The organism is Pontibacter aydingkolensis (assembly GCF_019443125.1).
GTDB classification, from domain to species: domain Bacteria; phylum Bacteroidota; class Bacteroidia; order Cytophagales; family Hymenobacteraceae; genus Pontibacter; species Pontibacter aydingkolensis.
In genome coordinates, this window is the sequence record NZ_JAHYXK010000018.1 from 1 (window position 1) to 57,671 (window position 57,671).

General features: G+C 45.8%; 35 protein-coding genes and 1 pseudogene (1 of these 36 running past the window's edge). 14 read left to right on the forward strand and 22 right to left on the reverse strand.

The genetic code is table 11. The features are described from left to right. Nucleotides 1–73, reverse strand: a pseudogene (locus tag K0O23_RS20580) (IS1 family transposase); the annotation flags it as partial. A 50-nt stretch (nucleotides 74–123) separates the two neighbouring features. On the opposite strand from K0O23_RS20580, the gene K0O23_RS16635 reads away from it, so the two are divergent. Continuing rightward, nucleotides 124–1,428: an MFS transporter gene (locus K0O23_RS16635; protein ID WP_219878634.1), complete on the forward strand. Its 1,305-nt coding sequence runs from the start codon at nucleotides 124–126 to the stop codon at nucleotides 1,426–1,428. Nucleotides 1,429–2,373: 945 nt separating this feature from the next. Continuing rightward, nucleotides 2,374–3,375 (forward strand): endonuclease/exonuclease/phosphatase family protein, encoded by a 1,002-nt coding sequence (locus tag K0O23_RS16640; RefSeq protein ID WP_219878581.1) that lies wholly within the window; start codon nucleotides 2,374–2,376, stop codon nucleotides 3,373–3,375. 259 nt (nucleotides 3,376–3,634) lie between these two features. Here K0O23_RS16640 and K0O23_RS16645 read toward each other — a convergent pair whose 3' ends face one another. From K0O23_RS16645 to K0O23_RS16655, 3 genes are all read right to left on the reverse strand, one after another. Beyond that, nucleotides 3,635–3,919: a hypothetical protein gene (locus tag K0O23_RS16645; RefSeq protein ID WP_219878582.1), complete on the reverse strand. Its 285-nt coding sequence runs from the start codon at nucleotides 3,917–3,919 to the stop codon at nucleotides 3,635–3,637. 175 nt (nucleotides 3,920–4,094) lie between these two features. After that, nucleotides 4,095–4,979 carry an alpha/beta fold hydrolase gene (locus K0O23_RS16650; protein WP_219878583.1) on the reverse strand — a complete coding sequence of 295 codons (885 nt, stop codon included), beginning with the start codon at nucleotides 4,977–4,979 and terminating at the stop codon, nucleotides 4,095–4,097. Nucleotides 4,980–5,219: 240 nt separating this feature from the next. Then, on the reverse strand, nucleotides 5,220–6,932 hold the full coding sequence (locus K0O23_RS16655; protein ID WP_219878584.1) for a glycoside hydrolase family 15 protein: 1,713 nt from the start codon (nucleotides 6,930–6,932) through the stop codon (nucleotides 5,220–5,222). 705 nt (nucleotides 6,933–7,637) lie between these two features. Between K0O23_RS16655 and K0O23_RS16660 the strand changes: the two genes are divergently transcribed. Next, nucleotides 7,638–8,162, forward strand: coding sequence for a hypothetical protein (locus K0O23_RS16660; protein WP_219878585.1), 525 nt, complete (start codon nucleotides 7,638–7,640; stop codon nucleotides 8,160–8,162). 35 nt (nucleotides 8,163–8,197) lie between these two features. Continuing rightward, on the forward strand, nucleotides 8,198–8,950 hold the full coding sequence (locus K0O23_RS16665) for a hypothetical protein (RefSeq protein ID WP_219878586.1): 753 nt from the start codon (nucleotides 8,198–8,200) through the stop codon (nucleotides 8,948–8,950). Nucleotides 8,951–9,566: 616 nt separating this feature from the next. Here K0O23_RS16665 and K0O23_RS16670 read toward each other — a convergent pair. From K0O23_RS16670 to katG, 4 genes are all read right to left on the reverse strand, one after another. After that, the gene (locus K0O23_RS16670; RefSeq protein WP_219878587.1) at nucleotides 9,567–10,094 is read right to left on the reverse strand and encodes a hypothetical protein; all 528 of its coding nucleotides are present in this window, start codon (nucleotides 10,092–10,094) and stop codon (nucleotides 9,567–9,569) included. Between the two features lie 301 nt (nucleotides 10,095–10,395). Continuing rightward, nucleotides 10,396–11,304 (reverse strand): TaqI-like C-terminal specificity domain-containing protein, encoded by a 909-nt coding sequence (locus K0O23_RS20220; protein ID WP_246597169.1) that lies wholly within the window; start codon nucleotides 11,302–11,304, stop codon nucleotides 10,396–10,398. Between the two features lie 18 nt (nucleotides 11,305–11,322). Beyond that, nucleotides 11,323–14,388: a DUF7149 domain-containing protein gene (locus K0O23_RS16675; RefSeq protein ID WP_246597170.1), complete on the reverse strand. Its 3,066-nt coding sequence runs from the start codon at nucleotides 14,386–14,388 to the stop codon at nucleotides 11,323–11,325. Between the two features lie 594 nt (nucleotides 14,389–14,982). Further along, nucleotides 14,983–17,241 (reverse strand): catalase/peroxidase HPI, encoded by a 2,259-nt coding sequence (gene katG, locus K0O23_RS16680; RefSeq protein ID WP_219878588.1) that lies wholly within the window; start codon nucleotides 17,239–17,241, stop codon nucleotides 14,983–14,985. Nucleotides 17,242–17,762: 521 nt separating this feature from the next. Between katG and purL the strand changes: the two genes are divergently transcribed. After that, nucleotides 17,763–21,446: a phosphoribosylformylglycinamidine synthase gene (gene purL / locus K0O23_RS16685; protein WP_219878589.1), complete on the forward strand. Its 3,684-nt coding sequence runs from the start codon at nucleotides 17,763–17,765 to the stop codon at nucleotides 21,444–21,446. Between the two features lie 331 nt (nucleotides 21,447–21,777). Here the strand turns inward: purL and K0O23_RS16690 are convergent, their stop codons facing one another. Continuing rightward, entirely contained in the window at nucleotides 21,778–23,058 is a 1,281-nt protein-coding gene (locus tag K0O23_RS16690) for an APC family permease (RefSeq protein WP_219878590.1), read from the reverse strand. A 507-nt stretch (nucleotides 23,059–23,565) separates the two neighbouring features. Between K0O23_RS16690 and K0O23_RS16695 the strand changes: the two genes are divergently transcribed. Then, nucleotides 23,566–24,636, forward strand: a complete 1,071-nt coding sequence (locus K0O23_RS16695) for a CNNM domain-containing protein (protein WP_219878591.1) — start codon at nucleotides 23,566–23,568, stop codon at nucleotides 24,634–24,636. Between the two features lie 67 nt (nucleotides 24,637–24,703). On the opposite strand, the gene K0O23_RS16700 is transcribed toward K0O23_RS16695, so the two are convergent. The 7 genes from K0O23_RS16700 to K0O23_RS16730 form a co-directional block, all read right to left on the reverse strand. Beyond that, entirely contained in the window at nucleotides 24,704–25,732 is a 1,029-nt protein-coding gene (locus K0O23_RS16700; RefSeq protein ID WP_219878592.1) for an alcohol dehydrogenase catalytic domain-containing protein, read from the reverse strand. A 15-nt stretch (nucleotides 25,733–25,747) separates the two neighbouring features. Then, complete coding sequence (locus K0O23_RS16705; protein WP_219878593.1) at nucleotides 25,748–26,008, reverse strand: hypothetical protein; 261 nt, start codon at nucleotides 26,006–26,008, stop codon at nucleotides 25,748–25,750. An 88-nt stretch (nucleotides 26,009–26,096) separates the two neighbouring features. After that, entirely contained in the window at nucleotides 26,097–27,014 is a 918-nt protein-coding gene (locus K0O23_RS16710) for a lytic transglycosylase domain-containing protein (RefSeq protein WP_219878594.1), read from the reverse strand. Between the two features lie 219 nt (nucleotides 27,015–27,233). Further along, complete coding sequence (locus tag K0O23_RS16715; protein ID WP_219878595.1) at nucleotides 27,234–28,259, reverse strand: PorP/SprF family type IX secretion system membrane protein; 1,026 nt, start codon at nucleotides 28,257–28,259, stop codon at nucleotides 27,234–27,236. Continuing rightward, nucleotides 28,256–32,038 carry a PKD domain-containing protein gene (locus K0O23_RS20420; protein WP_219878596.1) on the reverse strand — a complete coding sequence of 1,261 codons (3,783 nt, stop codon included), beginning with the start codon at nucleotides 32,036–32,038 and terminating at the stop codon, nucleotides 28,256–28,258. The genes K0O23_RS16715 and K0O23_RS20420 overlap by 4 nt, the downstream gene beginning before the upstream one ends. Before the next feature lie 578 nt (nucleotides 32,039–32,616). Beyond that, nucleotides 32,617–34,827, reverse strand: a complete 2,211-nt coding sequence (locus K0O23_RS16725; RefSeq protein WP_219878597.1) for an acylase — start codon at nucleotides 34,825–34,827, stop codon at nucleotides 32,617–32,619. A 60-nt stretch (nucleotides 34,828–34,887) separates the two neighbouring features. Beyond that, complete coding sequence (locus tag K0O23_RS16730) at nucleotides 34,888–36,234, reverse strand: M20/M25/M40 family metallo-hydrolase (protein WP_246597172.1); 1,347 nt, start codon at nucleotides 36,232–36,234, stop codon at nucleotides 34,888–34,890. A 327-nt stretch (nucleotides 36,235–36,561) separates the two neighbouring features. Here K0O23_RS16730 and K0O23_RS16735 point away from each other — a divergent pair, with 327 nt between their 5' ends. Together K0O23_RS16735 and K0O23_RS16740 are read left to right on the forward strand one after the other, a co-directional pair. Further along, complete coding sequence (locus K0O23_RS16735; protein ID WP_219878598.1) at nucleotides 36,562–37,863, forward strand: M20/M25/M40 family metallo-hydrolase; 1,302 nt, start codon at nucleotides 36,562–36,564, stop codon at nucleotides 37,861–37,863. A gap of 108 nt (nucleotides 37,864–37,971) precedes the next feature. Further along, entirely contained in the window at nucleotides 37,972–39,852 is a 1,881-nt protein-coding gene (locus tag K0O23_RS16740) for a gamma-glutamyltransferase family protein (RefSeq protein ID WP_219878599.1), read from the forward strand. Between the two features lie 198 nt (nucleotides 39,853–40,050). Here K0O23_RS16740 and K0O23_RS16745 read toward each other — a convergent pair whose 3' ends face one another. Then, nucleotides 40,051–42,759 carry a cation-transporting P-type ATPase gene (locus K0O23_RS16745; protein ID WP_219878600.1) on the reverse strand — a complete coding sequence of 903 codons (2,709 nt, stop codon included), beginning with the start codon at nucleotides 42,757–42,759 and terminating at the stop codon, nucleotides 40,051–40,053. Between the two features lie 698 nt (nucleotides 42,760–43,457). On the opposite strand from K0O23_RS16745, the gene K0O23_RS16750 reads away from it, so the two are divergent. Next, complete coding sequence (locus K0O23_RS16750) at nucleotides 43,458–44,420, forward strand: hypothetical protein (protein ID WP_219878601.1); 963 nt, start codon at nucleotides 43,458–43,460, stop codon at nucleotides 44,418–44,420. 15 nt (nucleotides 44,421–44,435) lie between these two features. Here K0O23_RS16750 and K0O23_RS16755 read toward each other — a convergent pair whose 3' ends face one another. The 4 genes from K0O23_RS16755 to K0O23_RS16770 form a co-directional block, all read right to left on the reverse strand. After that, complete coding sequence (locus K0O23_RS16755; RefSeq protein WP_219878602.1) at nucleotides 44,436–45,893, reverse strand: L-lactate permease; 1,458 nt, start codon at nucleotides 45,891–45,893, stop codon at nucleotides 44,436–44,438. Nucleotides 45,894–45,940: 47 nt separating this feature from the next. Next, complete coding sequence (locus K0O23_RS16760) at nucleotides 45,941–46,933, reverse strand: 2-hydroxyacid dehydrogenase (protein ID WP_219878603.1); 993 nt, start codon at nucleotides 46,931–46,933, stop codon at nucleotides 45,941–45,943. A 350-nt stretch (nucleotides 46,934–47,283) separates the two neighbouring features. Further along, nucleotides 47,284–48,501, reverse strand: coding sequence for a CapA family protein (locus K0O23_RS16765; RefSeq protein ID WP_219878604.1), 1,218 nt, complete (start codon nucleotides 48,499–48,501; stop codon nucleotides 47,284–47,286). Nucleotides 48,502–48,596: 95 nt separating this feature from the next. Continuing rightward, nucleotides 48,597–50,165, reverse strand: coding sequence for a trypsin-like peptidase domain-containing protein (locus K0O23_RS16770; protein WP_246597173.1), 1,569 nt, complete (start codon nucleotides 50,163–50,165; stop codon nucleotides 48,597–48,599). Between the two features lie 359 nt (nucleotides 50,166–50,524). On the opposite strand from K0O23_RS16770, the gene K0O23_RS16775 reads away from it, so the two are divergent. From K0O23_RS16775 to K0O23_RS16795, 5 genes are all read left to right on the forward strand, one after another. Then, nucleotides 50,525–51,280: an SDR family oxidoreductase gene (locus K0O23_RS16775; protein ID WP_219878605.1), complete on the forward strand. Its 756-nt coding sequence runs from the start codon at nucleotides 50,525–50,527 to the stop codon at nucleotides 51,278–51,280. 313 nt (nucleotides 51,281–51,593) lie between these two features. Beyond that, complete coding sequence (locus K0O23_RS16780; RefSeq protein WP_219878606.1) at nucleotides 51,594–52,175, forward strand: membrane or secreted protein; 582 nt, start codon at nucleotides 51,594–51,596, stop codon at nucleotides 52,173–52,175. Nucleotides 52,176–52,300: 125 nt separating this feature from the next. After that, entirely contained in the window at nucleotides 52,301–53,137 is an 837-nt protein-coding gene (locus K0O23_RS16785; RefSeq protein ID WP_246597174.1) for a restriction endonuclease, read from the forward strand. A 1-nt stretch (nucleotide 53,138) separates the two neighbouring features. Beyond that, the gene (locus K0O23_RS16790) at nucleotides 53,139–54,650 is read left to right on the forward strand and encodes a thymidine phosphorylase family protein (RefSeq protein WP_219878607.1); all 1,512 of its coding nucleotides are present in this window, start codon (nucleotides 53,139–53,141) and stop codon (nucleotides 54,648–54,650) included. After that, entirely contained in the window at nucleotides 54,647–55,546 is a 900-nt protein-coding gene (locus K0O23_RS16795) for a ribose-phosphate pyrophosphokinase (protein WP_219878608.1), read from the forward strand. The genes K0O23_RS16790 and K0O23_RS16795 overlap by 4 nt, the downstream gene beginning before the upstream one ends. Nucleotides 55,547–55,753: 207 nt before the next feature. On the opposite strand, the gene ppsA is transcribed toward K0O23_RS16795, so the two are convergent. Further along, nucleotides 55,754–57,671, reverse strand: partial view of a phosphoenolpyruvate synthase gene (gene ppsA, locus K0O23_RS16800; protein WP_219878609.1) — the 3' portion only. Its footprint extends 500 nt past the window's final position; 1,918 of the gene's 2,418 nt are visible here — the last part of the coding sequence; the start codon falls outside the window, past its right edge — the gene reads right to left on this strand; the stop codon is at nucleotides 55,754–55,756.

Genomic DNA, 57,671 nt, shown 5'->3' on the forward strand with positions numbered 1-57,671 from the left:
ACTTTACCCCGTTTTTCACTACTTTCACACTGTGGCAGTAGGGGCAGTTTATCTGGATAGTTATCTCGCACATAACTTCCTGTAAACACCCTTGCTGTCATACTTATTCCAATATCATACATTATAGACCACAACCAAAAAACAGATACCAGTAAAGTAGGTAAATACCGCTGGATAATAGTAATACTGCTCTTTTTTGCTACTACCATAAACTACCTCGACCGCCAGGTGATCGGTTTATTAAAACCAACCCTAGAGCAAACCTTTAACTGGTCAGAAACTGATTACGGACATATAGTGATGGCCTTTTCAGCGGCTTATGCCTTAGGCCTACTGCTGTTTGGCAGGTTCATAGATAAGGCAGGCACCAAAATAGGTTATGCCGTTTCAATAGTAGTGTGGAGTGTGGCTGCTATCTTCCACGCAGCTGCAAAGAGTACCATCGGCTTTGGAGTGGCCAGGGCTGCCTTAGGACTTGGGGAAGCCGGTAATTTTCCGGCTGCCATCAAGGCTGTTGCTGAATGGTTCCCGAAGAAAGAAAGAGCGCTGGCAACAGGCATTTTCAATTCCGGGGCTAACATTGGTGCCGTAGTAGCCCCTATAATGGTGCCTGCGATACTTGCTGCCTACGGCTGGCAGGAAGCCTTTTGGATAACAGGTGCTATCGGATTTATCTGGCTGATTTTCTGGTGGATATTTTATGAGATACCAAGCCGGCAAAAAAGGGTAACTGCCTATGAACTGGAGTACATACACAGCGACAACGAACCTGTAGTAGCTGATCAGGGAAATAGCGTAAGCTGGGCTAAATTGTTCCGGCTGCGGCAAACGTGGGCTTTTATTATCGGTAAGCTGCTGACAGATCCTGTCTGGTGGTTCTTCCTTTTCTGGCTCCCATCCTATTTTGCCAGCACCTTTGCCATTGATTTAAAGAAGCCGAGCCTGCACCTTGTGATCGTTTACTCAGCAACTACAATTGGCAGCATTGGAGGAGGTTACTTGTCATCATACTTTATTAAAAGAGGCTGGCCCGTGTTCAAAGCAAGAAAAACAGCTATGTTGATCTTTGCCTTGTGCGTGGTTCCTATCATGGCGGCCAAGTATGCCACTGATGTTTGGGTAGCGGTAGGCCTGATCAGCCTGGCAGCAGCGGCTCATCAGGCTTGGAGTGCGAACATATTCACAACGGCCTCCGATATGTTCCCGAAACGTGCAGTAAGTTCTGTGGTGGGTATCGGTGGAATGGCAGGCGCAGTTGGGGGCATTTTGTTCCCGCTGTTGGTTGGATGGATACTGGAAACATATAAAAGCAGCGGCAACATAGTAGCTGGCTATAACATAATCTTCATTGTGTGTGGACTTGCCTATGTTGTTGCCTGGGTTTTAATGCACCTGCTGACTCCAAAGATGAAAGAGATCAGGTTATAGAATAAGGAGAAACTGCTGATATTTATCAGTCACTTACAGCTTGCTTAAATCAGTTCTGTTACTTTAGTAGCAAAACTGGATACTTTCCGGGTTTAATAAATTACTCTCATATAGTATTCGACAAAAAACCAGGACTAGCCAAGCTATTTTCAGGCATAGCGACCTACGATTAATTGACAAAGTATGCTATCTCGGAAGATCAAAGTAACAGCAGCTATGTTTTGGAGCTTTTAAGCAAAACCCTAAGCGCAGGATTGTAAAAGTTGGGCAGAAAGCTCTTTTGCCTGTTATTGATGAATTTGATTTAATAAAAGTTGGTACAAATAATTTATATAAACTATATCCTACTGATCAGAAGTATATAGTTGAAGTTGCTATAGATTTCATTGAGAGAGTGATTAAATGATAAGTTGCTTTTCATTAGCTATAGGGAAGCCAGACCTAATATTAACTTTCCTACTTCTCTCTTAGCACTAATATTTCTTCTACAGCAGCAAAATCTCTGTGGAAATGGTTCGATAATTCCATCCTTTGGGCTACAAAAAGGGAAAAGTGATTATTTGGATCGCCTTTCCCTTTTTCTTTTCCCTCCAAAAACTGCTCTGTCTCCTTGTAAAGGGCGAAAAGCCGTTTACCCTTGTGGTTCGATAACCCTCTATTACACGGTCATAATACACCCCGTCCAGGAAACATCATCGCCTGCAGCTGCTTTCTGCCCTGTATCTGTTTTTTACTTTAGGAAAGTATATTATCCAAACAAGTTAAGGTGACAGCATAGTCCTGGTAACATTAGACTTAACTTCTTTTGTACTTCTAATAGTAGCAGTTGAGCTGTTAGATACATATACATCGACATTATAGATTTATGTAAAAGGAGGCTTATCAGATAGATTTGATCCAGAAGTTACAACTAAATACTTCCTCATAAACGTATGAAAGCATACTATGAAGGTCGCACAAAAAATAAGCTTTTACTTTTCGTTAGTAGCAGGTACACTATTGATTATGGTCACCCTGCTATCACTGATCTATGATGTCCGGTTCTGGTATCTTAAAGCGCTGGATTTCCCCAGAGTGCAAGTGCTTATTGGCCTTTTCTTATCTCTCATTCTGTTTATCGCAATGAACAATCGGTGGAAGATTCCGGCATATTTGTTCATAACTGGTTTACTTATCAGTATCGCCCTGCAAGCGCGTTTTGTGTTTCCTTATACTAAATTTGCAGGTAAAGTAGTAGAAACCTTGCCTCCTGCTTCAACAAAAAGCAACCAAACTTTCAGCCTGCTGGTTGCCAATGTCTGGATAGAAAATGATCAGATAGATGATTTCCTAAGAATGGTGTATAGTGCAGACCCAGACATTGTGCTGGCTATGGAGACAAACAGGTGGTGGATTGAAAACCTTTCACCTCTTGAAAAAATTTATCCGCACAAGGTAGTATACCCGCTCGATAACACCTACGGTATGGCGCTATACTCCAAGATGCCATTGCTAAATCCGCAGGTAAAATTCTTAAGCCACGAGAATGTTCCTTCTATACACACAGAGGTAAGTATATATGGCAACGCTACCTTTATTTTACATGCAGTGCACCCCGTACCACCAAAGCCTAGCAAGCACCCGGATAATGTAGGAAAAGAAGAAGTTGAACTCCTCAAAGTAGGCAAAATGGTGCAGCAAAGTCAATTACCTACCGTTGTGGCTGGTGACTTTAATGATGTGGCCTGGTCTAACACGTCCCGGTTGTTTGGCACTAATAGTAAGCTTGGAGACATACGCATCGGGCGTGGGCTATACAATTCATTCGATGCCACTTCTTATATCATGAGGTGGCCACTTGATCACATCTATGTGTCCGGGGAGTTTAAGGTAGTAACCCTGCAAAAGTTACCAAAATTTGGGTCAGATCACTTCCCGATTTATGTTGAACTGGCGCTCACAAAATAGCGTGGTAGCTGACAAAGTAACTAGCTTATTATTTAGTAGCATATATCTCAGCTGTAACTGCTGCCTAACTTTCGTTTTAGCAAGCACGAAGTAGAGTGCTATCTTTGTTAATGTATCAGCTGCACCCAATAAACCAGTAAGGCTGGCTAATGCTCACCCGAGAAAGCTCTGCTGAATCAATTTGTAGATAACATCAGGGTTTTATTTATACTTTGAGCCTCTGGCATCCCAAATTTAGAAGCGGTAAAGATAAGCCAACCTAATACTCACTCCTTCTTTTTGCCCGTTCCTGTAAGGCTTTAAGCTCATGCTCGGCTGCCTTGAGCCTGTTTTTTGCAGCTTTTTCGCGTTGCAGTGCTTCTTCCGATAACCGCTTCGCCTCTTTTACTTCCCGTTCCAGTTGTTCTACTTCCCGTTGCTGCGCTGCCACTGCCGGGTCATCAGACACTCTGCCGTTTCCGGAAAATGTAGAACAACTTACGAGTAACGTGAAAAGTAGCATAGCACAAAAGTGCAAAATTGATTTATATGTAAATGTTTTCATTGTATCATCTTTTGTTACACTAGTTATCTACGGGTATAGCAACCTATATGGTTCAAATTAACCCCGTTACAAATTTCATCTAATTAGAAGATCTCTTATTATCCGGGAAAATCAGTTCAAAAAATGATAGCTAAAAGCTAGCCGCTTTATAAGCAGGAAATCCAAAATTTATAATTTATACTTTAGCGCTATCTGCCAGCTGCACCACCAACTGAGCGATCTCCTTAGGTTTTTCTTCCTGCAGGAAATGTTTGGAGTCTAACTTATGTACTGTGCTCAGATTTGCCACCCGCTTTATCTCATTGCCATAGTGCTCATAATCCAGTGCAGGGTCGTCGGCTCCCCAAATAGCCTGTACCGGATAGTTCACATGCTGCACAGCCTGATAACACAACTGCTTAAACTCCTCCGACTTCTGGAAATTCCGCATGATCTTCAGAAAAGCTTTGCCACCATCGTCGCGCTTAAGCAGATCAACATAAGCATACACTTCCTCTTTGGGCAAATCATCGGCATGGTTTACTCCCAGCTGTGAGAAAAGCAGGTACCAGGTAGGGTGCTGAACAGTCATTAGTTCCGCCTCCCCCAACAGCGGCTTTTCAAATGGTCGCATCGGAAGCGGCTTTTGAAACTTGTCCACCTCTATCCAGGTGTTCAGGATGGTGAGTGAGAGCACCTTCTCTTTGTTCTCGGCTGCCATGGCAAAACCGATCGGGCCTCCGATGTCATGTATAAGCAAGTGGTACTTTTCGATGCCCATCACTTCGGCCGCACGGGCACAAAAGTGTGCAAAGTTGTGGAAGGTGTATTCAAAATTTTCTGGTCTGTCTGATAAACCAAGGCCGGGAAGATCAATGGAAACACCGCGCATGCCTTTAGCCGCCAGTGCATGTATCACCTTGCGGTACAGGTAAGATGAGGTAGGAACCCCGTGGATACAGAACACCACCTCTCCTTCGCCTTCGTCCAGCACAAAGGTCCTGAGACCGTCTACCTGTATAAATTTCCCGGCAGCTTTGTGCTGCTCTATTACCTGCTCAACTGTTCTTTTATTACTCATAGCTTCTGATTGTATTTATAGGGTAAGTGGTCTATGGTGTTTATTTAGTGGTTAGCCTGGCGCAAGCGTCCTCGTCCCGAAGCAAGTCCGGGATCTGCGACTCGTGACCGGCTATAGTTAGAATGTAGTGACCCAACCTCTTTAAAAGTCAAGAATTCGCTTTAATTAAACAGCCCATATAGCTCTAACACATAAACAGCTATAGGGTATGTTGGTGTACGGCATACTAAAACCAAAGTGTCAAGCAAAAGCCTCTTTGTAATCGATCACGGCGCCAATCAGGGAGGCGTGAACAAAAGCCTGTGGCACATTTCCCAGCCACTCCCCTGTCTCAGGATCTCCTTCTTCCGGCATAGTACCTGCATCGTTCATAAACTGCAGGGCTGCATCCAGGGTTTGTTCCACTTTCTCACGGTTCTTCCGCATTACCCAATACTGGGCTACCCAGAACGTGCCCGCCAGAAAAGCCCCCTCCTGCTGCGAGTCATATTCTACCAGGTGGCGGCGGTACAGGTTATGCTGGCAATAGCCCTGCTCCAGCCTTTCAATAGTCCTTAGCATATGTGGAGTATCTGCTTCGGTATAGCCCCAAATCGGAAACAGCGCCGCACTCACGTCCACCGCATTACTTCCGGCATAAACGGCATAGGCGCCATCCGAAGTATAACAGTTCTCCTCCACATACTGCCGTATCTGCTCAGATGCTTTTAGCCACCGCTGCTTCTGTTTCTTGTCTTGTGAGTGCTCAGCGATATACTTCAGGCTGATAGAGGCTATTACTTTGCTGGAAGTATAGTGGTGGATTTCTGTTTCTTCCCAGATACCATGATCCCGCTCGTCCCAATGCGCTACCAGAAAGTCAGCCATTTGCTCCACGGTTTCCCAGTGCTCCCTGGTGTTGTAGCGGTTATAGATTACCTTTGCGGCGATGATCACATTGCTGTTGGCATCGAGTTGCAGCTGATTGTTGGCGCCGTTACCGTAGCGTACTGGTTTGCTCCCTCTGTATCCAGCAAAATCAAGCTCCTGTTCTGTACCGGCGGGCTGCTCATCCAGCGTTAGCATGGGCACTACAGGCTTTCGAATCCGGTGCATGGCCGAGCACATAAAGCTGAGAAACATCCGCTCCTCTTCTCCGTCGCTACCAGCTCTGGCCAGGGCACTTACAATCATAGCCGCATCCCGCAGCCATACATACCGGTAGTCATAGTTTCTGGGGCCGCCTAAAACCTCCGGAAGTGAAGTGGTGGCAGCAGCAATGATACCTCCATTCTGAGCATAGGTAAGCAGGCGAAGCAGGCGTAGCGACTTGCGAACTTCCTCCTGATAAGGACCTTTGTAAGTGATGTGGTCTGCAATCTCTTTCCAGTTCTTAAGTGTTAAAACCCTTGACTCCTCTATGTCCTTTTCCGGCTTGTCAAGCGTTTTCTCCGCCAGCACGAACCAGGCCTCTTCACCAGCGGGCACGTGGCAAAAGATTGTGTCCTGCCGTACCCTCATCGGATGAGAGGCATAGATGTGGAAATCATATTCAAGGATAACGTGCTTCTCCCCGCTCTGCTCCAGTACCGGTGCCTGCCGTGCATAGTTCGGACGATAAGCCAAATGCATTGTATAGTCCAGCGGTGCAGCAGAGAGTTTTCGGCAAATACCGTAGAAGCTGTTGTCCAACGGCATCCAGTCTTCGAGCACCAGCTTGCCGCCACCGCCAACAAAGTGGGTTTGCAACAGGGCACTGTCTTCCAGGTATTTTCGCTTTTCGAACTCCATCCCCTCCAGCTCCATTCGCCACATACCGCCCTTTTCAGTATCCAGCAGGCAGGCAAAAAATGAAGGGTTGTCGAAGCGTTTCGGGCAATACCAGACTATACTTCCCTGCCTGTCCAGTAAGGCGCAGGTACGGCGGTCGCCTATCATGGCAAGGTCCTTTATGTTTATGTCTGTTTTCTCCATAGATAATTGGTGCTTTGATAAAACAGGCTATCTAACTGCTTCCTCATTTAAGGTACGATGCTTTTGTATTTCCAACTGTTAGTGTGAATCCAACCCTGGCCCCTCCGAGAAGTAAGGCAGTTTTATTTCATTGCCGTTATCTTAAGAAAAATAATAGCGATCCTGTCATTTCGAACGAGTGAGAAATCTGGAGTATTTCACAGTCCCAGAATATTTCAGATTACTTGCTTTTCTGGATTTGCAATCAGGAAGTATAGTATTATCAGGATCTGTGATCCGATTTTATACTTTGCCAATTGCTGCACTGCGGCTATACTTTAAAAGCCGGATTACATATCCGCAAAGCAGGTGCTTCTGTTAAAAGCCGGATTGCAAAACTTAATAGCAGGTGCTTCGGGATTGCAAATCCCGAAAAGCAAAGTATAGAGATCATCAGCAGAAAAAAGATTTCGCAACGTAAATCAACCAGAGTAAAAACATTTAAAACGACATTGGGTTTGTGAGCCAATAAAGTTTACTTATTTAACAGCCTCTTTACGTACTAAGACAGTTGCCCAAATCGAACTTTAAGCAGAAGGATGCACGTAAACATATTTTAAGCGTATCAGCAACGAAAGTAGTGACAGCTGCCGGTGTTGCTTTTGCCTTAAGAGCATCGCCTAATGGCTGCTATCAAAAATAAATACGACAAAGAATGATTTTACTATGAAAACCAGGAAGCAACAGACAAACCACCACCAGGATAGCGCAACAACTGATATTGCCCGCGTGGCAGCAGGTATAGGCATTGGTGTAGTGGCAGGATTGGTGGGTACTGCCGTGATGACGGCAGCCCAGATGATAGAGATGCAATACAGTGGCCGGGAGTCCAGCGATACGCCTTACAAAGCCGTGAAGAAGACATTTGGCATAGAAGCGCAGTCTGATGAAGACAAGGAACTGATAACAAACGTAAGCCACTTTGGTTATGGTACTACATGGGGGATACCACGGGGCATAATGGCCGTTTTAGGAGCTGACGGTGTGACTGGCACAACAGCACATTTCGGAGCTGTTTGGGGCACTGAACTGAGCTTGTTGCCAGCCATGGATGTGATGGAGCCTGTGACCACCTGGAAGCCTAAAGCCATTGCTGAGGATGCCATGTTTCATGCTGTATATGCCATTGCAACGGGTATAACGGCTGACATTTTAGCTAAATGGCTGCGCGGGAAAGACGGTAACAACTGATAAGTATATTATTGCTGACCAAAATACTTTAAACTATGAAAAACAGGTTTATACTTTATACGCTGCTATACTTTGCCATTATTCTGCTTCCCCAACAACTGCTGGCGCAGGGGCAGGTAGCCAGCAGACTCATCAGGGGAGACGATTTTCAGATTGCAGTTGGTTACGATTTCCATCGCGTTGATTTTAAAGACCTGAACCGCTCTATTCGTGCTGCCGGCTTTCCGGAGCTATCAGAAGACATACACTCGGTAAGCTTTATGGCGCAGAACATTTCGGATAAATGGATGCTGACACTTAAAACGTCTTACGCCTTTAAAAATAAAGCCAGCTTAGCCAGTAAAGAAATTGACTACAGCAACCAGCAGTTTTCACTGGGCCTTGGTTACAATGTGCTGACCTCTGACAAAGCCCGCTTACTGCCCAGCCTAATGGCTACTCTTGGCAGAAACATGTTGCTTATACAGGACAAAACAAGTACACCGGCTAACTTCCAGAGCCTGTTGCAAAACCCGGCGCAGGAGGCAGACCTCCGTAATTTCACTTACCTGGCTGATGCGGGCCTGGCTTATCATTATCAGTTTTACAGAAGGGAGCGCGACAGGGAAACCGGCAAAAGATCTACCTGGGTTCCTTTAATTATTAAAGCCGGATACAGGTTTCAGCTTGGCGAGAGCGATTTTAAGTTTGACGGGGACAAAGTAGCCGGCGTACCGGATATTTCTATGGAAGGTTTTTACGCATCTGTACATATTGGCCTTGGCACTAAACTCCTTCCGGCGAATTAAAACCAAGTGTGCTGTGCGCAAGGGCAAGTAGCATTACGTTTTGTGGGGCAGAATGCAGGAGAATATACTTTGATAACTGTTTTGATGAGGGCTTTAGATTAATCCCTTTTAGTTTTTTTTAAAGTATAAACCTGAGATGCGATTAACCTAACCCTACCCCTCCCAAGAGGGGAATTTTTACTTGTGCATGTAATTCCCCTCCTCGGAGCAGGGCCGTTTCATTCTCTCTTTTCCCTTTCGCTGGCGCGGGTTTGCAACCCGTGTCTTATAATGGTGTTGAGTTTGCAACTCAACTGGGCCAGAGGCCCAACTATAGCCGGTCACGAGTCGCAGATCCCGGACTAGCTTCGGGACGAGGACGCTCGCGCCAGCAAATTATTAGAATGAAATAACCCTATTCTTGGGAGGATTTAAGCACAATGCCTTCAACTTAAGCTTTTCTGTCATCTCGACGTTAGGAGAGATCTTTACAGAATTCCTTCTGTACTAATTCTAGATAGATTTCTCACTGCGTTCGAAATGACAGCTTTTTTCTTACGTTGACGGCACTGGGATTAGGGATGTGTTTACACCAGCCACAGAATTAATAAATTGCAACCTGGCTTATAAGCTATACTTACAACCTGCCATTTTCACTGGCCTTCTCATAATCCGACTTCTCGAAAATCTTAATACCGTTGTAGCCAGGCTGTTTATACTTCATCAAACGGAACACATACTTTGGGTCGGGAAGGTCGGTGTAGTGCTCCAGGTGCTCTACTCCGTTCAAGGTGCTGCCCTCTGAGACAGGTGACATTTTGCGGCGTCGAAAATTCTTCTGGATCTTCGGGATAGCGTTGCCTACGTAAACATTGTATAAAATGCGCGAAGGGCTGGTATCGTTATAGTATAACACGCACCAGGCGGTGGCTCCCTCTCCTGCCGTGGTCAAATTGTAGGCCCAAACCGCTTGCCCCATTAACTCGCCGGTTGGCTTGTTGTCTGACACAAATTGCCAGCCTTTGTTGGTTAGCTTCTGGTTTAGTTCAGCTACCTCCATTTCGCGGTACTTGAGCAGGTGGCGCAGCGATAGGTTCTGGGCCAGTGCCGGAACAGAAAGTATAAATACGATCAGGCAAAGGAGAAGCGGCTTCTTAAGAATCATGTTTAGTACTTTCTGTTAGTTGTTGGTAAAGGTCGCGACACAATGCCGTCAATTTAGGAAAATGCTCTTCCGGACATCCTTGTCCGGAAGCAGTCTGCCGGGGATTTCCTAATCCCCGTGTTGCTGAAGAACGCGGACCAGGAAGTCCGCAGCAGACGGGGGCAGGGGCACTTTTAAAAGATTCGAACAAGGATGTCCGAATCAGCTTTGTACAAGTGTTTGCCTGATTTGCCTGTATCAGAATTGCTTCGTCGTACTGTCTATCGCGCGGACAGGTCGCGACCTGTCCTTACAAAGGGTGCTATACTTTTGCTGCTTCGTGCATTTCATACTTCTCCCTACTCAACGCAAAGCCCGGCTCTACCAGCAGCACTTCGTCATAAGTCAGGTTGTAGAGGCGGTATACTTGCAGGTCTATCTCGGCTTCCAGCGCCGACGTATCCGCAGCGGCATCGGCTTGTTTCAAATAAAGTATATGCTCTACATGTGAAATAATACTTAATCTTGTCTCTTCATCTCCGCCTATTACAGGAATTTGAAAAGTATAAGGCGTCTGCATAGCCAATGCGCCACCTTGTAGTTTTGATGCAATCTGATTTATGAAGTACCAGATAATTTTTGAATTTAGAAGACCTAATAAGTATAAGTTTCCATTAGGAATTATAAAGGTTTTGTTATTCGAATACATCCCTAAATCATCCCAAGTGAAGGCTTGATAAGTAGCAATTTCTTGAAACAGGATTTTTGGTCTTTCAAATTTTTCGTAGTATGCACAGGCCCTTAATTCCCACCAAAAATTCCCTTTATCTGTTCTCTTGATTGCTTTATTTGCATGAGGAGCCAAAAATGCCGCTATGGAAGAATAGTTCTCTTGTAACCACTCCCATTGCTCCTGTACCGAATCTTGCATTTTTTCATACGTAAAACCAGCAGGAAAAAGTATAAGATACTTATCAGACTTAGGTGGCATATACCGCTTCACATCACGACCAGCTAAAAACGGTTTAATCACCTCAGCACTTCTTTGGTCTTCAGCGATCAATCTGTCTTTTGTTGCTTCATCAATCACAAAGGCTTCGTTATATCCTGTTTTAATGCCATAGTAGATTTTACCCTCCACATACTCACCCAAAGGCATACCTGCGTTCTTCAATTTCTCAAGCAGCTGCTGCGAAGTGCTATCAGATAAATTCCAACCTGAGTCCGGCAAAAGATTGGCCTGTACAGTTTAGCCCTGATCCTGCACATAATGCGTCAGCCCTTGTTCAAAATCCAGCGTATTTATACTTGCAGCTACAAAAGTATAGCCCTCAGCAGGTACGGCTTTCTTTACCGAAATGATGAGCGGATACGTGGTTGCTTCTTCAAAAACAGGTAAGTCGCCGAAGTCCAGCAGCTGCTCCAACGTATAACTTTTAAGCCATGCCCGCAACGATTGACCATACCCGGCACGCATCCATTTGTTTGGTATAATGTAACTGAACTGCCCGCCGTTTTTAAGTAGGTTTATACCTTGCTCCACAAAGTATACATACAGGTCTGCGGTTCCGGCAAAGGTGGCAAAAGCCTTTTTCAAGTATAACTTAAAGTCTCCGAGTTCTTCCTGCCGGATATACGGCGGGTTCCCGATCACCACATCAAAGCCGCTATACTTTCCTTCTTCGTCCAGCACTTCCGGGAACTCGAAACGCCACTCAAAAGCGCCTTCGTATACTTTGTTTGTTTCTATCTGCTCACGTTCTGCTTCCAGTTTCTGCAGCTCCTTTTTCATTTTGGCGAGCTTGGCCTTGTCTACCTTCACGGCTCCGAAAAGGTCGGGGTCTTGTATGGCGGCAATGGTACCGCGCAGTTTGGCCATGCGCTGGCGCAGCGGGTCGTTGTTGGCCAGCGTAGTCCGGAACCCCTGCTTTATCTCGTCCAGGAACGCAACCAGCTGTTTTTTGTCGTCTTTGGAGTTGGTGTGTTTATACTTTAGCACTGCCTCGCGGTACGCCTGCAAACTATGGCCTTTTTTGCCGAAGGCCTCGTGCAGGTCGGCGGTGAGCGGGTAGCGGCTTAGCAGCGAGTTGCCCTGCTTTATGTTAATGTCGATGTTGGGCAGCGTTTGCAGCTCGGTAAATTTGTCTGAATCAGGATTTACATAATGATGTAAGGATTTTGAGGATTCAATATCAGCATTATTATCACCTGTAGAATTAAAGGAATTTGGAAAATCGCTCTGCGAAGCAATCCTGTTATTCCTTTTATTATCCTGAAAATCCTGATCCAGATAATACGCATTTTTGAGCAGCTCTATCCAGAGGCGCAGGCGGCAAATCTTTACCGAGTTCGGGTTAATGTCTACGCCAAACAAACAGTTCTCGATAATGGTCTGCTTTTCGTGGAAGAGCGTTTCCTGCAGCTCCTGCACCTGCGGGTTTATACTTCGGTGGCCGTCGGGGTGCTCGTGCACAGTATAGCTGAACAGTTCGCCATAAAAGTCCGTCACGATCAGCTCGTCGTTCTGCACCTCTATATTGCCGTACTGCAGCGGCCTGCCCTGCCGGTTAAGCAACACACGCAGCTCCGCCTTTATCACGATCAGCTCGTTCAGCGCACTTACAAGGTAGTGTCCCGAGCCCACTGCCGGGTCGCAGATGCGCAGGTTGTTAATGATCTGGTTTGCCTCCACCGCCGACTGCTGCGTAAAATTAGCCATCAGCCGGAAACGCAGCGCGTCGAAATCAGCCAGCTCCCAGTTATAGAATTCGTTAAAGCGCTGCACCACCGCACGGCGAATTGCTTCGCGGCTCATGTACATGGTAATAAAGCCGGGCGTGTAAAAAGAGCCGTCGCGGTAGCCGTTTATTTTCTCGAATATCAGGCCCAGCACCGATGCCGTTATCAGCGTTTTGTTTTCTTCCTGTATCGCCTCTTTGCCCTCTGCCCCGAAATCGTAACTGCCTAAAAAGCGCAGCAAATACGCTATCGTGCGCATATCGGCCTGCGACTTGTGCAGCGGCTTTCCGGCCTCGTCGCGCAGCACCGTTTTAGGGTAAAGCGCCAGGCGGCTGTTGTCTTTCAGGTTAGAGATGCGCAAGGTATGTTTCTCCAGCGCCGTGGTCTCGAAAAGCGAGGAGTTCAGGTACGGGATATGCCTGAATTTATCCTTCACGTTGGCGCTGCGGTTTTCCGGCCGCTCTGCCAGCACGTCAAAAAAGAGCTCGTTCAGGTCGTCGAACTCGCGCAGGTGCTCGTGGTTCATAAACACGTAGGCCTTGTCGCCGTGGTGGTAGCTGGCCAGCTGGGCCTCCAGCAGCTTCAGGAACAGGATGCGGTTCATCCAGGTAATGCACAGCTCCAGCGCCACGTTAAACAGCTGCTCTTCGCGTGTGTTGCCGTAGCTGTAGGGGTTGTCGAGCCCCGAGATCAAATCTTCGGATTTCAGTTTCTGGTAAGCCGCCTCCAGCAAAGAGCCGGCATCGGGTTTGGCTTTGCGCCGGATCAGTTTGCGGCCTCCCTCCTTCACTTCCTCCAGCCCGATCAGGTGCAGCAGCTCCAGGTAAAAACCGGGGTCAAGGGAGTTGGCATCGTTGGCGAAGGGCTCTTTAAGCAAATGCGCCGGCGATAGCAGTTTATACAGTGCCACCAGCTTCACATCGTCTTTCAGGTCTTTGTTCTTCAGCGGCTTTTCGTAGTCCTTCAGGTTAAAGTAAGTATAAGTTATACTTTCGGTTAGCCCCGCGATAAAAGGAGCGGATATCTCTTTGTAGAAAAAGTCGGTGCTGTTGCCGGATTTCTTGCCCAGGCTCCACTCGGTAAAGTCTTTTTTAAGCTGCCCGTTGCGGTAAAACAACCTGTCAAACTCCAGCGCATCAAACACAAACCACTCGTGCACGTTGGTAATGATCAGCTGCTTCAGGTCGTTGTTCTTGTGCTCTACCCGTTCGCGCAGGTAATACAGCACCAGCTCGTGCATGGCCTTGTAGTTCAGGTTTTCGCCGGTAGGCATATCGGCTTTGTTCGTTGGCCGCTTTACCTCCAGCAACACCCCCGCCTGACTTTTGGTATCCGGCCCCACGTGTATCACCAGGTCGGTTTTGCCTTTGGTGTTCACGCCATACTTATCATAAAAAGTACACTTCAGGAAATCGCGCAGGTGATTCTTCACATGCTCCTCACTCTCGTTCAGGTTTATACTTTGCAGCAGCGTACGAAGCGCCGCTTTAAAGGCCTCCATATCGGAGCGTGATGTTTTTAACCGTAAGTATGCTTTGTTAAGGGCCTGCCTCGGGCGAAGTATGGTGTGCTGCATGAGTCGTGCTTGTTTTCTACAGCAAGATACACATCAATTAGGAATTATGTATTAAGAATTATGGATGTTTGGGTATGGCAAGTTTATACTTTGGAAGTGGTGGAGTTCTGGAGTGATCTGTAAGTATAAGTTGCGGCTTGCCGGTTTGTAGTATGCTGCTCTGAAACAGTGAACTTAGTTACCTGTGAAGTATGCGTATCTGTGCAATTGGTACTGATTTTCCGGTGTAAAGATTATGCTTTGAGGGCAGGGTTGTTTCATACTTTGCTCTTCGGGTTTTGTAATCCCGGAGCACCTGCTATGAGGATTTGCAATCCGGCTTTCAGCTATTAGCCAAAACGCAGCTCCTGGCAAAGTATAGAAATCGGATCTCAGATCCTGATCGTAACATAATCTCGGATTTGCAAATCGAAAGAACGGTGATAGGCTTATACTATAACAAGTCACGAGTCGCAGATCCCAGACTTGCTTCGGGACGAGGACGCTCGCGCCAGCAAATGAATAGGATGAAAAAAAGGCCCCTTATACCAGGGGCCTTTTTCATCTAATTTAACAGCACTTGCCGGGCTTTTAAACCCCGGCCTTAAGCAGCTGCTAGTGCTTTAAATCGAAGCGATCAAGGTTCATTACTTTATCCCAGGCTTTGATGAAGTCTTTCACGAATCGCTCTTTAGAATCGGAGCAGGCGTATACTTCCGCAACAGCCCTAAGTTCTGAGTTTGATCCGATGATCAGATCGACACGACTCCCTGTCCACTTCACTTCTCCAGTCTTACGATCACGACCTTCAAACTCATTATCAGCTTCAGAAGTTGCTTTCCAGGTGGTGCCCATATCAAGCAGGTTTACAAAAAAGTCGTTTGTAAGCGTTCCCGGCTTATCTGTAAACACACCACGCTCAGACTGATCGTAATTGGTGTTGAGTACGCGCATACCACCTAAAAGAACAGTCATTTCCGGCACAGTAAGGCTCATCAGCTGTGCACGGTCAATAAGCATTTCCTCCGCTGAGGCAGAGATATTGTCACGGTTCCTGAAGTAGTTCCGGAAACCGTCTGCGTTAGGTTCAAGTACAGCAAAAGCGTCCCAGTCTGTTTGCTCCTGAGATGCATCCGTTCGTCCGGGCATAAACGGTACTTTTACTTCCTGCCCAGCATCACGGGCTGCCTTTTCTATACCTGCACAACCTCCAAGTATAATCAGATCAGCCATCGAAACCCGTTTGCCATTGCTTTGTGCCTTGTTAAACTCCTGCTGTATACTTTCATATACATCAAGCACCTTTCCCAGCACAGTTGGGTTATTTACCTCCCAATACTTCTGCGGTTCCAGACGAATTCGTCCGCCATTCGCGCCTCCCCTTTTGTCAGAGTTACGGTAAGTAGAGGCTGATGCCCATGCAGCAGAAACCAACTGAGAAACTGAAAGTCCTGAATCCAGTATCTTGTTTTTCAAATCGCTGATGTCCTGTTCATTGATCAGCTCATGATCAACTGCCGGCACAGGGTCTTGCCAGATCAGTTCTTCCTCGGGCACTTCAGGGCCCAGGTAACGTGAAATCGGGCCCATGTCGCGGTGCGTCAGTTTATACCAGGCTAAGGAAAAAGCCTCTGCAAACTCATCCGGGTTATCCAGAAAGCGTCGGGAAATCTCTCCGTAAGAAGGGTCCTCACGCAAGGCGATGTCCGTTGTCAGCATAAAAGGTGCATGTTTTTTGGCAGGGTCGTGTGCGTCTGGCACGGTACCTTCACCGGCTCCACCTTTTGGTTTCCATTGGTGAGCACCTGCCGGGCTCTTGGTCAGTTCCCACTCAAACCCGAAAAGGTTCTCAAAAAAGTTGTTGCTCCATTTTGTAGGAGTTGTAGTCCAGGCACCTTCCAGGCCGCTGGTTATTGTGTGCTCAGAATGTCCCTTGCCCATGGTATTTCTCCAGCCAAGGCCCATATCTGCAATGTCAGCACCTGCAGGTTCAACGCCTACATATTCGCGCGGGTCGCCGGCGCCGTGTGTTTTACCAAAAGTATGGCCACCGGCAATCAGCGCAACAGTTTCATAATCGTTCATGGCCATACGGCCAAAGGTCTCCCTGATATCCTGTGCTGCGGCAATCGGATCCGGGTTACCATTAGGCCCTTCCGGGTTCACATAGATAAGGCCCATGTGCGAAGCCGCCAGCGGGTTCTCCAACACTCCACCTGCATGGCGTTCTTTATTGCCAAGCCACTCTCCTTCAGATCCCCAGTAGATATCCTCCTCCGGTTCCCAGACATCTTTTCTTCCGCCGCCAAAGCCAAACGTTTTAAATCCCATCGACTCAAGGGCACAGTTACCCGCTAATATCATCAGGTCAGCCCATGATATCTTTTTGCCATACTTCTGTTTTATAGGCCAAAGCAGCAACCGGGCTTTATCTAAGTTTGCATTATCAGGCCAGCTGTTGAGTGGTGCAAAGCGCTGCGAGCCAGAACTTGCTCCCCCGCGTCCGTCTGCAATACGGTACGTACCGGCGCTATGCCAGGCCATACGGATAAAAAGCGGACCATAGTGCCCGTAGTCTGCAGGCCACCAATCCTGCGAATCTGTCATCAGGTCATAGAGATCCTGCTTTACAGCTTTAAGATCTAATTTCTTAAACTCCTCTGCATAGTTAAAGTCCTCTCCCATCGGGTCTGACTTGGAAGAATGCTGGTGTAATATCCTGAGGTTGAGCATATCTGGCCACCAGTCGCGGTTCGACCTGCCGCTACCAGCCGTAAAGTTAACAGCGCCACCCATAAACGGGCACCTCCTGGACTCGTTGGTATCCCATACAGGCGTGTTAGGGGCTACATGTCTGTCTTTTTTGTGTTCCATAGTATAGCTTATAAAGTTTTTAAATGAATATGATATGGATATATTTCCTTTAATTTTTATAAAGATACTTGCCCGGAAATGGTTTAGCTAATTTTGTCAATTCGAATAATCTATAGGATTATAGTCTATATCTATAATGCTTAATTTTTTATAGATAATCAGCGTTTTATAGTAATTATAAAAATCTTACCAAATTATTGCAGATAAGGTTCGGGAATTAAGAAGTTGGCCGGCAAGGCTTCTATATCCACAGCCTCTGCCCTGCACCTTATACTTTATGCCTGCTCAACCGGATAATTGCCTTTATTTAAAGGTCTAAAGTTTGCTTTATGATAAATGGTACTATAAAATAAATAGTAAACGGAATTCAGTCTGATAAGAACACACCTGAGAATCTATGGTTTACTTAGATAAAGTAGAATGCATACTAGTATAAGTATGAATTTTGTTAAACCTGGAGCACACATTGGCAATGTTTTAAATTTAAACGGTAACTTTGTGGCTTGAAATAAAAAACAAGCATGCTTCACTTCTTTTTTAATCAACCAGATACGGTTTACGCCCTGCAAAGCGAGGGAAAACTGACCTCTACCGACATTCAAAAGCTTGAATGGTTATTCGGCAACGCCACTCTAAAACAGGAAACTGCGCTGAGTGGCTTTTTTGTTGGTCCTCGTGCTGCCATGATCACCCCATGGAGTACCAATGCCGTAGAAATCACCCAGAACATGGGCATTGAAGGGATTATCCGGATAGAAGAGTTTAAGATAGTAGCAGAAAATTTCACTGACTTTGACCCGATGCTTTCTCAAAAGTATAAGGGCTTGGATCAGGATATTTATGATATCCATATTCAGCCGGAGCCTGTGCAGCCGGTTACTGATATTGCAGCTTACAACAAACAGGAAGGACTGTCGCTTAGCGAGGAAGAAGTTGAGTACCTGAACCAGCTTTCTGAAAGAGTAGGCAGGCCGCTGACTGACTCCGAAGTATTCGGGTTTTCGCAGGTGAACTCGGAGCACTGCCGTCATAAAATTTTCAATGGCAAATTTGTGATCGATGGTGAGGAGAAACCGGTTTCGCTGTTCAAACTGATTCGCAAAACATCTGAAGCCAATCCGAACGATATTGTTTCGGCTTACAAAGACAACGTTGCCTTTGTGAAGGGCCCTGTGGTGCAGCAGTTTGCACCAAAACGTGCCGATGTTCCTGACTTTTACCAGGTAAGCGACTTCGAGTCCGTTATTTCCATCAAAGCAGAGACACACAACTTCCCTACTACAGTAGAGCCATTCAACGGTGCAGCAACCGGCTCTGGTGGTGAGATCAGGGACAGACTGGCTGGTGGACAGGGAGCACTTCCGCTTGCCGGAACAGCTGTTTACATGACTGCACTTTCGCGCCTGGAAAAAGACCGCCCTTGGGAAAAGGCTACACAGGAAAGAAACTGGCTGTACCAAACGCCAATGGATATCCTGATCAAAGCATCGAACGGTGCTACTGATTTCGGTAACAAATTCGGACAGCCTTTGATCACAGGGTCGGTTTTAACGTTCGAGCACGACGAAAAAGCAGATGCCGTTGAATCTCCAAGAAAACTGGGCTACGATAAGGTAATTATGCTGGCTGGTGGCGTTGGCTACGGCAAAGCAAGCCAGGCACAGAAACAGCACCCGAAAACAGGTGACAAGATTGTTATACTTGGCGGTGAAAACTACCGCATCGGTATGGGCGGTGCTGCGGTATCATCTGCCGACACCGGCGAGCACGGAACTGGTATTGAATTAAATGCCATCCAGCGCTCTAACCCGGAGATGCAGAAACGCGCTGCTAACGCTATCCGTGGCATGGTGGAAAGCGAGCACAATGCCATTGTTTCGATCCACGACCATGGTGCCGGCGGTCACTTAAACTGCCTTTCGGAGTTAGTAGAAGAAACAGGCGGTAAAATTGACCTGGATAAACTCCCTATAGGCGACCCTACCCTATCTGCTAAAGAAATCATCGGCAACGAATCGCAGGAGCGAATGGGCTTAGTGATTGGCGAAGATGATATTGCTACCCTGCAAAAAATAGCGGACCGCGAACGTGCTCCAATGTATACAGTGGGTGATGTTACCGGAGATCATCGCTTTACTTTTGAGTCAGCTTCAACAGGTGCAAAGCCAATGGACCTGGAGCTAAGCGACATGTTCGGAAGTTCTCCTAAAGTGGTGATGAACGACAAGTCTGTTGCCAGAAATTACCAGGATGTAACGTACGATAAAAACCAGCTTCATACTTACCTGGAGCAGCTGTTGCAATTAGAAGCCGTAGCCTGTAAAGACTGGCTGACAAATAAAGTGGACCGTTGCGTGGGTGGCCGTGTGGCGAAACAGCAGTGTGCTGGTCCCCTGCAATTGCCTTTAAACAACTGCGGTGTAATGGCGCTCGACTTCCAGGGCAAAGAGGGTGTTGCTACTTCTATTGGTCATGCACCTATCTCGGCTCTAATTGATCCGGCAGCCGGTAGCCGCAATGCCATTGGCGAGTCTTTGTCGAACATTGTCTGGGCTCCTATGAAAGATGGCTTGAAGAGCGTTTCGCTTTCTGCCAACTGGATGTGGGCTTCCAAGAACGAAGGGGAAGACGCACGTTTATACAAAGCAGTGGAAGCCTGCTCGGAGTTTGCTATTGCCCTGGGCATCAACATCCCGACTGGTAAAGACTCGCTTTCGATGAAGCAGAAGTATAAAGACGAGGACGTTATAGCACCTGGAACGGTTATCATTTCAGCAGCAGGAAATTGCAGCAATGTGCGCCAGGTAGTAGAGCCAGTATTACAGCGCGATGGTGGAAATATCTATTACATCAACCTGTCGAATGATACTTACAAATTAGGCGGTTCGTCTTTTGCGCAGATCATCAATAAAATCGGAAATGAAACTCCTGACATTACCGATGCTGCGCTGTTCAAGACTACCTTCAACACGCTGCAAGACTTAATTAAAGAAGGTAAGATAGAAGCAGGCCATGATATTGGCAGTGGCGGTTTGATTACGACCCTCCTGGAGATGTGCTTTGCCGATAACAACCTGGGAGCTAACATTGACCTAACATCTCTGGGCGAAGCGGATAGTATAAAAGTTCTGTTTGCTGAAAACATAGGCGTTGTATTCCAGGCGTCAGCAGATGTTGAAGAAACCCTGACGGCTAACAATGTTCCTTTTCATAAAATAGGCAACAGCACCTCTTCTGCAACATTAGAACTGAAAAACGGTAAAGACGCATACAGCTTCGATGTTGCGCAGCTACGCGATACCTGGTTTAAAACTTCGTACCTGCTGGACATCAAGCAAAGCGGACCGGTTAGTGCAAAAGAGCGTTTCGACAACTACAAAAAGCAGGAACTGAAGTATAAGTTTCCGGAAGGATTTAACGGAAAAAAGCCAGTTATAGACAACTCGAGGCCACGAATAAAGGCAGCTATTATCCGTGAGAAAGGTAGTAACTCTGAGCGTGAGATGGCGAATGCTATGTACCTGGCAGGCTTTGATGTGAAGGACGTGCACATGACGGACCTGATCTCCGGAAGAGAGACGCTGGAAGATATCCGCTTTATTGGTGCTGTGGGTGGTTTCTCTAACTCAGATGTTCTTGGCTCTGCTAAAGGTTGGGCGGGTGCCTTTATGTATAACGAGAAAGCTAAAACAGCCCTCGAGAACTTCTTTAACCGCGAAGACACTTTATCGGTAGGTATCTGTAACGGTTGTCAGCTGTTTGTGGAGTTAGGCCTCATCACAAAGGGGCATGAACAGCAGGCGAAAATGCTGCACAACGTTAGCCAGAAGCACGAAAGTATCTTTACCTCCTTGATTATACGGGAAAACAAGTCAGTAATGCTTTCCAGCCTGGCCGGCAGTACGTTGGGTGTGTGGGTATCGCACGGAGAAGGTCGTTTCTGCCTGCCACACTTAGAAGATAAGTACCAGATTGTTGGCAAGTATGGCTACGAAGACTACCCTGCATGCCCGAATGGTTCTGACTATAACACCGCTATGATCTGCGACGAAACAGGCCGCCATTTAGTAATGATGCCGCACATTGAGCGTTCACTCCTGCAGTGGCAATGGGCGCACTATCCGAAAGGCAGACACGATGAAGTATCGCCATGGATGGAAGCTTTCGTGAATGCCGGAAACTGGTTGGAGGCTAACGAAAAGTAGCAAGTGTAAACTGCTCCATCCCAGCATTTTGGGAAGATGTATAAAATAAAAAGCCCTTTTGTTTTAAACAGAAGGGCTTTTTCTATACCGATACTGTAATTTTTACGCAGGGCATAAACGCTCTACAGCAAACAACCGTTACAATTAACTAATCAATTCCTGAGAGTAGAGCGGTCTGCTGGGGCGCTCTTTTCTAAATGTTAAAAGGCCAAACGAATAAATTCAAAACAGCCTCTAAAAGAATAATAGTAAATTTTAATCCGCTATAGAGCCGATAAGTAAGATCAGCAGGAGTTAATTTTAAAGTATAAAATCTAGTTCAGGGCTCAAGCTAGATTTTAATTTTACGTTGTGCCAGCTTAAACGCTCCTAACAGCAACATACCGATAGCCATTGTTATAAACACATCCAAAAGTTCTGTTGACCTGGAACTAGAAAGTAACCAGACAGAAGCAAGAATACCCGCTATTGCAAAAAAGTATCCATATGGAAGCTTAAAATAGGCGACTTTGGCTGTGTCCTTTTTCCTTAGTCTGATCATGGCCATACATACCACCATAAAGATCAATATTTTGCTAATAACACTGATAGAAACAGCATAAATAAACGATCCGCTTATTGACGCAAAAAGTGAAATGGCCGCAAAAATAAGCAGGGAATAAACAGGAGTAGAATAGCAGTTGTGCAGTTTTGATAGAAACCGGGGCAACTGATTTTCCTCGCTTAAAGCAAAAGGTACCCTGGAGCCTATCAACATAACCGCATTTAAGGTGCCACTTATCGATACTATCGCACCAAATGTTATTAAGGTAGCACCAACCGGACCCATAAATAACCGGGCTGCATCTGTGATGGGTTTATCTGAGGAAGCAAGCCCCGGGAGCGTACCTATACTTACAAACTGAATGAGGGTATAAAAAACCGCCACGAAGAAAATGGATGAGATCAGGGCAAATGGAATATTCTTGCCAGGCTGCTGTACCTCACCGGTATTTACAAGTACTGCCTCAAAACCGGTAAAAGCAAAGATCAAAACCAATACAGATGATGAAAAATCGGAAAGAGCGGGAGGTGGCTGCTGTAGGTCAATCAGATCAAAGTTTATAAAAAAAACACCAGCTATAACAAAGATTAGCAGCGGTACTATCTTAGCTATGGCCAGTGTGTTATTCAGGATAGTAGAGTTACGCACACCCAGGTAATTTACCCATGTTAAAACCAGGGTGATACCTATCATCATACCAATCCTTTTATACTCCTCCTGCAGGTCCGGACTAAAAAAACTAAGGTAAGTAACAAGTAAATTAATTAAGGCTGCATAAGTTGATACTCTTGTGATAAGGATCAGCCACCCGATAATAAATGCCGGCACTTTTCCGAAAGCTGCTAAAGTATAAAGGTAAGGCCCTCCAGTTTTGGAAAACCTGCTGGCTACCTCTGCAAAGTTAAGCACCAGCACAAAAACGATAATGGCACATATAAACAGCGCAGGCAAACTGTACACGCCAGATAAAGTATAAATTTTAGAAGGCAATCCGAATATACCGGCACCAATGGTACTGTTGATCAGCAACAGGACAAGGTCCCATCTTGTGATTTCTCGTTTAAGCATCTGCTACCAAATTGGATTTGATTTATACTTCTGGTTTGATAGAATTAGGAAAGTATGACAAGTCTATTACTAAAAACGTATAAAACTTAACCTATTAGCAAGACAGCCACTTTCCAATATACTCTTTTAAAAAGTAAAATCCTCTTATAGGTAATAGCGCACCCGCCCCGGTATATGAAACATGTTACCTTAAATAAAGGTACTGTTGTTAATAGATGCTTTTCCCGATGGAAGCATCAAACTATAATGTTAACATAAAACTATGAAAGATATATATCCCGGGAGGCTTTACCGTTTCCTTCCCATAATTGACCATTTTACCCTAAAGATTCACGCCTCATCAGGAGATATTTCTGATCCGGCTTGTATGCAGCCATTAGCATCATCTGTGGTATTGCACTTATAATCCACTATGTTTCCAGGCTGCTCAGTAGTAGATGAAGCAGTTTATGATTTCAATTATACTTTCATTTCAGGGCAAACTTTCTCCATAACAAATAGCATCACATGGGCTTACTTATACTTTACCTTGCAATTGCTTTAATTTTTTCTTTTCTGTGTTCCTTGCTCGAGGCATCACTTTTAAGTATTACTCCCTCGCACGCAAACATCATCAGCAAAGAGAGTCCGTCACTAGGCAAAGACCTGCAAAATTTTAAAGACAACATCGACAGGCCCCTGGCGGCTATACTTACCCTCAATACATTTGCCCACACAATAGGTGCAGCTGGTGTGGGTGCGCAGGCCCAGATTTTATGGGGAGATGACGCGCTGACAATTGTGTCTGTAGTCCTTACTATTGTGATCCTGATCTTCACGGAGATCATACCTAAAACACTTGGGGCAAACTACTGGAAAGCGCTTACGCCGTTTACAGTTCGCACACTCAAAATTCTTATCTACTCTCCTCTTTACCCCATTATACTTTTCTCACAGTTCATTACAAAGCGTTTAAAGCAGGACAAGAACAAAAGTGTGCTTAGCCGTGCCGATTTTACTGCCATGGCAGAGATCGGAACCAAAGAAGGTGTACTGCACAAAGACGAGTCGCGGGTGATAAACAACGTACTGCGCTTTAATGCCATCCTGACAAGCCATATCATGACACCACGCACTGTGATTAAGGCGGCACCTGAGAAGCAGTATATACGGGAGTTTTACGACAACTCAACCAATATGCGCTTCTCCAGGATTCCCGTGTTTGATGACTCTATAGACCATATCACCGGCTATGTGCTAAAGGATGAAATACTGCACCGCATCATTGAAGAACAGGGCGGTCTATCATTAGCCGAGATCAAACGACCTATACAGGTAGTGCACATGGGAACTCCGGTGCCAAAACTGTTTACTCGCCTTATGGACACGAAAGAACACATCGCACTGGTGGTAGACGAGTATGGCGGAACGGCTGGCCTAGTGACCATGGAAGACATTATTGAAACGTTGCTGGGGCTGGAAATCACGGACGAGTTTGACGCTGTGGAGGACCTGCAGAAATGGGCCCGTGAACGATGGGAAAAGCGCGCAGAACGGTTGGGTTTCCAGGGCAGAGATGATGCTCCACCAAAAGTATAACCGGAAGTATTAACATTATGCAACATACGGCCATACTTAACAAGTATAGTTTGGAGTAAGCCTAATATTATACGTTAAGCTTTACCACCACTTTGCCTACTGTTTTACCCTGCTGGAACTGGCGTATCGCTTCATGCATTTCTTTAAAATTATATACATGACCTATATGCTGTGGCTTTAATTGCAGTGCCAGCAGTTCACCGAGCAGCTGGTGCATCATATCCGTCTGCCCGTAAAGGTGTATCAGGTTAAAACCCATGAGAGACTTGTTTTCGGTGGGCAGGCGAAGAGGATCTATTTTGGGCCGCCGAAGAAACTTCCAGATAAGGCGAGGGTAATTAGGCCTGGCACCGTGACTCGTAAAACTGGCGTTGCCATACACCACCATCCGCCCCATAGGGGCCATTGTTTTCCAGCCCTGCTCGAGTATCTTACCGCCAATACACTCCATGATCAGGTTTAGCGGGCGGTTTGCCAGCGCATGCTCCAATTTTGCACTAAAGTCTTTTCCCCGCAGTATTACATTGTCATATAACTCTTCATTACGCAGGAAATCCACTTTACCAGCCTGCCCCACGGTACCTATAGTATAGGCGTCATACTTTTTGCAGATACGGTTGGCCAGAATGCCTACTCCTCCTGCCGCGCTATGGATGAGCACCGTCATACCGCGTTGCAGGTTACCCAACTCTACAAGCGCATAATAGGCTGTAAGGCCCTGCACCAGAAAACCGGCCCCTTCTTCGTAGGTCCACTTTTGAGGTAAAGGTATTACATAGCGGTGATGGATATTGATATGAGAAGCGTAACCGCCAAACTTTGTAACTCCCATTACCTTATCGCCGGCTTTCCACTCTGTTACATTACTGCCAACTGCTATAATCTCGCCGGAGAACTCCAACCCGGGAATAAACGAACCTTCCGGAGTGGCACTGTAGAGGCCCTGCATGGCAAAAATATCTGCAAAGTTCAGGCCTATAGCTACTACTTTAACGCATACTTCATCGGGCTCAGGTGAGTCTAATGTTTCTGTCTGAAGTATAAGATTGTTGATAGAGCCAGCCTTTGGCATCCGGTAAACCTGGCGTTCGAGCATCTCGATTTTTATACTTTATCCCCTTGACACTTTCCCTTTCAGGTCCCAGTGGCTTTTTAAAATTTCATCGCTGCCAGGGTTCCGGACAATTTTACGCACATAGCGCTCACCAGCAATGTTACCATCCTCACGGCGCTTACCTATAAAAAGCGTTACAGGCTCTCCTAATTCATTTGTAACATAGCTGATATCATAACCCATAAATTTGGAATCATATCTTTCCTGCGGAGCGAATGTTTTGCTTAGCAGTTTCTCAAGTTTAGGACCAATAGACATGTGCGGGTTGGTTGTTGGTTTTTAGTTATTAGTAGTTAGCCCGATAATACCTGTACTTCAGAATTTCATACCCGGATAAACGGGTTGGTTAGTTTGGTAGTTCAAGTACAAACTCTTTTCCCTGAGACACTGTCAGTTTATAGCTTTTGATCCAGGGGTTGTATAAGCGTAAAGTTTTATAGGTGGTGCCCTGCTCTAAAGCATAGGCCGGCAAATCAGGTATAGAGGCAGTTACCTTAACAGGGCGTGTGGTTAAAGGTTGGTACCCCTGCTCCTTTGCTAACTCAAAACCATACTTTTTGGGGTTGCCAAGCACTTCCTTAAGGGCCAGTATCCTGAAAATGTAACGTGAAGTTTCATCGTTCAAATAAAGGTCGTAGAAAGAATCTACCTTCTGCTGCTCCAGGGCACGATCCAGGCCGCCCATGCCACGGTTATAAGAGGCGGCTGCATTGGTCCAGGTGCCAAATTTTTTCTTTGCGGTTTTCAGATAACGGGTAGCTGCAATCGTGGACTTCTGTACATGAAAGCGTTCGTCAACTTCCCCGTTCACAAGCAAGCCATAGCCTCGGGCAGTATCCGGCATCAGTTGCCAAAAACCGGCTGCCCCAGCCGGTGAAGTTACATGCCCGAACAAACTTTCGGCTAAGGCCAGGTATACAAAGTCTTCAGGAATATCATTTTGGATCAGCATTGCCCTGATCTCGGGCACATACCGTTGCATTCGTTTAAGGCCAAGTAAAGTAGTGGCATGTAAATAAGAGTTGACAAGCAATTCACGGTCAAGGCGCTCGGCTACATCGGGAACCTCCAGTGGCACTGCTTCACCGGCAAAGGTCATCGTTGCCGGCAACGATGGTGGGCTAAACACTTTCCTGGCTGTATTACTTTCATTGGCAGCATCCAGCTTAATTGTTTCAAGTTGCGCCTGTTGCTGACTGCAAAGCTGCAAAGCGATTACTATAATTAAAGTTACCCAAACGTACTTCCAGATCTGCTGTGCCATTCTATACTCCTTTCTTATTTGTTGCTCTCTACTAGCATAACATACTTTAAACGAACTTATTCTTTAAGTTAAGCAAATAATTGAGAAAACGCGGCAGGCAAATGTTAATTATAGTACATGTATCACACAGTTTCCTCTCTTTTTATGTACTAATTACTTTTTACGCAGGTTAACTGTCAGCAGCGTGAGAATATCAGTTCAGGTACAGCCTAAAAGGTGTTACCAGAAGTCTGAGGGGCTGAAAATCTTGCCACGGTTACTTACAAGTATACCAAGTACTACTTCATGGGCTCCGCCTCCCATTCTTCCTATACCTGAGGTTGCCACATCGTAAGCATAACCTACCTGCAGCAAATTGTTTACATTAAGTCCGCCAAGTATAACATAAGCATTGTTTTGCCTGTAAGAACCACCAACCCAAACCTTTTCATTATAAAGTAGCTTCAGGTTAGCATCTATAGACGTTGGAGAAGGACTGGCATACTTTAAGAGCACTGAGGGGAGTACCGAGAACCTCGGAGCTAATTTTACCTTATAGCCGCCCATTAAGTAATGATGCACCCGTGTGCTCGCATCGTTGCTTTCTTCCTCGCTGAACCGGGTAGTTAATTCGTCCTGTAAAATCTGAGTACTTGATGTGCCTACAAAGAAACGACGGGAATACAACTGCACACCTGCCGTAATATTAGGTTTAATGCGGTTATAGTTGCCCCCTATAAAGGTAGGGTCATTCGGATCAGTAAGACGCAGGCCACCCTCATTAACTCTATAAACTGATATGCCACCAGATACCCCGGCAGACATTCTCAGTTCTTTGTTAAGCGGCAAATGATACGCATAGGTAAAACCAAAGTCAGTGCGTTTTAAAGCTCCAGCCTTATCCGTTATGGCAGTAATTCCTGCTCCATGGTGAGGCTTTGCCTGAACCGTTTCCTTTTTAGCTGAATTAGATAAAAGAGCTCTGTTACCAAAACGCCCCCTGCCCGGAATCGATGTAGCCGTAGTGCTGAGGTTCTTCTTGCCCAACGGAAGATGAGCAGTCAGGTAATATGATTCAGGCGCCCCTTCAATTCCGGCCCATTGGTTGCGATACCCAGACTTAATTTCACCATAATTTTCGGAGCCAGCCAGTGCAGGATTCATCAAAAATCCATTGAGCATGTACTGGCTGAAATGTGGAACCTGCTGCGGTAGAGCGGTCAGACTCAGAAGCAGCAGCAGCGAAAGTAGAGTTAACTTTATCATTTCCGTAATACCGTTATAGAGCCAGTAAATGGTTTTCTGCCTTTGTTCGTGTCAATCACATAATAGTAGGCCCCATCCGGAAGTGGAGCACCGTTTCTGGTGCCATCCCAAGGGTTGCCGTACCCCCTGCTGTTGTATACTTTATCTCCCCATCGGTTATAAATGTCGATGGTAATATCGGGGTAATCCTCTACACCTTTAATAAGCCATACATCATTGATATTATCACCGTTAGGAGAAATGCCATTGGGTATTTGCAACCGCTGCAGCACACGAACAGTCATCTCGTCTGTACGAACACAACCGTCAGCTGAGGTAGCTTTTAAAATATAAACAGTATTTTTTTCAGGAGATGCAGTTGGGCGGGCTATACTTGCATTGTCCAGACTAACGGCCGGCGACCACTCAAGTGTTCCTGTTCCATTCCCCTTTAGCGTTATACTTTCTCCCTCAATGATCTCCAAGTCCTGTCCTGCGTTTACCTCCGGATAAGCGCTGAATTTAATCTCCACATCATCTGATACTGCTACGCAAGGGCTATTACTTACTGTCCAGCGAAGTTTGTAAGTCTCTTCCATTTTACCTGCAAAGGCAGATTTCGGATTATTAGGATCTGAGAACTGTGCGCCTGTTCCGCTTATTATTGTCCAGAGTCCGCTACCATTAACCGGAACATTTGCCTGCAGTCCTGTGCTGGTAGTACCGCACACAGGTTTCTGGTCAGGGCCTGCATTGGCCACAGGAAGAGCTTTAATGGTCAGGGTCTTCTCAACTTCAGACTTACAACCATCCGCAGTGGTAACCTGCAGTTTTACAAGGTAATTTCCTACCATCGCAAACATATGTGAAGGATGCTGCAAGTCAGATGTAGTCCCATTTCCAAAACTCCACGACCAGGCAATAATGCTTCCGTTTACTATTGTACTCTCATCACGAAAAACTACGGCATCAGAAATACAACCTACGATGGGGGAAAATGCCGCCTGAGGTTTGGCGTATACTTTTATCTGCTTTTTGTAACTATGCTCACAGCCTTTATCTGTTGTAACTGTAAGTATAACATCATAAGTGCCGGCAGCAGCATAAGTATGGGTAGGATTTACAATTGATGCGGAATTTCCATCACCGAAATCCCATTTATGCGACACGATACTACCTGTTTTTACTGAGGAAGTGCTCATGAAGCTGGCTTTCTCTCCAAAGCAGACATTATCTGTTTCGAAGCTTGCTGTGGGGCTTACAAGAATAGTAACCGTCTTACTAAATGAACCATGGCAAATAATGCCAGAATAGGCTTTCAAGCTTACCTGGTAGGTTCCTGGTTCCTTGTAAATATGCAGAGGGTGCTGCTCATCAGAGGTTGTGCCATCGCCAAAATTCCACTCCCATTTAATGATCTTCCCAAACGCAATAGAAGACTCGTCCTTAAACTGAACACCATCCCGCTGACAAGAACCAGACGTGGAAAATTTAGCCTGTGGGTTAGCGCCACTTACCAGGTAATCCATCTCCACTGTATCAGTACAACCCTTATCAGAAGTGGCAATAAGCTTTACTTTGTAAATACCCTCGGCTTTGTACTTGTGTTTAGGATGCTCTAACGTAGAAGTGAAGCCGTCTCCGAAATCCCATAAATAACTTAATGTTCCGGATGTGATGGTTGTCTTGTTAACAAACTGTGCTTCGTCGCTTATGCAAACACCCGGCAACTCCATACTTATCCGGGGCTTTGGGTAAACAACGACAGCCTGAGTAACGGAGCTCTGGCAACCTTCTTCGAAAGTAAGTGTGAGCGTAACATTGTAAGTACCAGCATCAGCATAGGTGTACTGCGTATTTCCAGAACCTTTCATGATCGTACCGTCGCCAAAATTCCACTCCCATTCCGTAATTGGAACCACAGAAGTAGATTTGTCTGTAAATCTGCTTGTAAAGGTGTTGCAAACGGCCGCTGCCTCAAAGGATAAAACCGGTTTCGGTAACATCTCTGCCTTTTTCGTTACTTGGTTGGTACAGCCGGCGCTGGTTTTTATGATGATCTTTACATCATAAGTTCCCGGGTTGGCGTAAACGTGTCTCGGATTTTGCTCCGCAGATGTACTACCATCGCCAAACTCCCAAAACCACTCTGTTATCTTGCTATTGTTTCCTGCTACTGCAGACGCATCTTTAAACAGGACAGCTCCATTAAGGCACTCCGATACAAAGGTAAAATCTGCTGCAGGATTAGGGTATACAATAAGCTCAGCGGTTGTTTCGTCCTTTGAATCGCAATCGTTTCCGTTATTTTTGATGGTGGTTAGCTTTACAGTATAAGTGCCAGGTGCCGCATAGCTATACTTTGGATTTTGCTCCGCAGATGTACTTCCGTCCCCGAACTCCCATAGCCAGCTTTGAGGTTCATAAGACGCAAAACCGGTAAAAGAGACTGTTGCTCCGTCACAGTAAGTCTGCGCATCAAAGGTTATATTCTGATTCAGGTTTTTAATGTTAGCCCCTGCTGAGTAACCATACGACTCTACATTACCAAAGCCATAGGCCATGGCGTTAAAGCCGCTTTTGGCAGTAAGGCGATGGTTACCGGCACCTACTGTAACCTGCGCATAAGAGTATTCCGGATTTGACGCTACCGGGACGAAAGTAACAGCAGCACCATCCAGACGGAAGGTAGAGATAAACTCAGTTTTCATCACCACGTTTATGTAGTGGCCTGTTATCTGGTAATACGGTGAAGAGTAAAGTGTAATATCTTCCAGGGTTTGCTCCACTGGGTTTAAGATGATCATTTCGGGATCTCCAGTTATATTATCGCAGTTTTGTGTGCGGGCGTACTGCAGAACAGTTACAGGCTTATCTGATGTAATGTAGTTTGCAGTGGCACTGGTAAACTCCAGGAAATCACCTGTATTCAGTCCCTGACTCACACCGTTTATGCTAACGGTGGTATTTGGGAAGCCTCCTAAAACGCGAAAAACGTCGCCTCCTAGTCTTGTCTTAAATGGAGCTGTTACAAAGTTGGTACCCCATGTACTAAGTGGGTAAAGCTGCTGGTAAAGATTGTCACGGCTTCCTGCATTACTACATCCAATGCCCACAAATGTATTGCCCGAGAAAACAGCGATCTTTTTACAGGACTGGCCCCCATTGCTCACAGATACTATTTTACTGCCGGTAAGGTCTGAAGATGATTGTACCTGGTACACCTGTCCTTTGTTAAGGCTTACCTGAAAGGGTACAAATGCGGCTTTGCCGGAACGGGTTGCCGCGCGGGGCGTGATCTCCACCAGTGTATTGTCTTCGGTGGCAACCACCATGAACTCGGCATACTGGTTATTCGCATCTGGTGTATACGATGTTGCAAAGTACTCCCGCCCCAGTGTATTTGTAGGTAGAACCAGCGTGGCGGCGGAACGGTTCTGAGAATAGATATGAGAGTATACCACAACAGGATGCTCCGAAACAACCTGAATACCTTTATCTTCGATAACTTCGGAAGAGCCTACATAAGCCAATGAGCTAATGGGTGCAACGGTAACATTGTTAGCCGTTATAGTATAGGTAGTGGATATACCAAGCTGTGGTATTGACACAGTAGCAGTAGTGTTTACACTTGATGTTAAGTATAAACTCATCTGTGATTTAGTACCGTCTATATGGCCTGTATAGCCCACCCAGAAATTGGTGCCACTGTTAGAGGTATTCTGCGCTGAAACCTGTAAACAAATAAAGTTGAGAAGTATAAGTATACCTAAAAGGCAAAGGGTAAAAAGTCTCTTCAAATTAGTATAGATTTTAAACTGTTCTCCCCTTAGAGCTACATATATAGCATAAGTTAAAAGGGGTAATAAAAAAAAGTATAAAAATGAAAAGTGCCTGAGGAGAATATGAGCAGGCAGCTTTTTTGCTGTTGTAAGTTTGTATGAGCAAAAGTAGCGGCAACTGATAAAGCAGGTGCTAAAGATATGTAAATCAACCAGTAAGTTGTAATATTTGAGCCATTGATTTTCAGTCGTCATAAATAACACGTCCTATGTTACAACAACATTATTTTGCACTCCGATTTTAAGTTACGACAAGAAAGGACTGAAACTTTATTAACTGATAAAATATAAACTAAACTGCCATAAGCTAAGGCCAGAGAAGAAATTCATTTTAGAACTACCAGCACGCAAAACAGGCAACACTACTATACTTTTCTTAATAAGGGTCGGTTAAAACAAAAGGTGCTTAAACTCACGTCTAAGCACCTTTAATTAGCTCCGGAACATTTTTGTTCAGTCCCTCACCATTTATTTACTGATCCGGCTAATAGCTTTCTCAGTTTTGATTCTGAAAGCTCTGTTATACTTTTAAATGCCTACTTCTTTACCCTCTCACCCGGGTGATAAGTGGATTTTGCACGCTTCTCTACATCTTCGCGGTAGTAGGCTACATCTTTAAATTTTACATCAGCATAACGCTGCGCCTGGTCATCGAAATGAGGAGAGTCTGGATCTCCGCTCTGGCCACCGGCGAGCATACTTTTAGCTTTTACTTTATCACCAAATTCCACTACGGCTACAAAGCTGTTGCCTGAGGTACCGTAAAGTCGCTTTGTATTGTAGGTATTTGCACCGTAAGATGCCAGTGCACCCCAGTTACCCGACGCCATGCCAATCGGTATACTTGGCTTCGCATCGTTAAATGGCTGTTTAATGTCTCCCGTTAAACGCTGAAACCTGTTGATTTCCCCCCAGGGCGTATTCCATTTTCCGAAGTCTGCTTCTACCTGGGCAATAGTCTGGCTGAAAATATCCAACCGCTCTTTCTCTGGAGATTTGTCAGCATAATACTCAAACCGTTCCATCAGGTTAAGGCCTTTGGGAGCGCTGCCGTTTTTAAGCAGGTTGGTAGCGTAAAAATGAGCCAGCGACATAGCCACAGATTCTGTAGATACAGCATAGTTCCAGTTACGCATTACATCAATGGCTGCTTTCAGTTTCGGGTCATTTGGCTTGTGCTTATCGTAAGCCTTCACCAGTCCCGGAATTAATACCTCAAAACCCGGAAGGTACGGATCATAGGCCAGGTCAATCAGTTTATCCAAGGTCAGGTTATCCACTTTTTCTAGCAAGCGGATGGCATGAACACCTCTGTAATTCTCCGGCGACGGTGCCATGTATACCGGGTAGTTCTCTTTTTTCGGGCTGTACTCGGCAGCAGCTGTAAAAGGCGTAGAGTTACAGTTCTGTATCCATCCATTCTGTGGGTTTAAAAGTGTTATAGTTTCTTCCAGCGGGTGCAGGCCCTGCCAGTCAGTTTTAGGATTGCTGCCGTCAACTGGTTTTGTATAGTCGAAAGCAGTATCGCGTTTAGGGAAGAAGTTACCATGGTAGTAGGCGATATTACCGTCTGCATCGGCGTAAACGGTAGCGTTGGAAGAGTTGGTTCGCATCTGCATCATCTGATGAAACTCTTTCAGGTTGTCTTTCTTGGTGCGGGTATACGACTGGATCAACGCATCCACAGGTTTCCACATCAAATTAGTAGCCACCCATTTATCGCCGTTCTTGTGCGTGATAGGCCCGTGGTGCGTACGGTAAGTGGTAAAGGTCTTCTGCTTTAAGTTTTCGCCGTCTTTGTATGATAAAGTTACCTCTGATGTCTCGACAGGGCGCAACTCTTCGCCATACTTGTAAAATAACTTGTCGTCTTTTTTAACGATCGTTTCTTCAAACTCATCAATAACGTCGGCATAAGCAGAGGTATGCATCCAACCCATTTTATCGTTGAAGCCCTGGTAAATAAAAAATTGCCCCCAGGTTACCGCACCATAGGCATTCAGCCCCTGCTCACTAACTGCATGTACTTCGCCTCTGAAAAAGAAAGAAGTATGCGGGTTGATCAGAAGCATGGCGTTACCAGACTCGGTAAGTTTACCGGAGATGGCAAAGCCGTTGGAGCCTTTTGGTTCATCAAGTATAGCCGGCTGCACCAGACCACTACCATGGCTATTCAGGCCAAGCGATTTGTCGCTTTCGTAAAACGCCTTGATTCTGTTGGTAGACACGCTTTCAATATCACCGCCAATAGAACCCTCGCTGAAATACATGGGCATCCAGGGTTCAAAGCGCGTCAGCAATTTAGGCTTTACTTCCGGATGCGTGTGCAGGTAATAGTTGATACCATCAGCAAATGCCTGGCAAAGCTCCTTCAGCCACGCCGGGCTGCTCTCATATTGTTGTATGGCTTCTTCTTTGCTCATGTACAACCTTGCCCGAAGGTCACTGTAAAGCATCTCCTCTCCTTCTGCTTCGGCAAGGCGACCTATGGCCCACATGTAGTTGCGCTCCACCCTGTTAAAGTCGTCCTCGCACTGTGCATATAACAATCCGAAAACAGCATCGGCATCTGTTTTACCGTACACATGGGGCACGCCAAAATCATCACGTATGATGGTTACACGCGCTGCCTGCTCCTGCCATTTTTCAACTTCAGTAGATGACGTAACCTGGTTGTTTACTGAGCAGGAGAAGGAAACCGCAATAAAGAGGAGTACCGGTAAAGTACGTTTAAGTATGTATTGCATAAGTTTTTAAGTATGACCTAAAGATTGACCAATTTAAGGATATTTGTCTGATAAGTAAGGCTACCTGGCTATATCTGCCTCCGATAACAAGAGCAGTAAAGTACGCTGAATAGATAGATGGCCCTTGTCATTGATCCACCACTCATCCAGCGAGTGCGCGCCGCCGCCAACACCACCTACACCCACTGTAACAGCCGGAACTCCCTTAGAGATAGGTATATTAGAGTTCGTAGAACCGGTAATTAGACTTGGCTTCACATTAAAATAGCTGGTTGCCGCCAGCGATCGTTGCACCAGAGGGGAAGTAGGGTCTGTTGCTCCTGATGGGCGTTCACCAATTAAATCTACTGCTACATCCAGTGACGGGCCGCGGCGCTTTAACTGGTTTTCTTCCTGAAGTGCTTTCTGAACTGAAGCTTTTAATATCTGGGCAATACCTTCCAGCCTATTCGGACTTTCTGATCGCATGTCTACCTCCATCCACGACTCGAATGGGATAGAGTTTACAGAGGTACCTCCTCCCACTATGCCAACATTATAGCTGGTGCGGATTCCTTCTTTTGTAAACGCATCGGCCTCCGTATTGAAATAATGTATGGCCCTGCCTAAAGCATGATGCGGGTTAGCTGTACCAAAAGCACCCCAAGAGTGCCCTCCGGGACCTTTAAATGTTACCCTGTATCGTAGTGAACCCAAGCCTATGTATGTTATACGCTCTAAACCTCCGCCATCAACCGCTATGTAAGAATCAATCTTTGGCCCGTTCTCACGGAACAGGTACTTCACGCCTCGCAGGTCACCTAAGCCTTCCTCTCCTACTGTACCGATAAAAAGCACGTCTGATTCGGTTTCGATATTATTCTTCTCCAGGGCACGAAGTATGGTCAGAACCACGGCCAGCCCACGCGTGTCATCCATAATACCTGGGGCAAACAACGTATCGCCGCGTTGCTTTACAGTTACAACGGTGCCTTCCGGAAACACAGTGTCCAGGTGGGCATCCAGCACAACAGTTTTTGCACCGGTGCGGCCTCTGCGCTTGGCAATCACATTACCCACTTCATCTGTCCAAACAGAATCGGCACCGGCAGCCTTTAACATAGCGGCATATTGCTTCCCTCTTGCCTGCTCTTTAAAAGGTGGAGCTGGAATTTCGGTTAATAGCACATGGTCCTTTATAGTTTGAGGCTCCAGCTCTTCTACCGTTTTAAGGGCTTTTTTAACAGCTGACTTCTTGGCAATGGCCTGCAGCTCTTTTTCAAATCGCTTATCTACAGATATACTTTGAGTAGAAGCTTTCTTTTCGGCTGTTTGGGCTAATAAAGTATGGGAACTCTGCATGAAAAAAGAGAATGGCAGCAGTCCCATAAGCATCAGCTTTGATGCACGGGTGATTGGCGAACTCATATATGGTTTAGTTAGGATGATATAAATCATCAGCAGCTTCTTGAAAAGCTACTGCAGTTGTAACAAGTCCAAAAGGTGGCAATAATTTTATACTTGTACAAATATACCTTATCCGATGAACCAATATTGCCTGGAGCTTACAAATAATCCCTGAACAAATATTGTTTTCCAAATATCATATAAGCCTTAACTCTTTCTGTTTTGGTAGTTACCTGAGCATGTTTTAAATTAACAAAGCAATATGCACTGCTGAGCAGAAAACCCGAAGTAAGGCAGTTCCTGTTTTAGACATCATGAAACATATACTTACTGGTAATTATACTACATATGCACATAAACACTCTCTATAAGCACCTGCTGTTATGCCTTTGCTTTACAAGCTATTCTGTCTATGGTCAGAAACTAACAAAAACAGAGTGGCAGATCCTGCAGCATGTTGAAGAAAACCATCCGGCTTCTATCCGCTTTCTGGAGCAAACAGTAAACATTAACAGCGGCACCTTTAATCCTGCTGGCGTGCGGGAAGCTGGCATACCCTACAAAAAGATGCTCGACGAAATGGGCTTCACGACTACCTGGGTAGATATGCCGGAAAGTATGAACCGCGGCGGGCACCTGATCGGCGAAATAAAAGGGAAAAAGGGTAAGAAGCTTTTGCTGATCGGGCACATAGACACAGTATTTGAGCCTGATAGTCCGTTCCAAACCTGGCAGCAAAAAGATAGTGTAGCCTATGGCCCGGGGGCAAACGATATGAAGGGCGGAAACATGGTGATGCTTTATGCTCTGAAGGCACTACAAGAAGCCGGGCAACTAAAAGACAGGCAGATAATCGTTATACTTCACGGGGATGAAGAGAACCCCGGGGCACCGCTGGAAATTAGCCGTAAGCATATTGTGGAAGCAGCAAAACGAAGTGATATTGCACTTGGGTTTGAAACAGGCACCGGATTTAACTATGCTACCGTTGCCCGCAGAGGCAGCAGCAGCTGGACACTAACCGTAAAGGGCAGACAAGCACACTCATCAGGCATATTCTCTGAAAGAACAGGCGCAGGCGCCATTTATGAAGCATCACGCGTATTAAACAGATTTTATGATGAGCTACAAGAAGAATACCTGACCTTTAACCCCGGATTGATAGTTGGCGGCACCGAGGTAAAATTAGACGAGTCGGGTACTCAGGCCAGTGTTACAGGTAAAACCAACCTGGTGGCCAACACAGCAATTGTAAAAGGCGACCTGCGCTTCCTGACGGAGGAGCAGAAACTTAAAGCCCGTGAAAAGATGAAAGCTATTGTTGCAGAGAGCCTGCCTCAGACCAGTGCTGAAATTACATTTAAAGACGGTTATCCTGCCATGCCCCCAACAGAAGGAAACATAGCGCTGCTCCAAAAACTTAACGAAGTAAGTATAAGCCTTGGCCAGGGAGAAGTAAATCCCTACGACCCGGGCAGGCGCGGCGCAGGTGATATATCATTTGTTGCCCAGTATGTAGATGGCCTGGATGGCCTGGGAGTACAGGGCGGGAATGCCCATAACCTGGAAGAGTACGTACACCTGAACTCAATAAAGGACATTGTAAAACGCACTGCCCTGTTCATAAACCGCCTGACCAACAAGAAATAAACAAAAACAGCACTTAGATGCTACAGCATTTTAATTAGTCTTTCGTAAGAAGTATCTCTTTGAATTACTTATTGATTCTATAATTATCCTTGTATAAACCCTGTTAATATGAAGCACATCCTAACACTAGTTATACTTTTAACCACTACAGTTTCAGCCTGGGCCCAGCAGACACAAAAGCCGGTAATCCATGGCAAGAATTGGGTGGCCATTACCGGTAAGCCGTTGGCAGCCACAGCCGGTGCCATGACCTTTCAGAAAGGTGGTAATGCTGTTGATGCAGCCTGTACCATGCTGGCTGCTACCTGTACTATGTGGGACGTTCTAAGCTGGGGAGGTGAAACTCAGGCATTAATCTACAATCCTAAAACCAAGAAAGTAATTGCTATCAACGGAATGGGTGTAGCACCAACTGGTGCAACGGCTAAGTTCTTTAAAAGCCAGGGCTACAACTTCCCGCCACAGTATGGTCCATTGGCGGCTACCACTCCCGGTACACCTGGCGCACTTATGCATATGCTGGCAAACTATGGCACACTCAGCCTGGAGCAGGTACTGGCACCGGCCATGGAAATGGCAGCCGGCTATCCCATGGAAGCTCAAACAGCCAACAGCATCGAAAAGAATAAGGACCTTATAAAGCAATGGCCTTACAGCAAAAAAGTGTTTCTCACACACCCCGGAGAAGAAAGAGAAGCACCAGAGGCAGGTGAAATTTTTGTACAGAAAGACCTGCTACAGACGCTTACCAAACTGGTGGAAGCTGAAAGAGAAGCCCTCAAAAAAGGTAAAAGCCGGAAAGATGCCATTATGGCGGCTTACGATCGTTTTTACAAGGGTGATATAGCAGAAGAGTTTGTTAGAGGCTCCAAAGAGCAGGGCGGCCTGATAACGATGCAGGACCTGGCCAACTGGAAGCCACTTGAAGAAGAACCTTTGATGGTAAACTACAAGGGTGTTGATGTTTACAAGTTGCAGCAATGGACGCAAGGCCCTGTTATGCTGCAGACGCTTAATATCCTGGAAAACTTCGACCTGAAAAGTATGGGCTACAACAGCTCAAAGTATATTCATACCCTATACCAGGCCATGAACCTCTCATTCGCTGACCGCGACTTTTACTATGGCGATTCATACTTTGCGCCGCAGGAGCCTATGAAAGGGTTACTAAGTAAAGCATATGCCAAGCAACGTGCAGGCCTTATCAGCTTTGATAAAAATAACCCCGCTATTGGTCCCGGCGATCCTTATCCGTTTGAAGGTAAAAAGAACCCTTACCTGAAACTTCTTAAAAAACGGGGGTTTGAGATGGATACCACCAGGCGCAACTTTGCCCCTACCCACGACATCCGCAATGGCTCCTCTTTAAATGAGTACCAGGAAAACCTGTTGCTGGGAACCACCACCATGGAAGCTGCGGATAAAGAAGGCTGGGTAGTATCTATTACGCCAAGTGGTGGTTGGATACCTGCCACTATAGCCGGAAATACAGGCATAGGCATGAGCCAGCGCATGCAAAGCTTTGTGCTTGATGAAAGTATAAATCCGTTTAATGTAGTGGAGCCTGGTAAAAGACCAAGGGTAACTTTAACACCTTCTATGGCTTTAAAAGATGGTAAACCGTTCTTATCGTTTGCAGTGCAGGGCGGCGATACACAGGATCAGAACCTGCTGCAGTTCTTTTTGAACGTGGTAGAGTTTAACATGAACGTACAGCAGGCAGCAGAAGCGGCTAACTTTAATACAAACCAGCTCTGGCTTTCACTCGGCGGAACGAAAACAGATGACCGCAAACCTAAACCGGGACAAATTTTATTGAACGACAGTACACCGGAAAATGTACGAAACGAGTTGAAGAAAATGGGTTATATCCTGAGTTTTGATGACCGAACCAGCGGCCCTATCAATGCCATCTTTTTTGACTGGAAGCATGGCAGTTTATGGGGTGGCTCTAGTAACCACGGCGAGGATTATGGCATAGGGTGGTAATGTCATACTTCCACACCTGCAGCATTATGACTTTTTAGCAACCGAACAAAAGAATTTTTGACGAAAGACAAAAGACTTTTAAAGTATACATTTAAGATAATAAAGGCCCTGTTTTTGAAAGAACCGAAAACAGGGCTTTAAAATTTTATACTTTCAAAAACTGGTGTTAACCGCTTAAAATCAGGCTTCACCCAAACACTACTTTTTAGTATACTTAAACCGTATTGCCTTCTCAACAGAAACAATTGCAAACAGGATGGCGCCTGCTCCTAGTATTCTTACCCACGAGTTCAGCCCAATCGGACTGGAATGAAACAGCAAATTCATGAATGGAACGTAGATAAACACTGCCTGAAAGAAAAGCATGGCAGCTATCCCAAAGTATATCCATTTGTTAGAGAAATAGCCGATGTCTTGCATAGGCCTTACTAAAGACCTGCAGTTTAACAGGTAAACAGCTTCAAGCAATACGAATACGGTTGTTGCAACTGTTTGCGCTTCTGATACACTTGCTCCCAATACCCTGCGCTCGTAGATGTACAACCCAAAGGCTGCTAAAAGAAGCAATGTGCCAACCAACAGTGTGCGCATAACAAGCGGATACGTTAAGATAGGCTCCTCTGCCGGACGTGGAGGCCTGTCCATAATGCCCGGTTCTTTTGGCTCGAAGGCCAGCATGAGACCGAGCAAAACAGCTGTAGTCATGTTGATCCAAAGAATTTGAACGGGCTGCACTGGTAGTTGCGTTCCAAGGGCAACTGCAGCTAAAATAACCAGCCCCTCTCCCAAGTTGGTTGGCAGCGTCCAGACAATGAATTTTGTCAGGTTATCGAACACACCCCTGCCCTCTTCCACAGCTCCCTCAATGGATGAAAAGTTATCGTCTGTAAGCACCATATCTGCCGCATCCTTGGCTACATCGGTACCCGTTATTCCCATGGCAATTCCGATGTTCGCCTGCTTTAGTGCAGGACCATCATTCACACCGTCGCCGGTCATGGCTACGATCCGGCTCCTGGCCTGCAACGATTTTACCAGTCGCAGTTTCTGATCCGGAGACACCCTGGCAAACACCGCCATTGACTCAGCGATCTCTTCCAGCTCCTTATCGTCATAAGACTGGAGTTCACGCCCTGTAATAGCTACCAGTTTGCCATTTTCGGTTTTGCCTTTGAGGCCAATCTGCCCGGCAATGGTAGATGCCGTAACGGCATGGTCGCCGGTAATCATTTTTACATCAATACCGGCCTGCTGGCAAAGCTTAACTGCTTTAATGGCTTCCTCACGTGGCGGATCGATCATACCCTGTAGCCCTAAGAAAGAAAGCCCCGACCTCACACTTTCATGTTCGATCACGTTCTGGTCTTCCGGGGCATCAGTCATGGCAAAGGCCAGCACCCGCAGCCCTTTTCCCCCCATTTGGTTTACCTGATCAGATATTCTCTCCTTATCAATCGGCTCTTGTTCACCGTCAGCATTTAGCATGTGGGTACAGCGTTCCAGGACAGCCTCCACAGATCCTTTCATGAAAATAACAGGTTGACGAGGAGTATTATGAAGTGTAGCCATGTACTGAAACTCGGATTCAAAAGGTATGCTGTCCAGGCGGGGGTATTCCTGCTCGAGGGCTTCCTCTGTAAAACCTGCTTTGCGTGTCGCAACCACTAAAGCTCCTTCAGTAGGATCGCCCTCAATCTCCCAACGCTCTTCATGCTGCTTCAGGGTACTGTCGTTACAGAGCAGACCGGCTTTCAGACAAAGATCCAGTGCTTTGTTTTTAGCAGGATTATCGCTGCCTTCATTTGCTGTAACCTCTCCTTCGGGGCGGTAACCCAAACCTGATACACCATACGTATTAAGGCCGGCGTATACTTCCTGCACTGTCATCTGATTTTCGGTGAGCGTACCAGTTTTATCAGAGCAAATCACATTCGTGCTGCCCAGCGTTTCGACAGCTACAAGTTTCCTGATTATAGCACGCCTCTTTGCCATTTTAGACACCCCAATGGCGAGCATAATGGTAACAGCAACAGGTAATCCCTCTGGTATTGTACCTACTGCCAGGGCAACGGCAACCATAAACATTTCTGCAGCACTTTCTCCGCGCATTATGCCAACTCCAAATACAACAGCTGCTAATACCAGAATCACCCAAAGAAGTAAATGGCTAAACTTTTTGATCTTTTTAGTAAGGGGAGTTTGCAGCTCTTCGGCCCCAGCTATGGACTTCTGTATTTTACCGACTTCAGTATTATCGCCGGTTCCTACTACAATTCCTCTGCCTTGCCCATACGTTACCAGTGTGGAACTAAACCCGAGACAAAAACGGTCGCCAATTACCACATCTTCAGGTACGGGTTTTGCATCCTTCTCCACTGCTACAGATTCTCCTGTAAGTGCCGATTCGTCTACTTTCAGGTCTCTAAGCTGTACCAGGCGCAGGTCAGCCGGAAACTTATCCCCCGATTGCACCAATACAATATCACCGGGTACCAACTCTCTGGCATCAATGTTCGCCTTTTTACCATCCCTTACAACCTGCGCGCGCAAGGCCATACTTTTAGACAGGGCATCAATGGCTTTTAGTGCTTTAGATTCCTGAATGAAACCGATAACAGCATTAATAAAGACAACGGCAAATATGACCACGGCATCGAGATACTCCCCTAAAAATATAGTAATCACTGTTGCGGCTAACAGAATATAAATAAGGGGCTGATGAAACTGCAGCAGAAAGCGGATAAAGGCGTTTTGTTGTTGCCTGGGAGTTAACTCATTACGTCCATACTTTTCAAGTCTTGCTGCAGCTTCAGCACTACTAAGGCCCTTTTCTGCAGGTACATCCAAAGCTTCCTTTACTTTATCAGTGCTCAGGCTATGCCAGCTCTTATCCTTTATTGTTTGCATGAGTTCAATGTTAGTAGTTTAACTGCCTTAACCGGTAACAGTTATAGATTCGCCGCCCTTAAAACTAGTACGAAGTATAGTCTAAAAGATTTTATAAATAATGCCTTCAATGTAACATGCCGATGATCAAGAAAACATGATATAGGTCAGTTAATCAACCTGTATAAAGAAACCGAAGCTGAGCAAGGCTATACTATAAGAGAGCCTCTGTACTCATGCGGGTATACCTAAAATTTAATGACAGGACTGCAGGAAACATTTAAATTTATGGTAGCGCATTCCTGATTAAGGGCTACATTTTACATCTGCATATATAGTATAAGGAGGTTAAAAATCTTTTACACCACAGAATTGTCATGCAATTCTTAAAACACATGAACTCAATTACTTAAACAAGCGTTGAGAGCAAATAATATCAGGTAAATCATCCAGATATAAAATACTATTCACAAATTATTATATTTTCACATAAGGTTCCGGGCTTTTGTCAATCAACTTATTTGAATAGAATGCGAGTTACAAATAGAGCAAAACTGAGGACTGTACGACAAACCATCTTTATGTTATTATCCCAATTTAGGCAGTACTTTATTCAACTTTATTTTTAAAGTTATTGATCCTAAAAGCCAAAAGTGCATAGCAGGAAATCGCAGACTAAAACTCGCAGTATATTCAAAATAATAGAGTTTAAATATTATATGAGCAAAAGCTTTTTAAGCCTTAGTTATAGCCCAGCAAAGAAATACTTACATACCAGTTGGCTTCGACCTGTAAATAGCCAGGAATATCGGCATGGTATCCGTGTTCTCGGATTATGCATCAGTACGCTGCGTATAAAATATGCCCTTACTGATTTTTCGAAAATAGGTACCCCACCCTTAGAAGACCAGGTATGTACAGCTAACTTTTTAAAGCAGGCCCTGCAAAACACATCTATGGAGCGGTGTGCCAGAATACTTTCTTCTAATAGTTCACAATGGCAGGCATATGAACGGATAATGTCGGAAGCTAAGGAATTGCCGTACGAGACTTGTGGATTCAAAACCATGCAAGCGGCACAATCCTGGTTGTTCAGTGGTGCAGAAAAAGATGAAGTTGCAACAGAGCATCTTTTATTTGTTACCCAGGAAAGCAATGCGAATACGTTAATAAAACAGTTGCAAAAAGGGCCAGCTAGTGTAGTTCCTACAGAAATGAAAGTAGGTAACTTAGCTTCAGCTAAAACAAATGAGATCACAACTATTTCATTCTCAGATTTTCTAAATCTGAATATCGATACTTGTAACAGCGTGCTGACTGTGCGGTGGTTAAGGCCGGTACAAAGCTCGGAATATAGAAACGGGATTCAGAAGGTAGGACATACGCTCATAAACCAAAAGCTGGAAAGGATTCTGATCAATAATCAGCGGTTGGGAGTGCCTCCTTTAGATGACCAAAACTGGCTGACAAAAACCTTAACAGATATTGTATCCGCAAGCCATCTTAAACGGATTGCCATTGTTACATCTAACGACACATTTCAGCAGCTAGCCAATGAATCTGTAGACTGTAAAATAAAAAGCCTGGGTGCATTGTATAAGCCTTATTACTTTTTTTCAGAAGAGGAGGCTTTTGAGTGGCTCACACTGAAAGACGATGCATTTGAACTACAGTCTAAGTAAAAATATAACAGAGCATTATTTACTGGCCAGCAGCAGTAACGTGCCTGCAATACCAATTATTAAAGCAGCTGCCAGTGTAGGTAGCAGGTTGTTTGAAAGTATAGCTTTATAGTTTTTAACGTTGGCTACTGAGCCAGCTGCTATGATGTTAAACAGGCAAACAGCATTGCCAAGCGAAGCTCCTGCAAGCTGAAGTGCCAAAATAGTATTTGAGTTCAAGTTGAGGGAAAGAGCAGCCTCCTGCTGCGTTGCGCCGAATACAAGGTTTGATATAGTGGTGCTACCTGTAATAAATGTGCCTGTGACACCTATAAAAGGGGCAAACAAAGGATAAGCTTGCCCCAGCGAACCAAGCATCTCCGCTATATAGCGTACCATAGACGGTTGCTCTACACCAGAGAAAATCATTAGCTGCGCAATGACTACGGAAGGGAAAAGCACAATAAATACATTTACCATTTTACTAAGCGGCTCACTCAGGTACAATGATCCTGCTTTTTTAAAGTAGGCAACTCCAACCCCCACCACAACAAAAGGTATGAACGGAGATTGCAAGGGCTTAATACCACCCCCTATTCCAGAATCAAACATGTTTTCGAATCTTAATTCCCAGGCAATCCATTGTTTTAGCGGCCAGAACAGTTTAGGCAAGAGGAGTAATAGGGCCAGTACCGCATAAGGCAGCCATGGCCATAGGTTTATAGCAGCACTACCCTTTTGCCGCAAGTATAAAACAGAAAGCCCCAGCATGGCCAGCGCAGAAAAAACAGTGGCAAGCTCAGGGGCAAACCAGGCCATGGCACAAAACGGAAGGATGATAAATGTATAAAGTACTGCAACCTGTCTTTTGTATACCATTGGCGCATGCTGCCTGTTTACCATCCTAAATACAAGCCATAATACCAGCAACCCGGTTATACTTATCATTAAAGCAGCTATGATTCCAATAGCCTGTACCTCTGCAGCCGAAAGGTTAAGGGGCAATTGCAGGCCAATAAGTATGGGAGTGCCCACCGCACCAAACAAAGCAAACAAGCCATCAAAAAGCAGCACCACTGATACCGATAAAACTGCATCGAAACCAAGCGCAATAAGTAGGAGCGGCACTATGGCCCCAGGCGTTCCAAAACCAGCCACACCCTCGAAAAAAGCAGTCAGGCCCAGGGCCAGCACAAAAAAACGAATTTCTTTGGAAGGGTGAAGTTTATTAAGTGAGTCGGTTATTTGCTCCACCATGCCCATATGCGACATAATGCTGTAAAGGAAAACAGCTCCGAGCACGATCAGCAGAATATTGACGGTAGTTAATAGCGCCACCCCCATTGCTCCCAGGTAATGTCCTATATCTGCTCCCCAGAAAAAAAACAGAACAGATGTTACTGCCCAACTTACCATCACGGCAGGCTTTACTCCCTTTGTTAAAGAAACTACTACGAGTAAAATTATAGGCAGCAGCGAGAGCAGGTAAATCATAAGGCCAGATTAACGGATTTAATAACTATACTTAGCTGTTAAATACCCTATGGCAGCACCTCATTTACAAGCACTTTCCCTTGTTCTAAGTCAGTTATGTTTTGTAGGGATATCTGGGCTATACTTTGCAAGGCATTGGTAGTAAAAAAAGCCTGATGGCCTGTTATCAGCACATTATTGAAGGACAGCAAACGCATGAATACGTCATCCTGAATCACCTTATTGGACAAGTCCTCGAAAAACAGGTCTCCTTCTTCTTCGTACACGTCAAGCCCCAGGTAACTTATCTTTTCGGTTTTAAGCCCTTTAATTACAGCCTTGGTATCGATAATGGCGCCCCGGCTGGTATTGATCAGCATTACTCCATCCTTCATTTTAGCAATGGATTCATCATTGATCAGGTGGTAGGTTTGCGGTGTAAGCGGGCAATGCAGTGATATGATATCAGCTTGACGGTAGAGGCTATCCAGGTCAATCAACACCACGCCGATCTGCTCTGCTTCCTCAATTTCAGTGATATCGTAGCCAAGCACTTTGCAACCGAAGCCTTTCAGAATGCGTGCTGTTACCAGGCCTATCTTACCTAACCCTATCAAACCAACTGTTCTGCCATGCAGGTCAAAACCCATAAGGCCGCTGAGTGCAAAATTACCTTCCCTGACGCGGTTATAAGCCCGATGGGTTTTACGGTTTAAGGTAAGTATAAGTGCCAAGGTGTGCTCAGCCACAGCATAAGGAGAATAAGCTGGCACACGCGCTACTTTAATCCCCTTTTCTTGGGCGGCAGTAAGATCTACGTTGTTGTAGCCGGCGCACCGTAAGGCTACAATTTTCACACCTGCATCAGTTAAAATCTGCAATACCTTTGCATTAACCGTATCGTTTACGAAAACGCATACGGCATCCTGCTCTTTTGCCAGCACAGCGGTGCTCTCGTTTAGCGGCACTTCCAAAAACTTGAGGTGATGCCTATGCTGCTTATTGGCATCCTTAAAGAAATGAATATCGTATGGTTTGGCGCTGAAGAATATAACATTCATACTTCCGGGTTTTAAAGCTGGCAAGTGCCTGCAGTACAAAATATATCACATGGCAATACAGGCTTTATCTCTCCTTATCCCACCATATCATGCTATACTTTACCCTACATAAGTTAATAGGTTACAATTACCTTTTCACTTGTCTATAGTATAACTACAGGTTGTTTATTCTAATTATAAATCAATAATATTATCAAGCCAACACGTAGTATGATTTGGTAATTTTGGGAAACGGTAAGCTTGTAAGATGTGAAAAATCTAAAATTAAAGCTGCTGATGCTTAATTGTGTTGAAAGCAAAACCATTCAATCAATACACCGGCTTAAACTCCAGCAATGTAACCTAAAGCATTACCAGCTAAGAAAGAATGAACCGTCCTGATTCAGTTTTACACTTGTACCAAGTTTATTGCATTCTCTGTTTAAGGTGCCCTGCAGCCACTTTGTATCTGAAGTTGAGGCATAGTTTAGTTTAAATTTCCGCACCTGCATCGGCACCATCTTAAGAGACTTCAGTTGCCCGGTAACAGGATCAATATTGGGGAAATACATTAGTGTCAGATCACCCCTGTACATCTCATGCCCACCAATCCCTTCATAGTCGTTAATAAAATCACCGGCACCGTACATGATCAGTTTCCCTTTGTATACTTCCATCCCCATCGGATGGTGCGACGAATGCCCATGCACCAAGTCTACGCCTGCTTTATCTATTAACTGGCAGGCAAAGTACTGGTGGCTGGGCGGCACATCATAGCCCCAATTACTTCCCCAATGCACCGTGAACACCACAACATCGCCTTGCTGCTTTATTTCCTTTACCTGCTGCTGCACCATTTTAACAGTTGACTCACCCATGTCTGGCAAAAGGTTTATACCCGGTAAATCGCGTGCTGCAGCCCAGTCAGGAGAAATTCCGCTGTTTTGGGAGCCATAGGCCAGTACAATGATCCTGCCCTGCCTTTTCTTAAAAATAGCAGGCTTTCTGGCTTCGTTTAGATTCAAGCCTGCGCCGGCAAAAGGCACCCCTGCTTCTGATAAGGTCTTTATAGTCTCTGCAAGTCCGGGCCTTCCCCAGTCCAAAGTATGGTTGTTTGCCAGCGAGCAGAAGTCTACGCCGGCAGCAGTTAACACAGGTACATTGGCAGGGTGCATCCTGTATTGCACTACTTTACCGGGCCATGGCGTATTATGGTTAGTTATACTTGTTTCAAGGTTTATGATCTTAAGGCCAGGAGACTCTCTACGCCATACTTCCAGGGCATCTCCCCAGATGTAGTCATAGGAAACCTGTTTTGGAATAGTCCCGTTTTTACGTTCTGCCAGCCTAACATAATCCCGCGCATCCTTTACATACGACTCATGGATTTCAGGATCAACAGAATGCTGCAGCACCTGGTCAATGCCTCTGCCCGTCATCACATCGCCGCACAGAAACAGGGTAAGAGCAGCTGCAGTGTCTTGCGGTACGAAATCATGCGCATTATTTCTCATGGCTTTGATATCAGCTTGTTGGTCAACAGCCAACAAGGCAAAGGTTAAGCTTAGTATGGCAATTTTACTTATCATTTGGCTCTTCAAGAATAAAGTATGCTATACGCCTCATCTCCAGTTAAACTGCTATGCTCAATCTGCCTCTGCCACAACTTTTGTATGCACCTAGCCTAGGCACCCAGCGGAATACTAAACACGAAGCCCGCTCCATCGGGTGTTATGCCTACAATCCGGACCATGTTGTTACGTGTGGCGGCAATGGCTTTTTCCATGTCTGATGTATTGTTTACAGGTATACCATTTATACTTGTAATGATGGTTCCCTCGGGTATCCCTGCCTTAAAGAAGAATCCGTTTCGCTGCACAGCTGTAACATAAACCCCCGACCTGAGGCGGTACTGTTGCTTCATGCGATCTGGTACAGGAGCAAAAGTTGCGCCGAGCCTGGCCTGAAAGCTGTCTTCAGAACGTTCGGCACCAGAAGCTCGCCTAGCTTCTTCTTCCCCTTTTAGCACCACATTTGCACTGCGGGTGCGGCCATCGCGCAGGAAAGTAAGCTGAACCTTATCGCCGGGGTTATACCTGGCAATGCGTTCCGAAAGCTCTGACGAGGAAGTGACGCTAACGCCATCTATCTTTTGTATGATGTCCCCTTCTTTCAGTCCGGCTGCTGCGGCTCCGCTGCCTGACTGTATGCCCGTAACATATACACCCTTCACTGAGGCAGGGTCTACACCAAGTTGCCTGAGCAAATCATCTTCAGCGGCAGGTGCAGGAAAACTTACTCCCAGGTAGCCACGCCTTACTTCGCCATACTTCCTGAAGTCGTTGACTATTTTGCGCATCAGATTTACAGGTATTGCAAATCCATAACCTGCGTAGCTACCTGTTTGTGAAGCAATCGCCGCGTTTATGCCAATAAGCTTTCCATCTGTGTTTACCAGGGCACCACCACTGTTACCACGGTTTATAGCTGCATCCGTTTGAATAAAAGATTCTATTGCAGTATTAAAACCAGGCTGAGACGGGTCGGCGTAATAGTCCTGGCTTTGCCGGTTAAGTATACCTATACTTCTGCCTTTGGCACTGATTATACCCGCCGTTACAGTAGAATTCAGCGAGAAAGGATACCCTACTGCCAATACCCACTCTCCTACCTGCACGCTATCTGAGTTACCCAGCGGCACTACCGGCAAGTCACTTCCTTTTACCTTTACCAGGGCAAGGTCTGTGTCAGGATCTCGTCCTATCAACTTTGCACTGAAGGTTCTCTTATCAGGTAAAACAACTTCAATGGCAGAAGCATTTTCTATGACATGGTTATTTGTGACTACATACCCATCAGGAGAGATAAGTACGCCTGAGCCTGAACCGTGTGCCGGAACAGCCTGGTTGCCATAAAACGGATTGCCTGAAACCACCGCTCGGTCGTACTGGGTATTAATGTGTACTACAGCAGGCGTTACCATGGCAGCTGCTCTAACAAAATCAGGGTTGCCGGCAGAGGAAACAGAGGCTGATGGATTTATATCTGAAAGAAGCGCACGGTTTTCCTCACCGAATAAACTTATACTTTCCCTGTTATCGAAATATCTGTATCCTGCTATCGCCAAAGCAGCCGAAAGCAAAGCGATCAAAATTACCAATCCTGCACTTTTCATGCGTCTGTCTATAGTTAAAGTATTACTTTCCATACCTTTTGCCGTTACATTACTCCCGATGCTCTCCAAAACCAGCATCAACTAAAAGTATGCAACTACTAAAGATGCTGTTCATCAGCTAATTCCTATTAAAGTTTAGTGCTTCTTGGTAAAGAAGGTTACGGAATTTTAATAAGCTATCCATGCCCTGTACTACGCATAAGTCATACTTCAAAAATAAAGTATCAGTTATAACAAATTAATCCTGACTGTTTTACAGCCGGATTGAGAAATACGACGTATTCTTAAACATATAATAATTAGAACTAATCCAATTCACACCCCATTGCTCAACAGCAAAGTATAGCCAATTCCTCACCCTGTCTATTCATAGGCGATCCAAATGCTGTTTTACTCAGATAAATCAGTGAAGGAGGTAACAATCTAAATTTTAAACTATGGAAAAGCAGTTTCAGGGTAAAGTAGCCATTGTAACCGGTGCAAGCTTTGGTATAGGCAGGTCAACAGCGATCCTGTTTGCGGAGCACGGTGCCAAAGTTGCCGTAGTAGACTGGAAAGAAGACGATAAAACTGTAAACAGTATAAAGTCTGCAGGCGGAGAGGCCATTTTCATAAAGTGCGATGTATCAAAAGACAGCGATGTGAAGGCCATGGTAGAGCAAACCATTAAAACCTTTGGCAGACTGGACTATGCCTTCAATAATGCAGGCATTGAGGGAGAATCGGCCCCTACGCATGAGGTTACTGAGGAGAACTTCGACAGGGTAATAGGCATAAATTTGAAAGGCGTATGGCAGTGTATGAAGCACCAGATCCCGCATATGCTCCAACAGGGCAAAGGCGCCATCGTTAACTGCTCTTCCATTGCAGGCGTTATCGGGTTTCCGGGTATACCTATCTATACAGCTTCGAAACATGCTGTAATCGGTATTACAAAAGCTGCGGCCCTGGAGTATGCGCAGCAAGGGATACGGGTGAATGCTGTTTGCCCGGGAGCAATTCAAACAGCCATGATCGACAGGTTTATAGAGAAAAACAAACTCACAAAAGACGCTATGGTTAGTGGAGAGCCTATTGGCAGGTTTGGGGAGCCGGAAGAAATTGCCGAGGCTGCCATCTGGCTCTGTTCAGACGCATCCTCGTTTACTACTGGCCATGCCCTGGTAGTAGATGGCGGCTGGGTAGCGAGGTAATCCTATTTAAATTGGTTAAGAATGAGATTAAACTTTATACGTATGCCATAATTTAACCAACACCACACTTCCATATAATGAAATTCTTAACACAGCTACTAACCCATTATGCCTCATTGCTCCTGCTTATGCTATGTATAGCTTGCAAGGCTCCACCAATTGTACAACAAGTGCCACCACATTTACAAACCACTCCCTCTGAGCATGTTATCAGTCAGGCGGCAAGTATGGAGGGCGCGTGGCGTTTGCTTGCAGCAGATGGAAGTATATAGATGTTTCGGCAGTTAAGATAATCCAGGACGGATACTTTACAGTGGCAGTTTATAACCAGCAAGACAAGAAATTTGTGGGAACTTACGGCGGCACTTTTTCCAGCACCAATGGCCGGCACTTTGCAACGTATGAATTCAATAACTTCGACTCTACTCTGGTAGGTAAATCGGTATCGGGCACGTCTACCATGCAAAATGGTAAATGGCAGACTACCGGCCTTGGCAAAAACGGCACTGCTACTGAAACCTTGGAGAAGATAAACGAGCAAGCTACAGACTCTCCCCTTGCCGGAACCTGGCGCATAACCAGCCGTGAGCGCGACGGGCAGATGAGCACCATGCAGCCCAGCCCGCGCAAAACACTGAAGGTACTTTCTGACACACGTTTTCAATGGATCGCCTTTAACTCCGAGACGGGAGAGTTTTCAGGCACAGGCGGCGGCACGTATACAGCAGATAACGGAAAGTATATAGAGCATATCGAGCTCTTTTCACGTGATGCCAGCAGAGTAGGTATGCAGCTAACATTTAATTATGAAGTAAAGGATGGCAAGTGGCACCACACCGGCCAGAGCAGCACGGGCAATAAAGTTAACGAGGTTTGGGAGCGCATTTCTAAATAACAAAACCTTCTAATTTATAGCGGATTTTTGTTGTAATGCTGCCTGCTAATGCTGAACTTGAGTGAGCAGCATAAACAGGTTTATACTGTTACACCCAAACCCAATCTACCATTATAGCTGAAACTATGGAACAGCTGGTTATAACCAAAGCCTCTGGCGAGCATGTACTTTTCTCGGTTGGCAAACTCAAATTGTCTCTCCGTAAGTCCGGAGCCAGCGATGAGGTGATACAGGAAGTTCTCCGCTTACTGGAGCCTAAACTGTACGAAGGTATCCCCACAAAAAAAATATACAAACATGCATTCGCTATACTTAAAAAACTATCTAAAAGCACTGCTGCCAGGTATAGCTTAAAGCAAGGAGTTATGCAGTTGGGGCCATCCGGTTTCCCTTTCGAGAAATTTGTGGCGGAGCTACTCAATGTACAGGGCTATACTACGGAGATCGGTGTTTTTATAGATGGCCAATGTGTGCGGCACGAAATTGACGTTGTTGCCTCTAAAGACGGAAAGCGCTACATGATTGAATGCAAGTACCATAACCTGCACCACAATAAATCGGATGTAAAGATCCCGATGTACATCCAGTCCAGGTTTAAGGACGTGGAGAAAGTATGGCCTTCTGAACACGAGTTTGAGATACGTTTTCACCAGGGTTGGGTAGTAACCAATACACGTTTTACTGAAGATGCCATACGTTATGCCAGCTGCGCAAACCTGCACCTGGTTGGCTGGGACTTCCCGCATAAAGGCGGTATAAAAGATATGGTGGATTCTTTTGCGCTTTATCCCCTCACCTGCCTTACAACACTCTCCCATACCGAAAAACAGCACCTGCTCGACATGAGGGTGGTACTGTGCAAAGAGCTGCTCCACAACGAAGCACTGCTGCATAAAGCCGGTGTTCGGGATAAGCGGATCCATAGTGTGCTAGACGAAGTTGAGAATCTATGCGGCAGTTGATATGGAGGAAAACAACAGTAACATCATGCGGCTCCGCAGACTGGGAATTGAAACACATACCGAAAAGATCATCTTTATGCGGGCCGACTCCCCGGTTTGCCGCTCAGAGGGTTTTACTGCCAACACACGGGTTTCGGTTAACTATGGCTCGCAAAGTATAATCGCCACGCTAAACGTGATCACATCCGAACTGATCGAGCATGGGGAGGCAGTTTTATCAGAAGAAGCATTTAATAAGCTCGGAGCAACAGAAGGCGATCTGATCACAGTGACGCATATACAGCCTATACTTTCGTTTAGTGAAGTACGGGCAAAAATGTTTGGCAAAAAATTTAACGAGTCTGCCATTCAGCGGATTATTTCGGATGTAACAAAGGGCTTATACTCTAAAATTGAAATAGCCGCCTTTGTAACCGTTTGCTCCGGTGATAACCTGGCGCTTGATGAAGTTATCTATCTTACCAAAGCCATGATAAACTCTGGCTCTACCTTAGAATGGGACGAGCCTATGATTATAGATAAGCACTGCGTGGGAGGTTTGCCGGGAAACAGAACAACGCCCATTATTGTACCCATTATTGCAGCAGCCGGCCTCATTATTCCAAAAACATCATCCAGGGCAATTACTTCTCCTGCCGGTACTGCCGATGCCATCGAAACCATGACACCCGTAAACCTGTCGCTGGAACAGATAAAGGATGTGGTGCGGCAGGAAGGCGGTTGCATGACATGGGGCGGGGCTGTTAAGCTGAGCCCTGTAGACGATGTGATCATTTCGGTAGAGAAAGCGCTTGACGTAGACAGTGCCGGCCAGATGATCGCTTCTGTACTGTCTAAAAAAGCAGCTGCCGGATCAACACATGTGGTGATCGACATTCCCGTTGGTGAAACAGCCAAAGTAAGGTCCAAAGAAGAGGCTTTTTTGCTGGAGTATTATTTAAGGGCTGTGGGGCTATCCATTGGGGTGGGAGTTGAAGTGATGATAACAGATGGTACGCAGCCGGTAGGGCGCGGCATTGGTCCTGCACTGGAGGCGATGGATGTTCTGTCAGTACTGCGCAACGAACCCGATGCCCCCACCGACCTGAAAGACAGGGCTGTGCAGCTTGCCGGCCTTATGCTGGAGGTTGCAGGTGCTGCACCAAAAGGCAGAGGAACTGACCGTGCACTCGGCATATTGGAAAGCGGCCAGGCACTTGACAAATTCTACCGGATATGCGAGGCCCAGGGCGGGTTTAGGGAACCGGTGCCTGCAGCTATACAACACGATGTGCTGGCCATGACCAGTGGTGTGGTACAAGCTATCGATAATCGCAAATTAGCCAAAGTAGGAAAGCTGGCGGGTGCACCAAAATCCGCGGGTGCAGGTATCCATTTCAAGGCCCCAATTGGGAAATATGTTAAGCAAGGAGAACCACTCTTCACGATCTATGCAGCTTCTCAGGGTGAGCTAAGCTATGCCCTCAACTTTTTGCACAGCTCTACTCAAATTGTTCAACTGGCAGCATTATGAGCAGGATACTATTTGCCTTACCCGGAAACGAAGTGCTCACAGCGTCACTTGCAACTATACTTCAGGCCCAAGTTGGAGAGACAGCTATAAGACGATTCCCGGATGGGGAAAGCTATGTACGCATACTTTCGGACGTACACCAGAAACAGGTTATACTTGTCTGCACCCTTCACCAGCCTGATGCCAAGCTACTGCCTTTATACTTTCTTGCCAGAACGGCCCGTGAGCTGGGCGCTGCCAGTGTTTGCCTTGTTGCCCCATACCTTGCTTACATGCGCCAGGATATACAGTTCAATCCGGGAGAGGCGGTTACTTCCAGGTATTTTGCAGACCTCATTTCCGGCACAGCAAATAGTCTGATAACGATAGACCCGCACCTGCACCGCTTCCACCACATGGAGGAACTTTATACTATACCGGCCATGGCGCTGCATGTCGCTCCACCGCTGGCCAACTGGGTTAAAAGTAATATAGAGAAACCTTTGCTCATAGGTCCCGATGAAGAAAGTATGCAATGGGTGAAAGAGGTCGCCACCCTGGCCAATGCGTCGTACTTAATACTTAACAAAACAAGGCAGGGCGACAGAGAAGTACAGGTAACGCAGCCAGAAATGGCGGGATACCCGGATTATACCCCTGTACTTGTAGATGATATTATATCCACGGCACGAACCATGATAGAAACGATACAGCAGTTAAAAAGGCTTAGCTCTATACCGCCTGTGTGCATAGGTGTACACGCTGTTTTCGCGGAAGGAGCCTACGAAGCCCTGCTACAGGCCGGAGCAGCGCAGGTAGTTACCTGCAATACCATTCCACATGTGTCAAACGGGATTAAAGTTGATGAATTGTTGGCTGAGGCGATACAAGCAACCGTTTCGCAACGAAAAGTATAAATACACCAATTTTAAATCAGCATTGCGTAACTAATCAGTGCCCTCGCTCGCCTCTGGCGAGTGTGAGCTATCCCTAGGCATCTGGCCGCCGATAAATATATTCCTGTAGTACAATGTGGCGTCCCGCCACCTGATACCGCACACTCGCCAGAGGCGAGCAAGGGCTGTTTTAAAGTAAAGTATAAGTATAGAAATGGCATGTAAACATCAGGAATAGACTGTAACACCTGACGCTTTCTCTGCCTGCAGCATGTTTTCAAGTCCTTTAAAAAAGGCGTCTGGATTAAAAGAGATGCTGTTGATGCCGTTCTCTACCAGGAAAGACGCATACTTTGGATAGTCGCTGGGAGCCTGGCCGCAGAGTCCAACTTTAGTGCCGGATTTCTTTGCTTTCTCAAGCGTCATCACGATCAGTTGCTGCACTGCCGGGTCGAATGGCGAAAAGATATCGCTTAGCAAACCTGAGTCCCGGTCTGCGCCCAGGCTAAGTTGCGTCAGGTCGTTGGAGCCGATCGAGAAACCATCGAATACTTCTGCAAACTCTTCAGCCAGCAATGCATTACTTGGTATCTCTACCATTACGTATACTTCCAGTCCGTTATCACCCCGCTTTAAACCATACTCTTCCATTAAACTGATCACTTTTTTACCCTCGTCTACTGTTCTGCAGAAAGGGATCATCAGCTTTACATTGGTCAGGCCCATTTTTTCACGCACTTTCTTCATAGCGCGGCATTCCAGTTCAAAACCTTCCTGGTACAATGGATGATAGTAACGGGACGCGCCACGCAATCCGATCATGGGGTTAGATTCCTCCGGTTCAAACTGCCGGCCTCCTATCAGGTTCGCATATTCATTCGATTTAAAGTCACTCATGCGCACGATCACATCCTTGGGGTAAAATGCAGCTGCGATGATACCAGTTGCCTCTGCCAGCTTATCTACAAAATAGTCTTCTTTGTTGGAGAAATGATGCGTGAGTTGCTCTATCTTTTCCCTTGCGTCCTTATCCTCTACCTTCTCAAAATGTTTCAGCGCCATGGGGTGTATCTGTATCGAGTTATTAATGATAAACTCCATCCGCATCAGCCCCACTCCATCGTTTGGCAGGAAAGAATATTTGAAGGCCTGCTCCGGATCGCCAAGTATAAGCATGGCTTTGGTCTGAGGGGTACCCAGTTTGCTCATGTCCGTCTTTTTTTCGTCCCACTCCAATACTCCCTCGTACACATAGCCGGTTTCCCCTCCTGCCGTTGATACGGTAACCTGGTGCCCGTCCTGTATAGTTTGCGTGGCATTTTCGGTACCAAGTACGGCAACAGCTCCCACTTCGCGGGCTACAATGGCGGCATGGCTGGTGCGGCCACCCTGTTCTGTGATAATAGCGATAGCTTTTTTCAGGATTGGGTCCCAGTCGGGATCGGTTTTACGGGTAACGAGCACCTCTCCTTCCTGCAGCTTGTCAATTTCTTTAGGTGAGTTGAGTATGCGGGCCACACCGGTTACAATGCGGTTACTGAGACCTATGCCCGAGCAAAGTACTTTACCTTCTTCCTGTAAAGTATACTCCGTAAAAAATGCCTGGTCTTTATGTTGGCTTTGCACTGTTTCCGGCCTGGCCTGCACTATAAACAGCTTTCCGGTTATACCATCCTTTGCCCATTCTACATCCATGGGTTGTTTGTAATGTTCTTCAATCCTTTTGCCCCACTTTGCGAGCTGAATTACTTCGTCATCCTGCAGCACAAACACTTCCTGCTTATCAGGTTCTGTATCCAGGTTTATGATGGCATCTGTTGGTAATTGCAACTCTCCCTCTTTCTTTTCAGCATATACCATGGTTTTGGCCTTGCTGCCAAGCTTGCGGGAGATGATGGGCTGCGCTGCTTTATCCAGCATTGGCTTAAAAACCACGAACTCATCGGTATTAACTGAGCCCTGTACAATGTTCTCACCTAGCCCCCAGGAGCCTGAGATTACGACCACATTTTCGAAACCGGTATCCGGGTCCAGGGTAAACATCACCCCTGAGCAGGCCCTATCAGACCTTACCATCGTTTGCACTCCTACAGATAAAGCCACCTGCATGTGCTCAAATCCATTGTCTACTCTATACTTGATGGCT

Bases quoted from the DNA above. Each gene is read 5' to 3' on its own strand.
- K0O23_RS16640 (WP_219878581.1), top strand. From the start codon at position 2,374: ATGAAGGTCGCACAAAAAATAAGCTTTTACTTTTCGTTAGTAGCAGGT.
- K0O23_RS16645 (WP_219878582.1), bottom strand. From the start codon at position 3,919: ATGAAAACATTTACATATAAATCAATTTTGCACTTTTGTGCTATGCTA.
- K0O23_RS16650 (WP_219878583.1), bottom strand. From the start codon at position 4,979: ATGAGTAATAAAAGAACAGTTGAGCAGGTAATAGAGCAGCACAAAGCT.
- K0O23_RS16655 (WP_219878584.1), bottom strand. From the start codon at position 6,932: ATGGAGAAAACAGACATAAACATAAAGGACCTTGCCATGATAGGCGAC.
- K0O23_RS16660 (WP_219878585.1), top strand. From the start codon at position 7,638: ATGAAAACCAGGAAGCAACAGACAAACCACCACCAGGATAGCGCAACA.
- K0O23_RS16665 (WP_219878586.1), top strand. From the start codon at position 8,198: ATGAAAAACAGGTTTATACTTTATACGCTGCTATACTTTGCCATTATT.
- K0O23_RS16670 (WP_219878587.1), bottom strand. From the start codon at position 10,094: ATGATTCTTAAGAAGCCGCTTCTCCTTTGCCTGATCGTATTTATACTT.
- K0O23_RS16675 (WP_246597170.1), bottom strand. From the start codon at position 14,388: ATGCAGCACACCATACTTCGCCCGAGGCAGGCCCTTAACAAAGCATAC.
- katG (WP_219878588.1), bottom strand. From the start codon at position 17,241: ATGGAACACAAAAAAGACAGACATGTAGCCCCTAACACGCCTGTATGG.
- purL (WP_219878589.1), top strand. From the start codon at position 17,763: ATGCTTCACTTCTTTTTTAATCAACCAGATACGGTTTACGCCCTGCAA.
- K0O23_RS16690 (WP_219878590.1), bottom strand. From the start codon at position 23,058: ATGCTTAAACGAGAAATCACAAGATGGGACCTTGTCCTGTTGCTGATC.
- K0O23_RS16695 (WP_219878591.1), top strand. From the start codon at position 23,566: ATGGGCTTACTTATACTTTACCTTGCAATTGCTTTAATTTTTTCTTTT.
- K0O23_RS16700 (WP_219878592.1), bottom strand. From the start codon at position 25,732: ATGCTCGAACGCCAGGTTTACCGGATGCCAAAGGCTGGCTCTATCAAC.
- K0O23_RS16705 (WP_219878593.1), bottom strand. From the start codon at position 26,008: ATGTCTATTGGTCCTAAACTTGAGAAACTGCTAAGCAAAACATTCGCT.
- K0O23_RS16710 (WP_219878594.1), bottom strand. From the start codon at position 27,014: ATGGCACAGCAGATCTGGAAGTACGTTTGGGTAACTTTAATTATAGTA.
- K0O23_RS16715 (WP_219878595.1), bottom strand. From the start codon at position 28,259: ATGATAAAGTTAACTCTACTTTCGCTGCTGCTGCTTCTGAGTCTGACC.
- K0O23_RS16725 (WP_219878597.1), bottom strand. From the start codon at position 34,827: ATGCAATACATACTTAAACGTACTTTACCGGTACTCCTCTTTATTGCG.
- K0O23_RS16730 (WP_246597172.1), bottom strand. From the start codon at position 36,234: ATGAGTTCGCCAATCACCCGTGCATCAAAGCTGATGCTTATGGGACTG.
- K0O23_RS16735 (WP_219878598.1), top strand. From the start codon at position 36,562: ATGCACATAAACACTCTCTATAAGCACCTGCTGTTATGCCTTTGCTTT.
- K0O23_RS16740 (WP_219878599.1), top strand. From the start codon at position 37,972: ATGAAGCACATCCTAACACTAGTTATACTTTTAACCACTACAGTTTCA.
- K0O23_RS16745 (WP_219878600.1), bottom strand. From the start codon at position 42,759: ATGCAAACAATAAAGGATAAGAGCTGGCATAGCCTGAGCACTGATAAA.
- K0O23_RS16750 (WP_219878601.1), top strand. From the start codon at position 43,458: ATGAGCAAAAGCTTTTTAAGCCTTAGTTATAGCCCAGCAAAGAAATAC.
- K0O23_RS16755 (WP_219878602.1), bottom strand. From the start codon at position 45,893: ATGATTTACCTGCTCTCGCTGCTGCCTATAATTTTACTCGTAGTAGTT.
- K0O23_RS16760 (WP_219878603.1), bottom strand. From the start codon at position 46,933: ATGAATGTTATATTCTTCAGCGCCAAACCATACGATATTCATTTCTTT.
- K0O23_RS16765 (WP_219878604.1), bottom strand. From the start codon at position 48,501: ATGATAAGTAAAATTGCCATACTAAGCTTAACCTTTGCCTTGTTGGCT.
- K0O23_RS16770 (WP_246597173.1), bottom strand. From the start codon at position 50,165: ATGCTGGTTTTGGAGAGCATCGGGAGTAATGTAACGGCAAAAGGTATG.
- K0O23_RS16775 (WP_219878605.1), top strand. From the start codon at position 50,525: ATGGAAAAGCAGTTTCAGGGTAAAGTAGCCATTGTAACCGGTGCAAGC.
- K0O23_RS16785 (WP_246597174.1), top strand. From the start codon at position 52,301: ATGGAACAGCTGGTTATAACCAAAGCCTCTGGCGAGCATGTACTTTTC.
- K0O23_RS16790 (WP_219878607.1), top strand. From the start codon at position 53,139: ATGGAGGAAAACAACAGTAACATCATGCGGCTCCGCAGACTGGGAATT.
- K0O23_RS16795 (WP_219878608.1), top strand. From the start codon at position 54,647: ATGAGCAGGATACTATTTGCCTTACCCGGAAACGAAGTGCTCACAGCG.